This window comes from Actinocrinis sp., assembly GCF_035653575.1.
Lineage (GTDB): Bacteria > Actinomycetota > Actinomycetes > Streptomycetales > Catenulisporaceae > Actinocrinis.
Genome location: NZ_DASRBQ010000105.1, coordinates 1 through 48,451, shown reverse-complemented (window position 1 = coordinate 48,451; position 48,451 = coordinate 1). Strand labels below are relative to the sequence as shown.

Genomic DNA, 48,451 nt, shown 5'->3' with positions numbered 1-48,451 from the left:
GGGGGTGACCCATCCTTCCGCGCCGAGGATGGAAAGTCCTTGGCGCAGCATGTTGACGGCCACGCCGAAGGTTTCGGCGAGGGTCTTCTCACTGGGCAGGTAGACGCCTGCGGGGTAGGTGCCCCGGTCGATCTCGGCGCGTAGCTGCCGGGCGATCCGCTCGGGCAAAGGGCGCTCGGTGCGGGTCGCGGGGTCAAAGGCCATCCTTCAGCCTCCCTCTAACCCGCCGGGGACGGGCGGGTGAGTCTGGGTCCGGTGGTCGGCCGGACAGCTTGTCAACACGTTGCCGGTACTCCTAGTACCGGAACAAAAGGTTCCGGTTGATGAGGTCAGCATAAAGGCTCGCTGCAATCGGCGAAAGCGTGCTACCTTCAGAACCTACCTATTGCAGAGCATGCTGCAATAGCGAGTGATGGAGGCATGTCCTGATGAGTCCCCGAAATCTTCCAATCTGTGAGCACAAGCTCACTACCGCCATCTGCGCATCCGTGCCGCAGGTGCGCGCGGACCGCCTGACGGGCGAGATCCGAACTGACCGCACGAGCGGTCTGCCGCAGTACGAGGTGTTCGTGCTGGTCAGCTTCGTGGACGAGCGCGAACCGTCCGTGATCAACGTGCGGGTGCCGGGTGAGCCGGTGGGCCTGGAGATCGGCAAGCCGGTGCGGCTGTTCGACCTGTACGAGCGTAAATGGGAGGTGGACGGGCGCTCGGGCGAGAACTACACGGTCTCGGCGATCACGGCGGCCGATCCGGCTCCCTCCCCCGCTCCTGCGGCGACGGCACCTGCCGACTCCTCCGCTGCGGGTCGGGGCGGGGGTAAGGCGGCGGCCTCATGACCGGCGGCAGGGGCGCACCCCTGGGGCGCGAGGAAGCGTTGGAGCGGGTGCGGACACAGTTCGTGCTCGTGGTCGAGCACTTCGCGCACCTTCAGGCGGCGACCAGTGATCGCGACCGGCGGTCGGAGCTCAACACGCTGACCGGCTGTGCCTTGGAACTGCGCGACCGCACGTCGGATGCGTATGAGGCGCTGGAGCTGGCGGCCGATGAGGACGGGATCGCGCGGGGGGTGCTGGAGTGATCGGCAACGTCCTGCTGGGGCTGCTGGCGCTGCTGGCGGCCTGGGTCGCGGCGGGTTCGTTCCTGCGGGAGCGCAACCCTACGTGGTACTGGCTGGCGGTCGGCTACCCGGTCACGGTCGTGCGGATGTACTGGCATTGGCGGGCGCTGTGTATGCAGCGGGGCTTGACCGGCCCGGCTGGGGCGAACCGGCTGCTGTTCGGCGGGTACAGCGTGCAGGCTCAGGCGGTGCGTCCGCCGATCCCCCGGTTGATCGTCGGGCGGGCCACGCGCGACGGCCTGACGGCTCGGGTGCTGATGCTGGCGGGTCAGGAGCCGAAGGAGTTCGCGGCCTGCGCGGGTGCGATGGAACAGATCTGGCGCGTGCACACGGTGCGGGTGAGCAAACCGCAACGGCGCTGGGTGCAGTTGCGGCTGTACCACTCCGACCCGATTCCGGGGGTGGTGGTGCGGGATGACAGCGTTCCGCCACCTCGGCCGGACCCGTCGCAGCGCCCTACCAAGGAGATGCGGCTGGCCCCGGTGGTCGGCATCCGGGAAACCGGCGTGGCGTGGGTGCTGGACTTCCGGCGCTCGCCGCACCTGATGGTGGTCGGGATCACCCTCTCGGGAAAATCCACCTTCTTGCACGCGGTGGTGGTGGCGCTCGCGCCGCTGCCGGTCGCGCTGGTCGGCATCGATTTGAAGGGCGGGCTTGAGCTCTCGGTCTATGGACCGCGCTTGTCGGGTCTCGCCACGGACAAGAAGGAGGCGGCGGACCTGCTTGAGGATCTGCTGACTGTGACGCAGGAGCGGATGGCGGACTGCCGCGCGGCCAGAGTGCAGAACGTCTGGTCTCTGCCGGTGGTACCGGTCCCGGTGTTCGTGTTCGTCGACGAGGTGGCGGAGCTGTATCTCCAGTCGAGCCGGGATGACAAGCCGTTGCGGGACCGGTGCGCGAGTGCGTTGCTGCGGCTGGCGCAGATCGGGGCCTCGCTCGGGGTGCACCTGGTCGTGTCGGGTCAGCGCATCGGCTCGGACCTGGGTCCGGGTGTCACGGCGCTGCGCGCTCAGCTCGGCGGGCGGGTGTGTCATCGGGTCGCGGATGCGGAGACGGCGGAGATGACCCTAGGGGACATCGCGCCCGAAGCGGTCACTGTGGCGCTTCAGCTCACCGCCGGACATCAGGGGTTCGCGGTGGCGACCGATGACGCGGGCGGCTGGTCGCGGGTGCGCTCGGTGCTCACCACGGCGGAAGAGGCGTCGGCGGCTGCGGCCCGGTACACGGCGCTCACGCCGAATCTGCCGGGCATCACCCGGCCCGACTACACGAGGGGTGATCTCTCATGGTCGTGACGCTGGCGCTGATCTTCATGGTTCTCGCGTTCATGGTCGAGCGCGGGCGGCGGGTGACCGCCGTGGAGGCGTGGATTCTGTTCCTGGCCGGGGTGCTGTTCTGGGCCTCAGGGATCGGGGCGAGTATCTGGGTCCTGATCGACTCGGTGTTCCACGCGGTCGGGGGGCACTAGTGAGTGATCATCTCTGGGCGGTCGCTCACCTCGTCCTCGCGGAGCAGCGTCGGCAGCTCGATTTCCGGCGGGCGCGGGTGTGCCGCTCCTGCCGGGGCTGGGGCGAGCGGCGCAAGGCGCTTTGGTGGCGCGGCTTCAAGACGTGTCGTGTGTGCCACGGCCGGGGAATGCTCGGAGGCTGACATGCCGGACCGTCGCCACAGGCGCATCAAGCGTCGGCCGCTTCAAAGGTGTCCCGACTGTCAGGGTCGGGGCTTATCGAAGAGCACCGCGTACGTCGCCCAATGCGGCGCATGCCAGGGCGCGGGCTCTCTCCGAAGGTAAGGCGCAATCCCAACGATCAACGACGGGTCCGGCGCGCACGCAGCATCCAGCATCGCGCCGAACTCGGACCTTTCCACGGCTCGAAACGGGCCACACACGAAGATGCGAGGTAGCAACTCATGTCCGAACAGGACCAGGATTACCAACTGCCGCAGGGTGCGGCGTGGTCGCCGCCGGAGACGGTGGCGGGTGGCTGGGGCGGCGGCGGTTCGCTTCCGCCGGACCGGCCGTCTCCCCCTCCCCCGGAGCCGGAGGAGCACCGCAACCGTACGCGGGTCGCGGTGACGATCGCGGCGCTCGTCGCCACGGTGGGCGCGGTGGTGCTCGGATTCGTGCTCACCAGCGGTCACAGCTCGCACGGAGCGAGCGGGAACACGGCGGCGGGTCGGCCGAACGTGGCGATCGATCCGCCCTCGTCCGGCGCGGCGGGCGCGGTGCCTTCGGGTTCGCCGACGGCGACGCTGAGCGTGCCTGCGGCTCCGCCGACCCTGAGTCAGGCTCAGGCGATGGCGTCGGCTCAGGCGGCTGAGAAGGCGTTCGCTCCCCCGACCAGTGTTCCCGGCGACGTGCCGGGTTACAGCGGGTCGGCCGCGCTGGATGCGGTCACGCTGCCGCCGTTCCTGACGCTGCAAGTGCCCTCGGTGCAGGCGAAGGACGCCAAGGGTCAGGCGATGGCAGATGCGTTCACGCTGATGCTCAAGGCGTGGGCTGAAGCGTGGGCGGCAGGCAACACCGCTGACCCGCGTTACGACACCCTGTGCGCGGACCAGTGCCGCACGGTGCTGGATCCGGCCGTGACGCTGTGGAAGAACGCGAACATCGTTCCGGCGGGGACGCTGCGGTTCTTCAACCTGGCCGGTGGTCTGGCCAAGGGCAATGACCAGTCCGGGGAGGCGGGGGTGTGTGTTGATGACAGCGCACTGACGGCGTTCCGGGGCGGCTCGACGTATATCGACCCGTATCCGCTGGGTCAGCCTGAGCTGCTGGTCTTCGGGCTGGTCTTTGACAAGGCCGTGGGCCACTGGGTCGCTACGGAGGCGTACGCCAGTCCGGGCGACTCGTACTGCGCTCAGGACACCGGCAGCGCGAGTTAGGCCGACCGTTTCCGGATGACGTAAGGGCGGTCCCGGTCTTGACGTAACGCGTCGCGGTCGGGGCCGCAGTCTTCCCGCGAGGTTACCGGCGCCGCTGCCCCCGCTATTGGGGCCGCGGCTCCGGTGGCCGGACCGGACCACCCTTCACGCAACGGCGCTGGTACGTAGGCGGCCGGCGTCGGGGTCTGCCTGAACTGACCACGGCGGATGCCGTGCCCCCGAGGCCGGCGGCCGGACTAGATCGACGAGAGACAACCCACGGATACGGAGGTGCCATGGCGATTCGCGCTCCGCCAGTGATCGTTGCGCGGCCTTTTGGGCCGCTTGGGGAAGCAAGGGGATAGCTGTGTCTACGGGCTTTGTTGTTGTGGTGACCGGTCGCGCTTTCGGCCGGGAGATCGGGGCGGGTCGGGCGTGGCGGCCCGGTGGGGATGCTGAGTCACCGAAGGTGGCCGCTCCCGCCCTAAACGATCATGGCCTCGGGGGTGGGGCCTGATGATTGACGCGGGTGAGTTCGCCGCGCTGCTGGGGCCGGATTTCGCGGCGTGGCTACATCAGATGGAACGGCTGGGTGGCTGCGCGGCTCCGGTGTATCTGGTGGGGCACACGATCACGCGGGACGCGGCTACCGGTGACGTGTTGCACGTGTTCACCTCGGCGTCTCAGCCCTATGGGCGTTTCGCGGTGGGGTGCCGCAACCGGCGCGAGAGCGTGTGCCTGTCGTGCGCGTTCCTGCACCACGGGGACACGTATCAGATCGTTGTCTCCGGATTGGCCGGGGGCAAGGGTGTGCCGGTCGATGTGGTGTCGCACCCTCGGGTGTTCGTGACGCTGACGGCTCCGAGCTTCGGGGCGGTGCATCGTGCGGCCGGTGCGGACGGGGCGCGGTGTCGTCCTCGGCGCGGGGGTGGGGTGTGCGCGCACGGGGCGGCGCTTTCGTGTTCGGCGCGTCACGCGGATGCTGATCCGCTCGTCGGGGTGCCGCTTTGCGCGGAGTGCTACGACTACGCGGGCGCGGTGTTGTGGAACGCCAGTCTGGGGCGGCTGTGGCATGACGCAGTGATCTACACCCGGCGGGAGCTGGCCAAGTCGGCGGGTATCGCGGTGCGGGCGCTGCGTGAGCATGCGCGGGTGAGCTTCGCGAAGGTGGTGGAGTTCCAGCGGCGGGGCTCGGTGCACCTGCACGCGGTGGTGCGGATCGACGGGCCGGGCGGGCCGGATGATCCCGCCCCGTCGTGGGCGTCTGCGGTGATGCTCGGGGATGCGGTGGCGGCGGCCGTGGCGCGGGTGCGCAAGGTGCTGCCGAAACCGGTACTCGGGGTCACTGGCGACGGCTTGCGTGGCGCTGTTCGGGCGGAGGTTGGATCGAAACTCGTACCGGGGGTCACTGGACAGACCATCGGCGAGCGGGTCTTGACCTTTGGCGCTCGGCTCGATGTGCAGGAGATCAGGGCCGGAACGGCGCTCGACGGGCTCTCGGATGCGGCGGTGGCGGCGTATGTCGCCAAGTACGTGACGAAAGGCGATATCGCGGGCCTGGTGTTGCCGCACCGGTTGCGCAGCGAACGGCAGATCGACGCGACGCCGGGCCTGACGGAGCATGCGCGGCAGCTGATGCGTACCGCGTTCGAGCTTGGCGGCCTTGAGCCGTACGAAGATCTCAGGTTGCGTACGTGGGCACATCAGCTGGGGTTTCGCGGCCACATTCTGACCAAGAGCCTGCGATATTCGACCACGTACACGGCGCTGCGCGCGGCTCGGGCGACCTTCCATCGCGCCGGGTCGGATGACGGGGCGCAGACGGTCACGGAAAGCGTGTGGCGGCTCGATCACGTCGGGCACACGCCGAGTGAAGCTGCGTTGGCGCGGGCGATCGCGTCCGAGACGCGCGCTGCGCGAGCCGCCAAGCGGAAGCAGACACACGCGGACCGGCGCGCCTGGGCGGGTGGGCGGGTAAGCGCGGCATCCGGTCGCCGGCCTGGCGCTGACCGCGACCAAACCCGCGCGCCACGGGGGCCGGGTGGGGAACCGTGACGGAAGATCCCCCGGAGGTTGACAAGCCGCTGACGAGGGGTACTCATGATCCAACGGACCGTGACTATCACCTGCGGCGCGTGTGCGCCTCGTTCGATACGACGATCAGTGCGGCGGGAGCGAAGCGCCTGGTGGAACTGCTCGGACGGGATGAAGATCGGGAACGGTTGGCAGAGCAGTGACACGCGGCGGGGCGGCCCGGAACCTACCGGACCGCCCCTGCTCGTCGGCTCAGATCACAGCTTGTTCTGCTTGATGTTGATGCGGCTGTAGTCGAACACGCCGCGCCCGGCGGTCGTCTCGTCAATGACAATTTCAGCGAACAGATACCGGAGAACCGCGTTCATCCGGGCGTAGTCCTTCGCCTCTCTAAGCTCCTTCCACCGGGGCCGCGCGTTCGCACCGGTCAACCCCTTGAGGATTTCGGCGGTGGGCCGGGCAACCGTGGTCGGCTGGTGCTTCTTGATCCGCTGCTCGATCGTCTTCTTCATCTGCCGGTACTCCGCCAGCGTGATTTCTTCGGCCTGCCACATCTCCTTGGCCTCGGCAAGCTCGGCGCGGTCCTTCTTGATCGCTTCCTCGTCCGCGTCGCTAGGAATGGTCTCGATCAACCGGCCTTCGGGGTTGAGCTTTTCCAACAGGTCCAGGGCCGCGTCAATGACGAACTCTTCAAGCTTCTTTGCGCCAATCGCGCGCTTGCACTGCGCCTCGTCGTTGCGCTGGTGACGACTGCACTTGTACTGAGGGCTGTTGCCCTTGGAACCAGACATGTGCGTGGTGCATCGCTTGCAGACCACGATGCCGCGCAACAGGTAGAACCGCTTGTCAACCAAAGCCGCGTTGTGAGCGGCGGCGCGGTAGGCGCGACGCTCCTGCACTTCCTTGAACATGCCCTCAGTGATGATTGCGGGCCAGGCTCCGCGTCCTATCTCCTGTCCCCGGAAGGTGCGGATGCCCGCAACGTGACGGCTGTCAAGCTGCTGACGAACCGACTGCTCATGCCACTTGTTCCCGAGAGCAGTCGTGATCCCCCGCGCGTTGAGATCCTTCGCGATGTCGTTCGGAAGATCACCGTTCAGGTACCGAGTGAAGATCTCCTTAACGATCTTCGCCTCATCCTCGACGATTTCCATACCGTCTGCGGTGTAGCCGAAACGGCGCTTGCCCGTGTGCGGCTTGCCTGATGCGGCCTTGTCCACCATGAAGTCAAGCATGCGCCGTGAGGTGTCGTCGGAGGAACGGCACGCGTGCGCTACCTCGATCCGCAGGAAAAACCGGTCGTCCGGGTCGCTCAGATCGCGCTGGTTGGCCTGGCCGTGAAGATTGATCTCCCGCTCGTCGGCAATCTGCAACAGCTCTTCAAGGTCATGCGGCTGCCTCATCAGCCGGTCGGGGTGGTAGCACAGAATGTGCTGGATCTCTCCGGCCTTCGCCGCTTCAAGCAACTTGTCCCAACCGGGACGTTTGCGGTTGCGCTTCCACGCGGACCGGTTGTTGTCCACAAACACGTGATCCGGAGAGATCACCAAACCCAAGCGCTGCGCCACCTCGGCGCAGATGCGCTCCTGACGGTCCACCCCCGTTTGGTCCTCGTCGTTGACGTGCGAGATCCGGCAATAGATCGCGCCCGGCTCACCCGTCCAGTCCCTACGCGAGTGCTTGCCGGAGCGTGAACCGTGGGCGCGCGCCACGGCTCGCGCTCGGTCGGAAAGCCGCTGCTGATCTGCGGTCATGGTCTCGGTGTGCAAGTTCGTCCCCATAGATACTAGGGTACCAACAAGCTATGACTTGAGTCATCATCAGGAAGCCGACGACCACCAGCGCGGGGGCCGCGGCCTGCTGGGGGACGACCGTGGCCAGCGGGGTGAGGAACGAGGTCAGGCCGAGCAGGATGCCGGTCACGATCGAGGCGAGGCCGGTGCGGGCGCCCTCGCCGACGCCGGCCGCGGACTCGACGAAGGTCGTGTTGGAGCTGGCCGAGCCGAGGCCTCCGGCGGCCGCCGCGAGGCCGTCGATGAACAGGACCCGGCCGATGTTGGGCACGTTGCCCTGTTCGTCGAGCAGGCCCGCCTCGGAGGTGACGCCGACGATCGTGCCCATCGCGTCGAAGAAGTCGGAGAGGATCAGGGTGAAGATGAACACGACCGCGGTGACCACGCCGGCGTGGACGAAGCCGCCGAACAGCGAGACGTGGCCGATCAGGCCGAAGTCCGGCGTGGAGACCACGGAGTGCGGCCACTTCGGCTGGATCAGGCCCCAGTCCGCCGCCTTGAGGTGCGCCGCGTAGTTGATGATGATCGCGAGGATCGTGGTGCCGACGATGGAGATCAGGATCGCTCCGGGCATCCGCCGCACCAGCAGCACGAAGGTCACCAGCACGCCGACGCAGAAGACCAGGATCGGCCAGCCGGTCAGCTCGCCGTTGTTGCCGAGCTGGACGGGCACCGTGGACTGCGCGGCGTCCGGGATGCGGGTGACGAAGCCGGCGTCGACCAGGCCGATCAGCGCGATGAACAGGCCGATGCCGACGCCGATCGCCTTCTTCATCGGCACCGGGATGGCGTCCATGATCAGCTTGCGCAGGCCGGTGACGACGAGCAGGCAGATGCCGAGGCCTTCGAGCACCACCAGGCCCATCGCGTCCTGCCAGGACATCGTGGGCGCGATGGTGAACGCGACCACGCCGTTGAGCCCGAGCCCGGCGGCGATGGCCAGCGGCAGGTTTCCGCCGATGCCCATGATCAGCGTCATCACCCCGGCGACGACCGCCGTGGCGGCGGTGAGCTGGCCGAGGTTGAGGGTGTGCCCGTATAGGTCCTTGCCGCTGGCCAGGATGATCGGGTTGAGCACCACGATGTAGGCCAGGGCGAAGAAGGTGGCGATCCCGCCGCGCACTTCGCGCACCACCGAGGTGCCGCGCTCGCTCAGGCGGAAGTAACGGTCCAGCACGTTGCCGGGTGAGGAGCCGGGCGGAGCGTCGAGCGTCGTGGACATCGGCAGCAATCCCTTTGTGTCGTCGAGCAGTCTGGGGCGTCCAGCTGTGGGTGGTCGGCGTGCACGCGCACGGGTTGGTGTACGGCCGGGGCCAGGGTTCCATAGGCTGATTACCGTGACTGTTCCCCGTGATCAAGAAATGGCATCGGATCCGCCTCGGAACGGGCAATCCGAGGATGACGGAATCGGCGATGCATTAACGCAGCGTGCCGATTCGGAACGCGCAGACGCAGACGCCGCCAGCGCTGCCGCGGGGCGTGTCGAGATTGAGCCGATGGAGACCAACGACGTACTCATCGTCGCCATCGGTACCGCACTGTTCGCGGTGGCCTTCGTCGTGCTGCTCGCGCTACGCAGCTCGTTGGAGCGTTCAGGACACGGACGCTGGCCGTGGATCGCCCTTTCGGGGGCACTGCTTGGCCTGGTCGGCCTGGTGTACTGCCGCCGCCGTCAGCAAAGGATGTCCAAAGTCAACGCACAGTAGTCGCCCGACTGCACCAACATCCATATACTGTGTGGTGTGGAATCACCACGCTCCGCAGCGAGCAGTCCAAGGACGGGCGCCATGATGGCACTGTGCCCAGACTGCGACGGGCAGGGCCGCACCATTGTGACTTTCGGGTTGCTCCGCGGCGCCGGCGTACGGTCGACGCGCGTTTTGGAGACGGTGGCCCTGCGCGAATGCGCGGTCTGCAACGGCGTGGGTTGGTACGACCCGATCCACGGCAGATAGGCAGCTGAATAGAGCGGCGCACGACTGGTGGCCGCGCAGCAGCAGGTCACGCCAGTCGTGGGTGGTGGACGGCCGCAGGAGGCAGCGTCGGCCGGGGCGGCCTATCCCGTCAGTGAATCAGTGAAGTCGGGCTGTTCCCGTCAGCGCGGACCGTTCTCCTCAGGAGTGGCCGAGTTCGGCTTCCTCGTCGGTGAACTCCGCGTCCTCGCTCTGCTCGCCGGCCCCGTCCGCGTGCACCGATCCGGTCGGGTGCAGCTGGACCTGGTCCACCGCGTACTCGTCCACGATCGGCTCGCCGAGTTCGGCCGCGTCGGGCACGACGGCGGCCTCCGAGTGGCCGCCACAGCCGAAGTCCAGCGCGACGACGTGGCCGTCGGCCGGGGAGTACTCGTTCGCGCAGACGCCGAAGGCCTGGCTCAGCGTGCCGCGCAGGGCGGTGAGGAAGCCGCAGCTGGCGCAGCTCGCCGGGGCGGCCTGGGCGATCGGGGCGGCCGCGCCGAAGGACTCGCTCCACCGGTCGGCGGCCATCTGGCGGCCCGTCAGGGACAGCACCCGCGCGCGGCCGAGGCCGAGCTCGAAGGCGATCAGCGGCAGGCTGTCGCGCTGCGGCCAGTCCGGGTCGGCGTCGCCCGCGGGGATCGGCGGCGCGTCGCGCAGCGGCTTCGGCTCCGTGTCGTCCGCGCCGGTGTAGCCGGGCTCGAGGCGCACGTCGTCGGCCGCGGTCGGCAGCAGATCGCCGACGCCGATGTCGCCAGGCTGGATCCGCTCGCTCCACGGCAGCCAGCGCGGGGCCAGGATCGCGCCTTCGCCGGGCAGCAGCACGGTCTCGTCGACGGTCACCTGCTTCGAGCGCGCGGCGCGGGTCACGGTGACGGCCCAGCGCCAGCCTGCATAGCCGCGCTCCTGGGCCGCGAAGTAGTGCGTCACCGTGCGCTCGCCCTCGGCGGTCACGCCCTGGTGTTCACCGACCCGGCCGATGCCGGCCACGTCCTCGGCGGCGGCGAAGGCGAGATCGACCGCCTCGGCGCATGCCTGGTCCAGCACGGGGGTACGGCTCGGCCTGGTCCTGGTCGTCGCGCTCACGGGGTCGATGTTAGTCGTTCCGGGATGCCTCTGGCGGACACGAGACAACAAAGGCGATGACGCGCGAGGATAGGTAGGTGAGCATTGGTAGGCGGGACCCTCGCGGCTATGGGGAGGGGCAGCCGGACGCTGAGGCACCGACCGAGCGTCTGACGCTGCCGGAGCAGGGTGCCGGTACACAAGATCCGAACATTCGAGCCGCCGCGTCTGAGTCTGTTGGCATAAGGGTCAACAAGCCACTGATTACGCGTCGACCCGATGAGCGTTGGTCGCGCACGCAGCCGGTGAATGAATCTTCCACGCAGGCGAGTGAGGAAAGAAGGGGGTCGGCAGGAACAGCCGGGTCTCACGACGTCACACAGCCGGTTGACCCGACACTTGCGGCGCAGTTGACCGAACGACTCACGCCGACCTCATCGCCTGACGCACCGACAGCTTCCTTCGCCACGCCGGATGATCCGACGGTCGTCACCCCGGGCCTGGATTCCACGCGCGTGGGGGCGCCCGATCCGGAGGATCCGGTTCACCGCGGTGTGCGTGCGTTCCGGCGCTCGGCCGGACGCGGGTTGGACGCTGCCGACGCGGTCTATGGACGCATCCAGCGCGTTACGCATGCTGAGGGTGCTGGCGAGTCCGGACTTGCGCATGTGCTGGAGATGGGCGCCGTCATCGGCGCCGGCGACATCCTGGTCACGCTCGCGCTCGCCAACTCGCTGTTCTTCTCGGTGCAGCCGACCGAGGCGCGCTCGAAGGTCGCGCTTTATCTGCTGATCACCATGGTTCCGTTCACGCTGCTGGCGCCGCTGATCGGGCCGCTGCTGGACCGGCTGCGCGGCGGCCGGCGCTTCGCGATGGCGGTGACGGCGCTGATCCGCGCGCTGCTGTGCCTCGTGATGGCCAAGACGATCAGCGGTGGCGGGCTGGCGCTCTACCCGGCCGCGTTCGGGTGCCTGGCCGCGTCCAAGGCGTACGGCGTTAGCAGGGCGGCGGTCATCCCGCGCGTGCTGCCGCAGGGAACGACGCTGGTGCGGGCCAATTCGCGGATCTCCATGACCGCGCTGGCGGCCACGATCATCGCCACCCCGATCGGCCTTGGCCTCGGTGCCATCGGCCCGGCCTGGACGCTGAGCTTCGCCGCGCTGGTGTTCTTCCTGGGCACCTGGCTGGCGATCCGGCTGCCCAAGATCGTCGACTCGAATGAGGGCGAGGTGAAGGCGCAGCTGCGCAAGCGGGATCGCGGCCCGGACGCCACGCTCGCCGAATCGATGCCCGACCGGCGGCTGCGCTCGGTCGGCCCCTCGGTGGTACTCGCGCTGCGCGCCAACGCGACGCTGCGGGCCTTCTCCGGCTTCCTCAGCCTCTTCATCGCGTTCCTGGTGCGCCGTCACCCGCTCGGCGGGCTCAAGGATCTGACCGCGGTCGGCATCTTCGCGGCGGCGGTGTTCGTCGGCAGCGCGCTCGGCTCGGTGCTCGGCAAGCTGCTGCGGTCCGGGGCCCCGGAGACCATCATCACCGCCTCACTGGCGCTCGCGTCGGTGACGTCGATCATCGCCGCGTTCTTCTACGGCCTGCCGATGGTGCTGGTCCTGGGCGCGGTGACCGGCATGGCCCCGTCGCTTTCGAAGCTCTCGCTGGACGCGTTGCTGCAACGCGACACGCTGGAACGGGTGCGTACGTCGGCGTTCGCGCGCTCGGAGACGCTGCTGCAGCTCGCGTGGGTGCTCGGCGGCGCGCTCGGGCTCGCGCTGCCCTCCAACGGCGTGCTCGGCCTGAGCCTTGGCGCGGTCGGGCTGAGCGTCATGGCGCTCTTGACCACCAAGGCGCTATACGACCTGCGGTGGCAGCCGGGAGTGTCTGAGGTAGCGTCCTGAGGGTGAGACCCGACCGCGGTATGCCTGCACCGATAAAGCCGAATCGCACTAAACGCTGCCTGATCGTCACAGCAGTCGAGGCCGAGCGAGACGCGTTCGAGCGGGGCTTGGTGGAGTTGCCGGAGGAACGTCGCGCGTCGGTCACGCTGCTGGTTGGCGGCGTGACGGCGGCCGTGGCCGCGGCGGCGACGGCGGTGGCGCTAGCGCGCGAGCCGTTCGACCTCGTGGTCAGCGCGGGGATCGGGGGCGTGTTCCCGGAGTCGGGCGGGCTCGGGGATTTGTTGATCGCGGAGCGGATCATCGCGGCGGATCTCGGCGCGGATGGTCCCGAGGGCTTCCAGTCCGTGGAAGAGCTCGGGTTCGGTACGACAGTGATCGATTCGTTGGCGCTAGACGGGCTCAAGGCCGTTGGCGGACGCGATGCGGTACGCGGCGACATGCTGACAGTGAGCACCGGTACAGGCACAGCGGAGCGCGCGGCCTGGCTGCGTACGCGTTACCCGGCCGCAGTAGGCGAGGCCATGGAGGGTTACGGTGTGGCGGTGGCCGCCGCGCAGTTCGCTCTGCCGGTCGCCGAGGTCCGGGCGGCTTCGAACCTGGTCGGTCCGCGTGACCGCTCGGCCTGGCGGATCGGCGAGGCACTGAGCACGCTGACCGCGGCGGCAGTGCCGATCGTGGAAGGACTTCTGGGGTGACTGAGACGCTGAGCATCGCGTACTCGCCGTGCCCGAATGACACGTTCGTCTTCCATGCCTGGTCGCATGGCCTGATCGAGGGTGCGCCGCGCATCGAGGTCACACACGCCGACATCGACGTGACCAACAACCTGGTCCGCGAGGGTGGCCTTGATGTGATGAAGATCTCGTATGCTGCGCTGCCCGAGGCGCTCGATGAGTACGTGCTGCTCCCGTGCGGCGGGGCCCTCGGGCGCGGCTGCGGGCCGCTGGTGCTCACCGGCCCCGGCGGCGCGGACGACGAGTCTTCCGGCCCCGATCTGGCCGGTAAGACCGTGGCGGTGCCGAGCCTCAAGTCGACCGCTTACCTGCTCTTCCAGCGTTGGGCGCAGGATCAGGTCACCGGCGGCGTCGGCGGCCTCGGCGAGATCCGGGTGCTGCCCTTTCACGAGATCATGCCGGCGGTGCGCGACGGGCTCGTAGACGCGGGGCTCGTGATCCACGAGGCGCGCTTCACCTATCCGGACTTCGGCCTGCGCCGCCTCGCGGACCTCGGCGACTGGTGGGAGAGCGTGACCGGCGCGCCGATCCCGCTCGGCGCGATCGTGGCCCGCCGCGCGCTCGGCCCGGAGCGGATCGCCGAGATCAGCCGGGTCGTGCGGGCGAGCGTGGACTACGCCTTCGCGAACCCCGAGGCGTCCCGCGACTACGTGATGGAGCAGGCGCAGGAACTCGACCCCGAGGTCGCGAAGGCGCACATCGCGCTCTACGTGAACGAATTCACCCGCGACCTCGGACCCGAGGGCTACGCGGCCGTGCGCCGGCTGCTCGGCGACACGCTGCCTGAGGGCACGGTGTTAGAGCTCGCCTGATGCCCCGGCGGCGCGTCCCAGGCGAGACTCTCCAACCAGGGCCTAGGCGTCCAGCTGATCGGCGACGGCGCGCAGCAGCTTGGCCACCTTCTGGGCCGCCTCCCGGTCCGGGTACTTGCCGCGGCGCAGCGTGTTCGAGGTGTGGTCGAGCACCTTGATCACGTCCTCGACGATGACGACGAGCTCATCGGCCGGTTTGCGGGTCGCGGCGGCGACGGACGGCCTGGCGTCCAGCAGGTGCAGGTTCAGCGCGCTCTCGCCGCGGCGGCCCTCGGCTACTCCGAACTCCACCCGCTGGCCCGGCTTGAGCGCGGTCGTCCCGGCGGGCAGAGCCGAGGAGTGGACGTGGACATCGCCGCCGTCATCGCGCGTGATGAATCCGTAACCCTTGTCGGCGTTGTACCACTTCACCTTGCCGGTTGGCACGGGACTACCTCATCCGTCTTGTCGTCGCTGGAGTGCTTGCAGAGCCCGCGCCAGGCGCGGTCGACCGGGTGGCGCCGTTCCGATTCGCGTCACCCTGATGAGTTAAGGCTAGCTGGCGATCAACCGACGGTCACCATGGTTACCCACGCACGTTACCGAACTCGTCGGTTCTCGATCGGACCAACGAGACAGCCCGTCCGGTCGTTCCCCTACTAGAGTAAGGCCACCCTAAGTAACAATCCATCACGGGGCGGTCACGCAGTGCTGCAACGCGAACGGGCCGACTACGCCGGCTGCGCCGCGATCTGCCGCCAGCTCGGCGAGCCGCTGATCGGCACGGCGCCGACCGCCGCCGTCGGATGGCTGCTCATCGAGCATCCGGGGCCGTGGCCGGCCTTTGGTCTGCCTCAAGACGTGCCCGTGCCGATCGCCCGGTTCGCCGACCACGCCCTCGAACACGGCGTGCGCACGCAGCTGATCCGGCGGCCGGATCGGACGGGACGTCAGATCGGCGCGCCGACCGTGATGGTCGGCGGCGGCGCGCCCGGCCACAGATGGCTTGAACGGCGCACTCTGACGGACCCTCAGGCGCTGGGTGAACTGGATCCGGCTCGCATCGCCCGATCGTCGCCGCCGGGCTTCGGCACCCCGGTCGATACGGCGCTGCTGGTCTGCACGCACGGCCGGCGCGAGGTGTGTTGCGCGAAGTTCGGCGGGCCGGTGGCTCGGGCGCTGGCCGCGCGCTTTGGGCCTGTGGTGTGGGAGACGACACATGTGGGTGGTGACCGCTTCGCCGCGAACCTCGTTGTGCTGCCGACCGGTGCGTACTACGGCCGGTTGGACCCGGACGACGCGGTTCGCGTCGCCGAGGCCGCCTTGAGCGATCGGGTGGCGCTAGACCGGTTCCGGGGCAGCGCCGGGCTTCCTGCGGCGGCGCAGGCGGCAGAGTGCCTGTTACGGCGCGCGCTCGGGGCGGTGGAAGAAAGCGCCGTGCGGTACGTCGACCAGCGTGACGATGACGGCGAGGCGCATGGCTCAGATACCGCAGCTGAGGATCAGTCAGCCAGCGCGGCGTACCGCGTCCACCGGGTGCGGTTCGACGTCACCGGCCTGGGGGCGCACACGGTTACGCTGGCGCGCCATGAGGCCACATGTCCGCGACTGACTTCGTGCAGTGCGGGTACCGTCGAGACGCCGACCGGTTACCGGCTGCTCGGGATCGCCGGGCCGTTGGCGGACCCGGCCGGCGCACGCATGGTCACAGCTGGCGCGTGATGCCCCGGGCCAGCCGCCAGCCCAAGAACAGCGCGGCCAGCAGCGCGGCGATCCTCGGCAGGGTGCCGAAGAAGGAGGCTGCGCCGGACAACAGGTCCGAGGTGTTCACCGCGGTTCCGCCCCAGAAGCCGTGCTGGTGCAGCCAGAACCCGAACGCGTAGACCAGCCCGGTCGCGACCGGGACACCCACGACGAGGAACCACTTCTCCACCGGCGTGAAGTACCGCGACGTACAGGCGACGAGCGCGGCGACCAGCAGCACGACCCACTGCCCGAGGACCGCGCCGACCAGGAACACCGCTATGGCCAGCGCCTCCCACGGACGCGCCTTCGGGCCTTGCAGCCACGCCGAACGCACCCGCGCCCGCACCGGCGAGTAGGCCAGCTCCGGGTCGCCGGCCTCGCCGAAGTCCGGCAGGACCATGGTCATGGTCGTGGCCGTCGCGGGCGTGGAACTGGGCGCGGATACCGCGGCGAGCCCGCCGACCGTCTCCACCGAGTGGTCCGGCGCGAACGGATCGGGGTCGAGGCACACCTCCGGACCGTCGACACTCGCGCGCCCGCCGGTCCCCAAGGGCACGTCGGGACCGGACGAGGACGGCGGGGCGAGCAGCTCGGCCAGGTCGTCGGTGATCGGCACCTGCGGGCCGTCGGTGGCCCGGGCCAGCCGGGCGCTGAGCCTGGCCTGGTAGTCGGGATCGCGCTGGACCTCGCTGTCCACGAGGGTGACCGGGTCGCCGATCCGGCGCAGGATGCCGTCGAGCGTGGCCAGGTCGGGGCCGCGGCGCGCGCGTTCCTGTTCGATGGTGTTGCGCAGGGACTCGACGAGCCTGGTGCGGGCGGCTGGGGACAGCTTGCCGGAAGCCTCGTTCGCCACCTCGCTCAGATACCCGAACAGCCGCTGTTCGGGCTGGATCTTCGCACTCCTGGTCGGTGCCCCGCGCAATTCGGCCTCTCTCCGGTCTCGGGTTCCCGGGCCCCTGGGCCCTGCGTGCTCGCGGTCCTGTCGTGCTCAGTCCTGGGCTCTCAGTCCTGATATATATTCCCAGCCTAGACGGACGGTGCACCGGCGCGTGTAGCGCGCCCCGGGGCGCCCTCGCGCGTACGGCCTCAGCCCTGCGCCCCCTGTTCGCTGCTTCGAACGCCCCTATGGCAGGCTGGCGGCATGTCGAAAGCGCTGCTCGAAGTCATCGCCCTGGACGCAACCGACGCGCGAATGGCCGTGGACGGCGGCGCTGACCGGCTGGAACTGGTGAGCTCCATGCAGTTCTCCGGATTTAATCCTTCCCTGGAGGCGTTCAGCTCGATCCGATCCGCGGTAAACGTTCCGTTACGCGTCATGATCCGTTTACGCGACGGATTCCTGACCGGCGGTCCCGGCTCGGTCAGCGCACTGGCTACCTCGGCCAAGCAGCTGCGCGAAGAGGGGGCGGACGAGTTCGTGATGGGCTGGCTGGACCCGAACGGCGCGGTGGATCTGGCGGCGCTGGAAACGGTGCTCGAGGCGCTGGAAGGCGCGCCCTGGACGTTCCACAAGGCGATCGACAAGGCTGCGGACCGGGACGCGGTGTACGCGGCGATCCGCCGGCTTCCCGGCCTCGACACGGTGCTGACCTCGGGTGGCCCGTTCCCGGCGGCGCAGGGCATCGACATCCTCGCGGCGGAGGCGGCCCGCGAGGCCGCCGATCCGAACGGGTTGAACCTGCTGGTCGGCGGCGGGCTGAAGCTGACGGACGTGGCGGCGCTGCGCACGGCCGGCCTGACCGGCTTCCACATCGGTACCGCCGCGCGGTTCTCCGGCGACTGGAACGGTCCGGTAGACGTGGAGCTGGTCAAGACCTGGCGCGCGGCATTGGACGCACCGCTGAGCGAGCCGGTCGCGTAACCGGACTGCGCGAGTCGCGCCCTAGCGTTCGGCGAGCTGGGGCGGAAGCGGCCGGGCGTGCAGCACGGTGAGCGCGCTGACGGCGCGGGTCAGCACCACGTAGAGGCGGCGCAGGCCGAGCACCTCGGCGTATTCGGCCTCGACGATGTCCGCCGGCTCGGCGACGATCACCTGGTCGTACTCGAGGCCCTTCGCGAGACTCGCCGGCACCAGTGAGATGCGAGGCGCCGTAGCGGTCTGCTCAAGCGGCGATTCGTCGGCGGCCAACTCGGCACCGGAGGACGCACCGCCGTCGGACATGCCGCCGTTGGACGCACCGCCGTCGGACACGCCGCCGTCGGACATGTCGCCGTCCGGCGCGCCGCTGTCGGGCACGTCATCGTCGGCGCCGAGCACCGCGTGCCCGATTCCGTTCTCCGTCAAGGTTTTCGCGAGCACGTCGATCGAGGCGTCCGCCGCGATGATGCCGATCGAGCCCTCGCGCTCCAGCGCACTCGCGGCGGCCTTCACCGTCGCGGCGGGCACATCGGCGACGGCCACCAGGTCGAGCGCACCCGCCGCCTGCCGCACCGAGGTCGGCGGGGCCAGCTGCGGCGCGGCGTAGGGCAGCAGGCGAGCCGCGTACTCGATCACCTGCCGCGGCACCCGGAAGCCCTGCGTCAGCTCCTCCCGCACCGCCTCCGGCTTGCCGAGATGCAGCAGCGTCTCCTCCCACGACCCGGCGGCCCACGCTGTCGTCGCCTGCGCCACGTCGCCGAGGACGGTCGCCGAGCCGGTGGCGCAGCGGCGGCCGACCGCCCGGCACTGCATCGGCGAGAGGTCCTGCGCCTCGTCGAGCACTACGTGGGCCAGCGAGTGGACCCGGTCGAGCTGGTCGGCGAGTTCGTCGAGCAGGACGGCGTCCGCGGGCGTCCAGCGCGCGGCGCCCGGCGTGCGCGGCACCTTCCCGCCTGCTCGTTCCCAGCAGATCAGCGCCTGTTCTTCGTCGCTGAGCAGGCCGCCAGCCGCCTCGGCGAGCCGCTGCGACGAGGAGAGCAGCGCGAACAGCAGCTTGATCGGATCGACCGCGGGCCAGAGCTGATCGACGAGCTGCTTCACCGGCCGCGAGCGGGCCACCGCGTCCTGCACCCGGTCGTCCGGCGACTCCCCCGCCGCCTCCATCCGAGTCAGCACGGCGTGCGCGATCCGCTGCGCCAGCATCGCCCGCCCCGCGGCGTAGCGGACATTGCGCTCGCGGATCGCGTCGATGTGCTCCTGCACTTCATACGCCGGGACGCGCCACTTGCGTACACCGCGCGGCACGACCAGCGCCTCGGTCGGCGCACGCAGGCTGGACCACAGCGCACGATGCAAGACCTCTGCCATGCGCGCGTCGCCCTTGATGCGGGCCGTCTCGGCGCTGTCCGTGCCGCGCACGGTGAAGCGCTGCGCAAAGCTCTTGGATACGAGCTCTTCCACGGTCGCCTGCGCCACGTCGACCTCGCCGAGCGCGGGCAGCACCTGCTCGATGTACTTGAGGAACTGCCGGTTCGGCCCGACCACCAACGCGCCGCCGCGTTTCAGCCGTTCGCGGTGCGTGTAAAGCAGGAAGGCGACGCGGTGCAGGCCGACGGCGGTCTTTCCGGTGCCCGGGGCGCCTTGTACGCAGACTGACTCGGCCAGGTCGGCGCGGACGATCTCGTCCTGCTCGGGCTGGATGGTCGCCACGATGTCGCGCATGGGGCCGACGCGCGGACGCTCGATCTCCGCGGTCAGAATCCTGCTTCCCGAAGACGCGGCGCCCTGAGCCGCGGCGGCTGCGGCTGTGCCGTCCAGCGGTTCGTCCTCGTACGCGGTCAGTTCGCCGCCGGAGAATCCGAAGCGGCGGCGCAAGGCCAGGCCGTAGGGGTCCTTGGCGCTGGCCCGGTAGAAGGCGACCGACACCGGAGCGCGCCAGTCGATGACCATCGGGTCGCCGACCGCGTCGTGCACGTGGCGCCGGCCGATGTAGTAGTGCTCGCCGCGGTACTCACTCGGCAAGACCGCCGAGTAGTCCAGCCGGCCGAAGAACAGCGGTACGTCCGGGTGATCGAGCAGCGCGGCCGCGCGGGCCTGGATGGCCTGGTGCAGCACCTCGGTCGAGACGGCGTTGCCGCCCTGAGCCTTGAGCGCGAGGGTCTCCTCACGCATGGTACGCAGCGCGGCCCGAGAGGCGGCCAAGTGCGCGCGTTCGGCGCGGATGACGGGATCGTCGATGGAGGAAGGCGCCGCGGAAGCGGGCGCGGTCGAAGAAGGCACAGAGGCTCCAAGCAGTACACAGGTCAGAAGGAAGAAATGTGTATTCACCGGAGCGCAGAGGTCTCGGCGCGGTGATGGTCGCGCGCCGTACATGTGCTGGGAAGGCGGACAACATATACCAGCGCGTGCCAGCCGTCCAACCGATAATTTGTCACTGCCGGAAGACCGGCTGAGTCATTACCCACGGGAGGAACCATGTCGGTGACCGCGATCGTCGGCGGCCGGATCGTGCCGGTCGACACCGAGCCGATCGAGGCCGGGACCCTGCTGATCGAGGACGGCAGGATCAGCGCCCTCGGCGGCAGTGAAGTGGCGGTGCCGGAGGGCGCCGAGATCGTGGACGCCGCCGGCAAGTGGGTGCTGCCCGGCTTCATCGAGGCACACGGCCACCTCGGCGTGCACGAGGAGGGAGAGGGCTGGGCCGGCAACGACACCAACGAGATGACCGACCCGGTGACCGCGCACGTGCGCGCCCTCGACGCGATCAACCCGGACGAGCAGGGCTGGCGCGACGCGATCATCGGCGGCGTCCTCGCGGTCAACGTCAACCCCGGTTCGGGCAACCCGATCGGCGGGCAGACGGTCGCGCTCAAGAGCTGGGGCGGGACGGTCGACGACCGGCTGCTGCGCGAGCCGGCCGGAATCAAGTCGGCGCTCGGCGAAAACCCCAAGCGGGTCTACGGGGACAAGAAGCAGACGCCGTCGACGCGGCTGGGCACGGCGGCGGTGATCCGCGGCGCGTTCGTCGAGGCGCAGAACTACCTGGCCAAGATCGAGTCGGAGGCGGCAAAGCCGGCCGAGGAACGCAAGCCGGTGGAGCGCAACCTCAAGCTGGAGGCGATCGGCCGGGTGCTGCGCCGGGAGATCCCGTGGCGCCAGCACGTGCACCGGGCCGACGACATCGCCACCGCGCTGCGCATCGCCGACGAATTCGGGTACGAGCTCGTCATCGACCACGGCACCGAGGCGCACCTGGTCGCGGACAAGCTGGCGGCGCGCGGCGTCCCGGTGATCATCGGCCCCTTGTTCACCTCGCGCTCCAAAGTCGAGCTGCGCAACCGCTCGCTGGCGAACCCAGGCCGGCTGGCCCGCGCGGGCGTGACCATCGCGATCACCACCGATCACCCGGTCGTGCCCATCAACTTCCTGGTGCACCAGGCCACGCTCGCAGTCAAGGAGGGCCTGGACCGGGAGACGGCGCTGCGTGCGCTGACCATCAATCCGGCACGCATCCTCGGCATCGACGACCGGCTCGGTTCGCTGGCCGTGGGCAAGGACGCGGATCTGTGCGTCTGGTCCGGCGATCCGCTGGACGTGATGCAGCGGGTCGAGCGCGCGTACGTCGATGGGCGGGAGATCTACACCTACGACTATGCGGCAGCCGAGGGTGTGTTCGCTCGCCCTTGACACACCAGCGGGTGGCGGGCAGTGTGCAAACGCGCTCGGTTATGTAAGTGCTGCAAGGCGGTTGCGACACGACAGGCGGGCTGGCGTCACGGCATAGCGGTGCCGTGACCTGGCTGTGTCGGGCCGGCGGGCAGGCGGGGTGGACTGATCCAGCGGCGGATCGGCGGACCCTGACCCGGGCGCTCACCGCGCTGTCGACGACAGCGCGGAACATTCCGTCTGTCACCACGAGGTCAACGATGACACGACCATCCGGAAGGCGGTCGGCTGCGCTCGCGTCAGCCGCCGCCTTCGCCGTTTTCACGGCCGGGGGCGCCGCCTACGCGAGCACGGCCCCAGCCACCGGCAGCAGCGCCTCAGGCATCGCAGCTTCAGGAACCGCAGCCGGAGCGCCCGGCGCGCCCTCCTACTTCGACCTCGCGCGCAAGGACTGCCTCGGCACCGCGCGCAACACCACGTCAAAGGTCTGGTACACGGTCGCGGGCGGGGTGCTCTCCGACGTGTACGAGCCGACCATCGACAACACGAACATCAGCACCCTGCAGTACGTCGTCACCGACGGCTCCTCGTTCACGGACCTGCAGACCCGCGACATGACGTACACCGTGCAATCGGACGCGACCGGCATGGTCTGCACGGTCACCTCGACCGATGCCAAGCACGGCTACCAGCTGACCACCACCTACCTGACCGACCCGCAGCGCGACAGCGTTCTGATGAACACCAGGCTCGCGCCGGCCTCAGGCACTAACACGGACGTGAGCAGGCTGCACGTCTTCGCGCGCGTCGATGCGCACGTCAACGGCAACGGCGGCGGTGGCACCGACAACGCGGGCGCGGACACCGGCGTCGTGGATGCGGCGAGCGGAGTTCCGGTCGTCTATGACACCTCCACGGTCAGCGAGGCCGCGAACCGGACGTACGCGGTCCCCACCTTCATGGCGCTGACCGCCAGCTCGCTCGGCGCGGCGTCAGTCGGTTACGCGGGCACGGCCAGCGACGGCCTCACGCAGCTCGACACCGCGCACGCGCTCTCCCCGGCCTCCTCCGCGCCCAACGGCCACATCGTGGCCACCGAGGACGTCACGCCGCGAACCGGCGGATGGACCCGTAGCCGCGACTTCACCCTCTCCCTCGGCTTCGGCCGCACGCAGGCCGATGCGGTGAGCACCGCCTCGAAGTCGCTGCGCGCCCCCTTCGGCGCCCTCCTGGCCGCGTACACCGACTCGTGGCGCGACTACGACGCCTCGCTCAACCCCGCGCCGCACTCCGTGCAAGGGATCAGCAGCGACACGGTCCGCAAGACGTACTGGCTCGACGCCAACGTGCTCAAGGCCAGCGAGGACAAGACCTTCCCCGGCGCGGTCGTCGCGTCGCTCGCCTCTCCGTGGGGCCAGGCGGTGAACGCGGGCGCCTTGGTGAACGGCAAGGCGGTCTACTTCGGCTCGTACCGCGAGGTGTTCGCGCGTGACCTGTACGAGGCGTTCACCGGCCTGCTCGCGGACGGAGACGTGGCCACCGCGCGCGCGGCGACCCGCTTCCTGCTGACCAAGCAGCAGCGACCGAACGGCGAACTGCCGCGTAACTCGCTCGTCAACGGGCAGTCCGCGCCGGACACGGGCGGCGACCAGCTGGACGAGACCGCGTACCCGATCTTGATGGCCTACCTGTCCGGACTCGGCGGCGACGCGACGCTGTGGTCGCAGCACATCAAGCCGGCCGCGGACTTCCTGGTCGCGCACGGCCCGACCTTCGGCGTGGAACGCTGGGAGGAGCAGTCCGGGTATTCGGTCTCGACGATCGCGGCCGAGATCGCCGGCCTGACCGCCGCCGCCGCGATCGCCAAGCACCACGGCGACACCGCCGACGCGGCCCTCTACCAGGCCACCGCCGACGACTTCCAGCGCAACATCAAGAATTGGACCGTCACCACGAGCGGGCCTGACAGTGCCAACCCGTACTTCATCCGCCTCTCCAAGTCCGGTGACCCGAACGCAGCGATCACCTACAACCTCGGCAACGGCGGCCCGACGCTGGATCAGCGCACGGTGATCGACGGCGGGTTCCAGGAGCTGGTGCGCCTCGGCGAGCTGTCGCCGACCGACTCGACCTTCCGCAACTCGCTCTCGGTGCTGGACAAGCAGATCTCGGTCACCACGTCCACCGGCACCGGCTACTACCGCTACGGCAACGCGGCGAGCGCGGGCAGCGCGGACGGCTACGGCGACTGCTCGACGGTCGACAGCCAGACCTCGTGCACGGTCAACGGCGAGCCGTGGCCGACCACCGACGTGGGGACCGGGCACCTGTGGCCCGTGCTCTCCGGCGAGCGGGCCGAATCGGACCTGGCCGAGGGCGACCCCGCGGGCGCGTCCGCGCTGCTCTCCTTCATGATCAAATCAGCCTCCGGGGTCGGTCTCGTCCCCGAGCAGGTCTGGGAGGACCCGAACCTGCCGGCCGCGCCGTTCGGCAGCGACCCGACCACGGCCTCGATCGGCTTCGACAACGGCCACCCGGCCGGATCCGCGTCCCCGCTGACCTGGGCGCAGGCGCAGGAGCTGCGGCTGATCGTGGACCTCGGAACGCATCAGACCGTGGACCGGCCGCAGATCACGACCGCGCGCTACGTCGCGCACGGCGCCCCTGGCGCGGTCTCGGTCGCGATCACCGCTCCGGCCTCGGGGTCCACGATCGAGGGCGGCAGCACGACGGTCACCGGCACGACCGCTCCCGGTGCGTCGGTCGTCATCGCGTCTGACGACACGGACACCGGCGCGGCCGCGACCACGGCGACGACGACTGCTGATTCCTCCGGCGCGTTCTCCGCTACCGCGGCCGTCGGCTTCGGCACAAACATCATCACGGTCGCGGCCACCACGAAGGCAGGCGCCACCGGCTACGCGCAGACCGCCGTGGTCGGCGACGTCGTCGGCGGAACGACGGTGCTCGATCTCACCGATCCGACCGGCGACGACAACGGGCCGGGCACGTATCAGTACCCGACCTCGTCCTCGTTCAGCGCGGGCTCGTTCGACCTGACCAGGTTCCAGGTGATCACCGCTAACGGCACGGTCTACCTGCGCACCACGCTGAACAAGCTGACCCCGACCTTCGGCAACGTGATGGGCGCGCAGCTGCTCGACGTGTACGTCCACGCCCCCGGCGCGACGAGCACGTCCACCGCGGCCGCGTTCCCGCAGCGCAACTACACGATCGCGGCGTCGGACGCGTGGAGCCAGCGCATCGAGGTGCAGGGCTTCGCCTCGCCGGTGTGGGTCGACCCGAGCGGCAACCAGGTCGGCACGCCGACCGCGGTGGTCGCCTCCACGGTGTCCAACACGATCACCATCGCGCTGCCGCAGGCGCAGTTCGGCACGCCGGGCTCCGGCTGGACCTTCACCCTGGCGCTGACCGGTCAGGACGGCTTCAGCGCAGACCAGGCCCGGGCCTTCTCCGCTACGGCGCAGCCTTACGCGTTCGGCGTGTGCGCACCCGGCGGCACGTCCCCGATCTGCGCGGTGGACCCGGCCACCGTGCCGAAGGTGATGGACACGATCACTCCGAGCGGCGTGTCTCAGGCCACTGAGCTCGACCCGACGCTCGGTCCGGTAGTCCTGCACGGCGTGACGGCCCCGTAGGCCGGTCTCCCGAGCGGACACAGCCAGGTCCCCGGCTCCGTCGCAACGGAGCCGGGGACCTGTTTCGTGCGGCGCTGTCGTCGCGCCTGCCGCGGCCGGATCGTCGCGCGGCGGAACGAGCGGAAGACCCGGAAAACAACCCGTCTCCGGCCCTGGTCGCGGGGGCCGGAGACGGGGGTCGTGAGGCGGGTTGGCGCTTGGCTGGATCGTTTCGTTGCTTAGGTTACCGAAATCGCCGTCAGCTCGCGGCCTCGGCGAGCACCGAGCCCGTGCCGCTGCCGACATCCTCGTCCGCGTCGGGTTCCCGCCCGGGGGTCTGGATATTGAAGCGGTTGATCGCGAAGGTGAACAGGAAGTAGTACACCACCGCGAAGACCAGGCCGATCGGGATCAGCAGCAGCGGCTTCGTCGCGATGTCGTAGTTGAACACGTAGTCGAACAGTCCGGCCGAGAACGAGAAGCCGTCGTGGATGCCGAGCGCCTGGCAGACCGCCAGGGACACGCCGGTGAGCAGCGCGTGCACCCCGAACAGCATCGGGGCGGCGAACAGGAACGCGAACTCGATCGGCTCGGTCACGCCGGTCAGGAACGAGCACAGCGCGGCGGAGAGCATGATGCCGCCGACCAGCTTGCGCTTCTCCGGGCGGGCGGCGCGGGTCATCGCGTACGCGGCGGCGGGCAGAGCGAACATCATGATCGGGAAGAAGCCGGTCATGAACATGCCTGCGGTGTGGGAGCCGTGGAAGAAGCAGGTGAGGTCGCCACGGTACGGAGTGCCGTTCTGGCTGCAGGTGCCGCCGACCGCGGAGGTCCACACGATGTTGTTCGGGATGTGGTGCAGACCGAACGGCAGCAGCAGCCGGTTGATCACGCCGAACAGGCCGGCTCCCGCGGTGCCGTTGCGCGCGGCCACCCCGCCCAGGTTGTTGATCGGGACCGCGGCGAACTCCCAGAGCAAACCCATCACCACGCCGAGGCCGACCGCGGCGAACGCGGTGACGATCGGCACGAAGCGGCGGCCGCCGAAGAACGCCAGGTACGGAGGCAGCTTGATCCGGTAATAGCGCTGGTAGAGCACCGCCGCCATGAGGCCGACGAAGATGCCGCCGAGCACGTAGGTCGGGTTGTGCGAGATGACGTCCGAGTACGTCACGGCGCCGGTCTTGGGGTCGGTGCCGTAGAAGGGCGCCGCCCAGTCCTTGCGCCACGCGCTGCCGGCCGGCATGGCGAAGACCGCGGCGGTCACCTCGTTGTAGACCAGGTAGCCGACCGCGGCGGCCAGGGCGGTCGATCCGTCCGCGCGCCGCGCGAAACCGATCGCGACGCCGATGGCGAACAGCAGCGGCAGGAAGTTGAAGATGCCGTTGCCGGCGGCGGCGAATACCGCCTCCACGTAGACCAGGAAGTGCCAGCCGGTCGCGGTGGCCAGGTACAGGCCGTGCTGGGTCGTGTCGCCGGGCGTGCGCGCGCCGAGGATGTCGTCGGAACCGAGCCGGATGAGCAATCCCGCTGCGGGCATGACGGCGATCGGCAGCATCAGCGAGCGGCCGATGCGCTGGAGGGTGGCTAGTACGGGATTACTCGTGGGTGCTTGTGGTGGCAGCCCGTCGGCTGTGGCCGCGGTCATGGAGGGTCCTCCGAGGGTCTATCCGCGAGTCGCGCCGACATCGCCTGCCGGACGCGCCGCGCGGGGATTGGTGATCGGCTGTGCGGGCCTTTCGAGCGGTACCCATAGCTGATACCGGTCGGCGCGGTACGCGGAGACGGCGTACTCGATGAGCACGTCGCCGGCGTAGCTGCGCCGGGACATCCGGAGCACGACGCCGCCGGCCGGGATTTCCAGCAGCGCGGCGTCTTCCGGGTCGGGGTTGCCTGCCTCGATGACTTGTTCGCCCCAGGTGAGCTTGAGGCCGTACTCGTCGGCGAGGACCTGGTAGAGCGACTGCGGCGTGCCACGGCTGAGCAGGCCGGGCACCCTGTTCTCCGGCAGGTGGGTCCGTTCCACCGCCATCGGGATCGAATCGGCGTAACGGAGCCGGGCGAGCCGCACCACCGGCTCCCCCGGGTTGAGCTCCAGCTGGCGGGCCAGCACGGGAGTGGCCTCGATCCGCTCGAAACCGAGCGTGCGCGAGGCCGGAATCATCCCCCGGCGGGTCATGTCCTCGGTGAAGGACGCCAGCCTGATCTGCAGATCCATCTTCGGTTGCGCCACGAACGTGCCGCGGCCCCGGACCCGGTACAGCCGTCCGTCCGCCACCAGCTGGTTGATCGCCTGACGGACGGTCATCCTGGACAGCCCGTACCGCTCGCCGAGGTCGCGTTCGGAGGGGATCGGGGTGTCCGGTTCCAGCTCGGTGTCGATGAGGTTGATCAGGATCTCGCGCAGCTGCTGGTGCTTGGGCACCGGACTGCGGGAGCTGATCTCCATCGGTCGGCCTGTTCCTTCAACAGAAAGTGGCTGCTGTCTGTACGAGTCGGGTGGTGGCTCTATTCCTGTGAACCGCGTCACGCTAGTGTCTGGACCGGACTAGACCACCGAGGACCAGTCCCTGTCAAGGTCCCGGACACCGAACGTACGTCTTGGTTCAGCGCGCGTAACCGACCTGTAGTGGAGCGAATGATGGACAAGGCAGAGGCGATCATCGCCGGGCTCGGCGGAGCCGACAACATCGTGGAGATCGAACCGTGCATCACCCGGCTTCGCACGGTGGTCCGGGACGGCTCGAAGGTCAGCGACTCCGCGCTCAAGGCGGCCGGGGCGCACGGCGTGATGAAGGCGGGCACGGTCGTACAGGTGGTGGTCGGGCCGGAGGCCGACACGCTCTGTATGGACATCGAGGACCTGCTCTGAGAGCCGGACCACACACCGCACTGGAATGGACACCACTACAGTCCTGCTCGTCGGAGCCCCGCTGTCCGGGACCGCGATCGAGCTGCGCGACGTACCGGACCCCGTCTTCGCGCAGGCGATGGTCGGCCCCGGCGCCGCGGTCGACCCCGAGCGCGGGCCGCTGACCGTGGTCTCACCGATCGCCGGAACCCTGGTCAAGCTCAAACCGCACGCCTTCGTGGTCGTGGCGGCCGGCGGTCGCGGCGTGCTGGTGCACCTGGGGATCGACACGGTGAACCTGGACGGCGCCGGCTTCGAGCTGCTGACCGTCGAGGGGGCCGAGGTCGCCGCGGGCTCGCCGGTGGTTCGCTGGAACCCGGCCGAGATCGAGGCGCGCGGGCTCTCCCCGGTCTGCCCGGTGATCGCGCTGGACGCCGAGACCGCGGCGGTCGGCGCGGTCGCGACGGGTCCGATCGAACCCGGGCGCACGCTGTTCCAGTGGGTCGCATGAGCGAACGCTGACTGACCGGCTCACGACTGGAGCGCAGGACACGGCGAACCTGGAGCCTAGCGAGCGCGTGCACACGCAACAGGGCGCATCGTTCAGCGCGGAGTTCTCTAAGGTTGGCCGACTACGCGTAGCATCGCCCCTGTTCCCAGTCGGATAAGAAGCCGAGGAGCCCACATGGCAGAGCGAATCGTCACCGTGGCGTCCCGCGTAGGCCTGCACGCCCGCCCGGCGGCGGTGTTCGTGAAGGCCGCCAGCGCAGCCCCGGTCCCGGTGACCATCGCCAAGGAGGGCAAGGACCCGGTCAGCGCCCGTTCGATCCTGGCCGTGCTCGGCCTCGACGTGCGGCAGGGCGACCAGGTCACCATCGCCGCCGACGGCACTGGCGCGGAGGCGACGCTGGACGAGCTCGAGGCGCTGCTGAGCGCGGATCTCGAAGGATAGACGGCTAAAAGGAGAACAAGGCGGAGGATGGCGGCCATCACAGAACCGCTGCGCGGCCTCGGAGTCGGCAGCGCGGCGGCCACCGGGCCGGTGGCGAGAATGGCCGCGCGGCCGGCGGAACCGTCCGCCACGGCGCGACCGCAAGGCGATCCGGCGCACGAGTCGGCCAGGGCCGCGGCGGCGCTGCGTGAGGTGGCGCGGGAGCTGGCCCGTCGTGCCGCCGTCGCCCGCGACGAGCTCGGCCGCGCCGACGCCGCCGAGATCCTGGAAGCCCAGGTGCTCATGGCCGAGGATCCGTCGCTGCTGGACGGCATCGGCGAGCGCACCGCCGCGGGCCTGACCGCGGAGCGGGCCATATTCGAGACCTTCGCCCAATACCGGGACCTGCTCGCCGAGGCCGGCGGCTACCTGGCGGACCGGGTCAGCGACCTGGACGATCTAGCCGCGCGCGCGATAGCGGTGGCGAGCGGCGTCCCGATGCCTGGAGTACCCGAGCCCGCCGAGCCCTTCGTGCTCGTCGCGCTCGACCTGGCCCCGGCCGACACGGCGCTGCTGGACCTGACCCGGGTGCTGGCGGTGGTCACCCAGGAGGGCGGCCCGACGAGCCACACCGCGATCCTGGCCCGTGCGCGCGGGATTCCGGCGGTGGTCGGCGTCGCCGGGGCGCTGGACCTTGCCGAGGGAACCCCGGTCCTCGTGGACGGCGCCGCCGGCACCGTCACGCCGCATCCTTCGCCGGACCTGATTGCCGCGGCACAGGAGCGGGCCCAGGCGCGAGCTCGCACCGCGCAGGTCACCGGTCCGGGCCGGACGGCTGACGGCGTCCCGATCAGTCTGCTCGCGAACATCGGCGGGCCGGGGGACGTGGCTGACGCGGTCGCGGCAGGGGCGGAAGGCGTCGGGCTGTTCCGCACCGAGTTTCTGTATCTGGGCTCTGTGACGCCGCCTTCGCTGGAAACGCAGGCCCAGGCGTATCGCGCGGTGTTGAACGGCTTTCCCGGCTGCCGCGTGGTGGCGCGCACGCTGGATGCGGGTGCTGACAAGCCGCTGCCTTTCCTCCCGCTTGGCGCGGAGCCGAACCCGGCGCTCGGCGTGCGCGGGCTGCGCGCTTTCCGCGGCGAGCACCAGGCTTTGCTCGACACACAGCTCGCGGCGCTGGCCAAGGCGGCCCAGGACTGTGCGGCCGAGCTGTGGGTGATGGCCCCGATGATCGCCGACGAACATGACGCGGCCTGGTTCGTACAGCGGGCGCGCGAGCACGGCCTGCAGACGGTCGGCGCGATGATCGAGGTTCCCTCGGCGGCCCTGCGCGCCGAACCGCTGCTCTCGGCGGTCGACTTCGTATCGCTGGGCACGAACGACCTGACGCAATACGCACTGGCCGCGGACCGCATGCTCGGCTCGCTCGGCAGTTTGCAGGATCCGTGGCATCCGGCGGTGCTTCGCCTCATCGAGTTGACCGGCCGGGCGGGGGCCGCGTGCGGAAAATCGGTCGGGGTCTGTGGAGAGGCGGCAGCTGATCCGCGGCTGGCGCCGGTCCTGGCCGGGCTCGGCGTCACCTCGCTGTCGATGGCGCCGTCCGCGATCGCGGAGGTGCGCGCCGCGCTCGCCGCGCACACCATGGAGCAGTGCCGCGAGCTGGCCCGCGCCGCCCTGCAATAAGGGCAAGACCGGAAAAGTGCGGGAACACGGACGGCGGCGAGAGTCCTGACCACGGCGAAACGCCCCCGCGCTCCGTACGGAGTGCGGGGGCGTTTCGCTTACTGCGGAGGACTACCTCGGGTGCCTGCTCGGTCAGGGCGGACTTAGAAGTCCATGTCCCCGCCGGGCATGCCGCCGCCGGCCGGGGCCGCGGCCTTCTCCGGCTTGTCGGCGATGACGGCCTCGGTGGTCAGGAACAGGCCCGCGATGGACGCGGCGTTCTGCAGCGCGGAGCGAGTCACCTTCGCCGGGTCGATGATGCCGGCCTTGACCAGGTCGACGTACTCACCGGTCGCGGCGTCCAGGCCGAAGCCCGGCTCCAGGTTGCGCACCTTCTCCACCACGACGCCGCCCTCAAGGCCGGCGTTGACCGCGATCTGCTTGAGCGGGGCCTCGACCGCGAGCTTCACGATCCCGGCACCGACCGCCTCGTCGCCGGCCAGGTCCAGCTTCTCGAAGGCCTTGGTCGCGGCCTGCAGCAGGGCCACGCCGCCACCGGCGACGATGCCCTCCTCCACCGCGGCCTTGGCGTTGCGCACCGCGTCCTCGATGCGGTGCTTGCGCTCCTTGAGCTCGACCTCGGTCGCCGCGCCGGCCTTGATGACCGCCACGCCGCCGGCCAGCTTGGCCAGGCGCTCCTGCAGCTTCTCGCGGTCGTAGTCGGAGTCCGACTTCTCGATCTCGCCGCGGATCTGAGCCTTGCGGCCCTCGATCGCGTCGGCGTCGCCGGCGCCGTCCACGATGGTGGTCTCGTCCTTGGTGACGACCACCTTGCGAGCGCGGCCGAGCAGGTCGAGGCCGATCGAGTCGAGCTTGAGGCCGACCTCCTCGGTGACGACCTGGCCGCCGGTGAGGATCGCGATGTCGCCGAGCATGGCCTTGCGCCGGTCGCCGAAGCCCGGGGCCTTGACCGCGACGGACTTGAAGGTGCCGCGGATCTTGTTGACCACCAGGGTGGCCAGGGCCTCGCCCTCGACGTCCTCGGCGATGATCAGCAGCGGCTTGCCGGACTGCATGACCTTCTCCAGGATCGGCAGCAGGTCCTTGACGTTGCCGATCTTCTGGTTGGCGATCAGGATGTAGGGCTCCTCGAGCACCGCCTCCTGCCGCTCCGGGTCGGTGGCGAAGTAGAAGTTGATGTAGCCCTTGTCGAAGCGCATACCCTCGGTGAGCTCGAGCTCGAGGCCGAAGGTGTTGCTCTCCTCGACGGTGATGACGCCTTCCTTGCCGGCCTTGTCCATCGCCTCGGCGATCAGCTCGCCGATCGCGGTGTCGGCCGCGGAGATGGAGGCGGTGGAGGCGATCTGCTCGCGCGTCTCCACGTCCTTGGCCAGCGAGGAGAGCTCCTCGCTGATCCGCTCGACGGCCGCCTCGATGCCGCGCTTGAGCGCGATCGGGTTGGCGCCGGCGGCCACGTTGCGCAGACCCTCGCGTACCAGGGCCTGGGCCAGCACGGTCGCGGTGGTGGTGCCGTCGCCCGCGACGTCGTCGGTCTTCTTGGCGACTTCCTTGACCAGCTCGGCGCCGATCTTCTCGTACGGGTCGTCGAGCTCGATCTCCTTGGCGATGGAGACGCCGTCGTTGGTGATGGTGGGGGCGCCCCACTTCTTCTCCAGCACGACGTTGCGGCCACGCGGACCGAGCGTCACCTTCACGGCGTCCGCGAGCTGGTTCATACCGCGCTCGAGGCCGCGACGGGCCTCCTCATCGAACGCGATGATCTTTGCCATAGGTACTGTCCTCCCACAGAAGGGACGTATCACGTGCCCCACGGGCGCCCGCGACGGCCGGTGCGGTAGGCGCACCTCACCAGTGGAAGCTATCGGTAGCACTCTGGTCCAGAGAGTGCCAGCTCCCATGATTAGCACTCGGGGCTGTTGAGTGCAAGCCGATCCGCGAACGCGGGAAGGACCCTGCGCGAACGGATCCGGCAGGCAAACGGATCCGGCGGGCACCGATCCCGTAGGACCGGCACCCGCCGGATCAATATGTAGCGCTATTCCTGTATTTACAGGTTTGGTTTACTACAGTGCGCGGACCATGTCGGCCTGCGGACCCTTCTGGCCCTGCGAGATCTCGAACTCGACCCGCTGCCCCTCCTCCAGAGTCCGGTACCCGTCCATCTGGATCGCGCTGTAGTGGACGAAGACGTCCGCGCCACCGTCGACCGCGATGAAGCCGTAGCCCTTCTCCGCGTTGAACCACTTGACGGTGCCTTGAGCCATTCCCTAACTCCTTGCTGCCGGCCCTCTCCATCTATCCCGCGGGTGCGGGATTCGGGTCGTTCGTCCCCCCGCCCCCTCCGTCTCGCGTACCGAGCCAGGGCCGGTGATGACTGCTGTGTTCTACTCGCACCGCGCCTAAGGCAGCCTTCGACCACCTTTCGGACACGGCCTCGCTGAACTGTGCGACCGGCGCTGAGAGTATCCTCAACCGCCCCGGACGCAACAGGTCATTGGGACGATAACTCGCAGCACTACTGCGTTTTCGCGCCATGACAAACCATGGCGAATCCCGGCGAAGCGGGCGGCCGATCATGAAACCGTAATCGGACGGTTACTGATCATCTCAGCCGGTGGACGCTAACGTAAGGAGCGCAACGGCTGACTGAGCGTCATCCGTGAGGGTGTAAAACGCCTTTCCCGGGCGCCGCGCAACCGAACATGGCTGCGCATGGAGTTGTGCTTCGACAACGATGTCAGCGGCAGCGTAACAGTCGCGCGGCGCCGGGCTGGACCGGGGGTCGGTCAGCGACAGCCGCCCGCGACGGCCGGGATGATGGAGATCGCGGCGCCGTCCTTGGTCTCGGTGGCGAGGCCCTCGGCGAAACGGACGTCATCGTCGTTCACGTACACGTTCACGAAACGGCGCAGCTTGCCGGAGTCGTCGAGCACGCGCGCCCGGATACCGGGGTACGAGTTCTCCAGCGCGTCGATGACCTCTGCGAGGTTCGAGCCCTCTGCGGCCACCTCGGCCGCGCCGCCGGTGTAGCTGCGCAGGATGGTCGGGATGCGGACGGTGACTGCCATGGCGGCGGGCTCCTTCTCGGTGCGCTGATGCGGTGTGGCTCGGTAACGGATCGCTCGGGGTGCGGTGTCGCTGGGACAGCCGGGAAAGCCGGCAGGTGGCGCGCTGCTCCGTCGCGCTACAGGCCGGCGGCGCGGAAGGCGGCCAGCGAGGGCTTGATCGTCGCGGTGACTCCGGTGTCGGCGACCGCGTCGAGGGTCTTGAGCCCGTCGCCGGAGTTGATCACGACGGTCTGCGCGTCGGGGTCGAGCACGCCGTTCTCCACGAGCTTACGCAGCACGCCGACGGTAACCCCACCCGCGGTCTCGGTGAAGATGCCCTCGGTGCGGGCGAGCAGCTTGATGGCCGAGACGATCTGCGCGTCGTTCACGTCCTCGATGGAGCCGCCGGTACGCCGGGCGATGTCGAGCACGTAAGGACCGTCCGCCGGGTTGCCGATCGCCAGCGACTTGGCGATGGTGTCGGGCCGCACCGGCTTGACCACGTCGTGCCCCGCCTTGAACGCGGCCGAGACCGGGGAGCAGCCCTCCGCCTGGGCGCCGAAGATCCGGTACGGCCGGTCCTCGACCAGGCCGAGCGTGATCAGCTCCTTGAAGCCCTTGTCGATCTTGGTCAGCTGGGAGCCCGAGGCGATCGGGATGACGATCTGCTCCGGCAGCTTCCAGCCGAGCTGTTCGGCGATCTCGTAGGAGAGCGTCTTGGAGCCCTCGGCGTAGTAGGGCCGCAGGTTGACGTTGACGAAGCCCCAGCCCTCCCCGGCGTCGTCCCCGATCAGCTCCGAGCAGAACCGGTTGACCTCGTCATACGTTCCGTCAATGGCGACCAGTCGGCCGCCGTAGACCGCGGCCATGACGACCTTGCCGGTCTCGAGGCCGGCCGGGATGAACACGCAGGAGTCCAGGCCCGCGCGCGCGGCGGCCGCACCCACGGCCCCGGCCAGGTTGCCGGTCGAGGAACAGGAGAGGGTCGTGAAACCGAAGGAGCGGGCGGCCTCGAGCGCGATCGCGACGACGCGGTCCTTGAAGGAGTGCGTCGGGTTGCCGGAGTCGTCCTTCACGTGCAGGGAGCGAATGCCCAGCTCGCGGGCCAGGTTCCGGGCGTTCACCAGGCGCGTGGAGCCGGGGTTGAGGTTCGGGCGCGAGGCGACGTCGGCCGGGACCGGCAGCAGCGGCGCGTACCGCCAGATCGAGTTGGGGCCGCGCTCGATGTCCGCGCGGGTCACGGTGCCGAAGTCGTACGCGACCTCGAGCGGGCCGAAACAGGATTCGCATACGTACCGGGGGCCGAGCTCGACCCGTTCGCCGCACTCGCGGCAGGAAAGCGCTACCGCGCGGCCGAAGGCGGCGGACTCGGTGCGGGCCGGGAGCGTGGGTGTGATCGTCATGGCGAGGCCTCTCTCCTCATCTTCCCCGTCGGCTTTCGACGGGCCGGACTTGGCACCTACTTCCGGGCGGGCCTCGCGTCGCGAAGTCACCCGAGTGGTTGCCGGAGCTTCACAGGGCCGTTCCCTCAGCTCCTCTGGATGAGCAATGCATATGAAGTTGTGTGCGGTACGGGGTACCGCATTCCTATGACCCTTATGGTTCGCCTCGAACTCTACCGGACGGGCGCGATTCCACCACCTCCGTTTCACCTGTTGGGCATATGGTCCGACAGACTGGCGCCGTGGGTAGGTAGGGACGATAGGCAGGGACGAAGCGCAGCGGGTTGACCGAGTAGAGCCGGCGAACCGAGACAGCGAGCGGATGGAGCGGTGACGGACACAGTGGACGACACAGTGGACGAGCTCGATCCGGCGCGCGAGTGGCTTTCCCGGCGCACCTCGCACGAGTCCGACTGGCCGCTGGCGAGCCTGCTCGCGCTGAAGGCCGGCAGCGGCGCCACGGTCAGCGTGGTGCTCCCCGCGCTCAACGAGCAGGACACGGTCGGCCCGATCGTCGCGGCGATCGTCGCCGACCTGGGCCGCCCGGGGCTGGTGGACGAGGTGGTCGTGGTCGACTCCGGCTCGACCGACCGCACCGCCGCCGTGGCCGCTTCGGCCGGCGCCCGGGTCGTGCACCGCGAGGACGTGCTCACCTGCACCCCGACGCTGCCCGGCAAGGGCGAGGTGCTGTGGCGCTCGCTGGCCGCGACCACCGGGGACCTGATCTGCTTCGTCGACGCCGATCTGGAGCAGTTCTCCTCGGCGGTGGTGCGCGGCGTGCTCGGCCCACTGCTCGCCGATCCGCGGATCCTGCTGGTCAAGGCGGCCTACGAGCGGCCGCTCGCGGACGGCACGACCGTGCACCCGGCGGGCGGCGGCCGGGTGACCGAGCTGGTGGCGCGGCCCCTGCTCAACCTGTACTGGCCGGAGCTTGCCGGGTTCGTCCAGCCGCTCGGCGGCGAGTACGCGGGCCGCAGGGACCTGCTGGAGTCGCTGCCGTTCCCGTGCGGCTACGGCGTCGAGTTCGCGCTGCTGGTCGACACCTACGCGGCGCACGGCTTGGACGCGCTAGCCCAGGTGGACGCCGGCATCCGCCATCACAGGCACCAGGACGAGCAGGCTTTGGGCCGGATGGCGGCGGAGATCCTGCAGGTGGCGCAGGCCCGCCTGGGCGGACCCGAGGCGGTGTCGACGAAGCTGACCCAGTTCGTCAGGGCGCCCGGCGGTTTCGTGCCGACGACTCGGGATATCGCCGTTCCGGAGCGGCCGCCGCTGAAGACGGCGGCGCTCGCGTGGACCGGCCAAGGGGCGCCGGAGGACCGCTGATCGAGACGAGTTGGCCCGGATGGTGATTAATCGGGGCCGGGCCTGGAAACGACGGACACCGTGTTCGGATCTGGCAGCACTGACAGCAACCATGGCGACGACGGCACCGGAAAGCCCGCGGACTCGGAGTACTCCGAGTCCGGCAAGGCCTCCGTCCTGGTCGCGTCGAACCGTGGACCGGTCTCCTTCTCCCTGGCCGAGAACGGCGAGCTAAGCGCCAAGCGCGGCGGCGGCGGGCTGGTTTCCGGCCTCTCCTCGGTCGCGGCGGACGGCGAGGCGGACCAGGTGTGGGTGTGCGCCGCGCTCTCGGAGGGCGACCGCGCGGCCGTGCGCCGCTCGCCCGGCGGGCGGCTGGATCGGATCGGCCTGATCGACTCGGCCTCGCCGGTGCGGATGCTCGACATCGATGCCGGCACGCTGCATCGGGCATACAACGCGGTCGCCAACTCGACGCTGTGGTTCATCCACCACATGCTCTACGCGACGCCGGTCAGCCCCAGCTTCGACGACGGCTTCGAGCGCGAGTGGGAGTCCTACGTCGCGTACAACCGGGCGTTCGCCGAGGCGCTGGCCGAGGAGGCCGCCCCGCAGGCCCGCGTACTCGTGCAGGACTACCACCTGGCGCTGGTCCCGAAGATGCTGCGCGACCTGCGGCCGGATCTTCATATCGGGCACTTCTCGCACACGCCGTGGGCGCCGCCGGACTACTTCCGGATCCTGCCCGACCAGATAGCGACGGCCGTGCTCGACGGCATGCTCGGCGCGGACCAGCTCGGCTTCCTCACGGAACGTTGGGCGCTGGCGTTCATGGACTGCTGCGAGCGGTTCGGCGCGCAAGCCGACCGCGCGCGGATGACGGTGACCGCACCGCGCCGGGATGTCCCGACCCGGATCGGCGTGTACAGCCTCGGCGTGGACGCGGAGTTCATCGTCGAGCGGGCGAGCCGCGCGGACGTAGCGGGAAGGCTCGCGGTGCTGCGCGAGTCAGTCGGCGACCGGCAGGTGATCGTGCGAGTCGACCGCACTGAGCTGTCGAAGAACATAGTGCGCGGCCTTGAGGCATACGCGGATCTGTTGCGTCGTCACCCCGAATGGCGCGGCCGAGTGGTTCACGTCGCGTTCGCCTACCCGAGCCGGCACGACCTGCCCGAGTACCGGGAGTACACCGCCGCGGTGCTGCGGACCGCGAAGCGGATCGAGGACGAGTTCGGCACGCCGGACTGGGAGCCGCTGATCCTGCACGTCGAGGACGACTTCGCGCGATCGCTTGCGGCGTACCGGCTGGCGGATGTGGCCGTGGTCAACCCGATCCGTGACGGGATGAACCTGGTGGCGAAGGAGATCCCGATCGTCGCCGCGGCGACCGGAGGGGCCTGCGGTCTCGTGCTGTCGCGGGAGGCCGGCGCGTTCGCCGAACTCGCCGAGGACGCACTGGTGGTGAACCCGTACGACGTCACCGGCACCGCCGAGGCGCTGCACGCAGCGCTCTCGATGGACCGCGAGGAGCGGCGCAGGCGGTGCGAGCGGCTGGCGGCGGCCGGCGCGGCGCTGCCGCCACAGCGGTGGTTCGCCCGTCAGCTGGCCGACCTGTCGCGCAGCGTCGAGGATCGGTAGCGGGGTTTTGGCCTAGCGGCGCTATCCATAGCGGCACCGAATCTTAGTGCGGCGTTCATTGGAATACTGTGGCCCGCTGTGCCCCAACCCTGTCCCCGCGTCGAACGGATGCCGCAACGTCCATGGCCGAATTGATCTTCTTCTCCGGGACGATGGACTGCGGCAAGTCGACGCTGGCGCTGCAAATGGACCACAACCGGTCCGCACGCGGCCGCCGCGGCCTGGTCTTCACCCGGGACGACCGGGCCGGGCACGGCGTGCTCTCCAGCAGGCTCGGGCTCTCCACGGCCGCGGTGGAGGCGACCGAGGACACGGACCTGTACTCGTTCACGGCGGCCGCGCTGGCCGCCGATCCCGAGATCGACTACGTCATCTGCGACGAAGCCCAGTTCCTGAGCGCGCATCAGGTCGAGCAGCTGGCCGAGATCGTGGACGAACTCGGCGTCGACGTATTCGCGTTCGGCATCGCCACCGACTTCCGCACCCGGCTCTTCCCGGGCTCGCAGCGGCTCATCGAGCTGGCCGACGAGATCCGGGTCATGCAGGTGGAAACGCTGTGCTGGTGCGGCGCGCGGGCGACCCACAACGCGCGCACGGTCGGCGGCGAGATGGTCGTCGAGGGCGAACAGGTGGTGGTCGGCGACGTCACCCCGGACCGGGAAGTGGCCTACACGGTGCTGTGCCGCCGTCACCACCGCGCCCGCCAAGCTCAGGGAGTGCCGGCACCGGCCGTTGCCAGCGCCTAAGCGGGCACGGCAGACGGCTTCGAGCGCAACGGCCCTCGCGAGCACGCTCGACCGCTCCGGCGGGGCGTCGCGGCACGCGGTTGACGGAGCTGGATAGGACCGCGCTAACGGCTCATGCTGACGCTTCCGGTTCGGGCGGAGCGGGCCCGCTGCCGGGCGGCGCGCTGCCGACGTAGCCGCTTGACCAGCATCGGCTCGAACTCCTGCGCCTCCGGGCGGTCGAGCAGCGCGTTGAGCACCTGGTAGTAACGGGTCGCGGACATCTCGAAGCGGTCCCGGATCGCCTGCTCCTTGGCCCCGCTGTACTTCCAGTACTGCTTCTCGAAGGTCAACACCGCCCGGTCGCGCTCGGACAGCGGCCGAGTCTGCGGTTGCGCGGATTCCGTATCTGGCGGAGCGTCAGTGACCTCGGTCACAACTTCGAGCTCGGCCGGCTCCTGCCGCTGCTCCGGGAAACCCCGCTCTGACGTGGCCTCAGACGGGTTCGGGAGGAAGGTTTCCGGCGGCTGCGGGTGCTCCGAGCCCACGTCAGCCGACACGGCGTCGGACACACGTTCGCGCAGCGTTCGCGACGTCATCTGATTACTCCTCAGCTGCGGTGCACGCCCCCTGCCCTTTTTCACATCGTAAGCGCCACCGCTGACAAGTCGAGGCCTGCCGAACGAGTGAAGACCGCGAAGCGGCGGAGTAGAGCTGGAGCGGTTGCGGGCCCGGCGTTCCCGCGCCAGCACGGCCTGCGAACGCCTCTGGCCCGGTCGGAGCCCCGTAGCGTAAGGTATTGCCGCTAAGGTCTATACCAATCCGGATCGAGCGGCCACTGCGGCCCGCCCGGTTCACCTCGACGCAAGGTAGTCCCGATGCCAGTACTACGCCACGCCCGCCTCGTCCTGCCCGACGGTGTCGTCGAGAACGGCTGGCTGTGCACCGAAGGCGAGCGCATATCCGCCCTCGGCGGTCCCGCGCAGCTGCCGCCGCCCGGCCCCGACGGCACGCAGCACGACCTGTCCGGCCACTACGTCGTGCCCGGCTTCGTGGACATGCACGTACACGGCGGGGGCGGCGGCGCCTTCTCCTCCGGCCGGATCGACGAGGCGCGCAACGCGGTCGCCTTCCACCTGAGCCACGGCACCACCACGATCATGGCCTCCACGGTCACCGGGGCGCTGCCGGATCTGGAGCGCTACGTCGCGGAGCTGGCCGAACTGGTCGAGGACGACGTGCTGGCCGGCATCCACCTCGAAGGGCCGTTCATCGCCCGCTCCCGGTGCGGCGCGCACGACCCGAACCTGCTGCTCGACCCGGATCCCGAGGCGGTCAAGCGCCTGGTCAAGGCCGGGCGCGGCGCGGTGAGGATGGTGACCTTGGCCCCGGAGCTCGAGCACGGGCTCGAAGCGACCGGCCTGCTGGCCGACTCCGGCGTGATCGCCGCCATCGGCCACACCGACGCCACCTACGCCGAGGCCAATCTCGCCATCGCCCGCGGCGCCCGGGTCGCCACGCACGTCTTCAACGCGATGCGGCCGGTGCACCACCGCGAGCCCGGCCCGGTTACCGCGGCGCTGGAGCAGGAGGAAGTCTTCGTCGAGGTGGTCAACGACGGCATGCACGTGCACCCGTCCGTGGTCCACCTCGTCTTCTCGGCGGCCGGAGCGCACCGCGTCGCGCTGATCACCGACGCGATGGAGGCCGCGGGCGCCGCCGACGGCAAGTACCCGCTCGGGCCGCTCACGGTCGAGGTGAGCGATGGGGCAGTACGCGTCGCCGGGACCGACACGCTCGCCGGCTCCACGCTCACCATGGACAACGCGCTGCGCAACACCGTGCTCAGCGTCGGCGTTCCGATCGAGCAGGCCGCCGTCTCGGCCGCCCTCACCCCGGCCCGGGCCCTCGGCGTCGACGATCAGGTCGGCAGCCTGGAGATCGGAAAGTACGCCGACCTCGTGGTGCTCAACGAGGATCTGCGCGTGGTCGCGGTCATGCGCCGCGGACGCTGGGTGCACGGCATGGGAGTGACGGCTTACGCTCCGGCGGTCACCCTTTAGCAGGCGTAGCTTTGTCGACTTTCCACCCGAATGGATGACTAAAAGGCCATCGCACCCATTTGTCGGTTTTAGGAATGTAGTCCGGTTGAGAGAATCCGGATGAACGTGCCAACCATTTTCAACTGGCCGCGGTCCCGCGGGACCCGGCCGGAGGCGCGCTCACCAGTTCGGTCCGGCGGTTCCAACCGACAACACAGGGAGCGACGATGGTTCTCTCCGTCTCCGGTGTACTGCTGCTCGGGATCATCACCTTCATCCTGTTCCGCAAGGACGGGCTGAAGGTCTCACACATGATCGTGTGCATGCTCTTCGGCTTCTATCTGGCCTCGACCTCGATCGCCAGCTCGATCAAGAACAGCGCCGACTCGGTCGCGGGGTTCATCAGCGGGTTGCACTTCTAGCGGCGGGCCGGGACCAGCGCCATGACAGGGCCGTCGAAATGAGGGGCCGCTGAGATGACCCAGGCCGCCCGCACCGCGGACTCGATGTGGACCCGGCTCGGCCGGATGGTCGCCGAGTCGGCGCCCGTCGTCTGGTTCAACGACTCGGTGCTGCATCATCCGCACATCACCCGCGGACGCGGTATGGCGCAGGACGGCTGGTCACGCGTCCTGGACGTCTGCTATCCGCTGATCGTGTTGCTGCGCGGCACCCGGCGCGGCGCGGCGCAGCTCGGCGCGTGGTGGAAGGACGCGCCGAAGGACAAGCGCCGGCTGCAGACGGTGATCGTGCTGGTCTGCCTGATCGGGATCGGGCTGCTCAGGTTCGGGCCGCTGCTGCTGATCCTCGCCTTCCTCGGCGCGGCGGCCTGGCTCGGCCGGGACACCTCGCGCAAGGGCGCGGACCCCGAGTCCCCCGAGCACGTCGGCCGGCTCCAGGCGATCTACAACGGCCTGGTGCCGTACCTGCAGAACGGCGACGACCCGGACCAGCACTTCAAGCCGGGCGGCGGCTACCGGGACGCGTTCACCGCCTGGGAGTTCGACGAGCAGGACCGGCTCATCCGGCTGCGCATGGACTACTCGGAGTACTTCCGGGACGGCGAGGCGGACAGCCGGGCGAAGGTCGAGCGGGCGCTGGAAGGCAAGATCGGCCACGCGAACGAGTACCTGTACGCCTGGGACGAGGAGGGCAACCACCTCGACGTGCGGATCCTGCCGCCGCTGCCGGACGGCATCGCGGCGCAGCCGTGGCCGGTCGCGGACATCGAGTTCGTGCTCGGGGTGACCGATCCGGGCTCGGCGGGCCGGCTGATCCCGATGCTGGTGGCCGACCCCGAGGCCACCGAGGACACGCTGACGCCGCAGGCCGCCGCGCGCGAGGAGGTGCCGCCCGGCTTCCGGGTCGCGCAACTGGCGCCGGTGATCTGGCGGCTCGGCACGCCGAACGCGAACCCGCACCTGCTGCTGACCGGCGGCCCGGGCACCGGCAAGTCCACCGCGGTGCGCTCGCTGCTCGGCCAGGCGCTGGCGCGCGGCCACCGGATCGCGGTGATCGACACCGACCAGACCGCGGAGTACGGCGCGCTGGCCGGACGGCCGAACGTGCTGCGCATCACCGAGGAGCCGGCCGACTCGCTCGACCTGCTGGACTGGTTCGGGCTCGAGATCGAGCGGCGGGCCGAGCAGGCGCGCGGCGCGGACGCCGCGGCCGCGGCAGCGGCTGACGCGCAGTCAGCCGCCGTTGCCGCCGCAGCGGAGGCCCGGCTCGACGCAGCACGGTCGGAGAGCGAAGCGGCATCGGAACTCGACACGGCCTCAGGGCACGACGCGGTCCAAGGGCACGAGGCGGGTCCGGACGAGGCCCGATCCGCTCGCGAACCTGCCGCCCCCGGCACCGAGCACGGCCAGGCCGCCGAGCCGCCGCTGTGGCTGTTCGTGGACGACCTGCCGGAGCTGTGCGCGGCCGCCGCGCGGCTCGGCCGCCCCGACCCGCAGGACACGCTCGCGGTGCTGGCCCGCAAGGCCAGGTTCGCCCGCACGACCCTCGTGATCACTGCCCGCATCGACCAGGTCGCGGCGCTGCGCCCGGCCCTGCGCAACCAGCTCACCTCGCGCATCGCGCTGGGCAAGGTGGACGCGGTGACCTCCACGCTGCTGTTCGGCGGCACCCTGGAGCTCGGCGGGGCGCAGGTGATGCCGCAGGGCCGCGGCTATGCCCGGATCGGCTCCGGGCCGGTCATCCGGCTACAGACGCCCTACGCGCCAGCGCTCGCGCTGTCAGCCGCGTGAAGGAGGCCCTGGAGCGCTTGCGGGCGTACATCTCTCGGTCGGCGGAGCCCAGAAGCTCCTGGGCCCGCTCCTCGGGCGCGAGCACGTTCTCCGGGCGGGCCGGCTCGTAGGCCAGCCCCAGCGAGGCGCGCACCAGCATCCGCTCCCCGGCGACCATGACCGGGTGGGAGAACGCCTGGTCGATCCGGTCGACCAGGGCCAGCGCCTCGTCGTAACCGATTCCGGCCGCGACCACGACAAACTCGTCTCCGCCGACGCGGGCTACCACGTCCTCGCCGCGTACCGCGGCGCGCAGCCGCTCGGCCACCAGCCGCAGCACCAGGTCGCCGGCGCCGTGCCCGTGGTTGTCGTTGACCTCCTTGAACCGGTCGAGGTCGCAGAAGATCACCGCGAGCGGGATCTGGTCGGCAAGCAGCGCCACCAGCCGCTCGCCGAGCTCTATCGGGTTCGCCAGGCCGGTGAGCGCGTCGTGCCTGGCCTGGTGCCGCAGATGCTCCTCGCGCCGGTGCCGTTCGGCGATGTCCTCGCGCAGCCGCTCGTGCTCCTGCTCGAGCCGGGCCATGCGGGTCGCGGCCTCCTCATGCCTGCGCGCGTTGAGGATGGCGAAGCCGGCCTGCTCGGCGAACATGTCCAGCACGTCGCAGACCCAGGGCGCCGGGATCCGGCCGTCTGAAGGGTCGTCCACCGAGAGCATCCCGATCAGCTCGCCGGACGCGTCCCGCATCGGCGCGAGCAGTCCGTACTCCGGCTGCCAGAGCTCGGTGTCGTCGGGGCGCGAGTCGATGTCCGCCGCGAAGGTGTGGATGCCCTCGGGTGTGGTCTCGTCGGTCAGCTCGCGCAGGAAGCGCAGGTTGCCCCAGGCCTCGGCGCCTTCCAGCAGCTCCTCGATGGCCTTGCGCGGGCAGGTGTTGCCCAGCAGCGCCTCGCGCAGCTCCGGGGGACCGGCGGTCGCGCAACAGTGCAGGTCACCGTCGTCCTCGACGACATTGACCACGACGTTCCGAAAGGGGGTGCAGCTGGCTACCCCGTCCGCGATCGCCTGCATGGTGGCGTCCAGGCCGACGGCGGTGTTCACGCCCGTGATCGCACGGTGGAGCGGGCGGAGGGCGGACAGCGGTATGTGTCCTTCCAGGCCCTGATCCACCACAGTCGAACCCCGATCGCTCGTGCTCGGGACCGGTGCGACCGGCCGGGCGCCGCGCCGGCCTGGTCCGCGGGAACCATTCGGGCGTTCTCCCACCGAATGCACCGAGCCAGACACGGAATGTACAACAGGAACACCCGTCCGCACCAGGCAGTCTTCCGGCCCTGATATTACCTGGTCGTGGTGGTGGGTAAAGAATCGGCAAGGATCCGCGACGCTTCGGAAACAGTACGGCCGGGCGTGTCGCGAACGGGTCGCGGTGCGGTACCGTTCCAGAGTGGGTGTATCAGGCATGGACCATCCGATGATCAGCTCGGACCGGTTCGAGGCGGCGCGGCGACGCACCGCCTACGTTCCACCGATCAATGTGGGCGGCCGCGCGGTCAAGGACCGGCTCGACCGTCACCTCGCCGTGCTCGTGCCTGAAGGCGCCGATCCGGCGCGTGGGGGCCGTGGCCTGCCGATCGCCGAGCCCGCGCGGCTCGGGGCCGGTGCGGCGCAGACCGTGCAGCTGCTGCGCGAGATCACGCCGCGTCCGGCCGCGCCCACCCGGCGCAAGCTCTCGCTGCGCGCTCCGCTGCGCTCCTTCAAGCGCTGGATAGGCTTCTAGCCCTTCCGCGTTATTCGCGCCGTTGCTCGCTGCGGCGCGGCCTGCGCAGGGCGCGCGTCCTCACCCACGACCCGCGCCGTCTGTGATGTGCCGCGCCTGACCCCAGAACCAATCCCGCGCGATCGCCAGCCTCGGCCGCCCGGCATCACGAAGGCCGTGAAAGAACCACAGACAGTGAAGCGGGGCCTCCCTTCCGGGAGGCCCCGCTTCACTGTCTGTCAGGCAGGACCGGCGGTCGCGCCGTTACGCGGCCGTCGAGTCGCCCGGCGCCTGGGCCTGAGCCGGAGCCTGCACCGGGGCGGGTGCGGGCGGGGCGTCGGCCACCGCGGCCTCGATGTCCGCCGGGCTGCTGATCTCCGGCAGGTTCGACTTCGGCGAGGCGGTGAAGGTGAACTTCGCCTGGTCGCCGGAGCCCTCGGTGTCCACGAGCACGATCGAACCCGGACGCAGCTCGCTGAACAGGATCTTCTCCGACAGCGGGTCCTCGATCTCGCGCTGGATCGTGCGGCGCAGCGGCCGGGCGCCCAGCAGCGGGTCGTAACCCTTGTCGGCCAGCAGCAGCTTGGCCGAGCGGGTCAGCTCGATGCCCATGTCCCGGTCCTTGAGCCGCTCGTCGACCTTGGCCATCATCAGGTCCACGATCTGGATGATGTTGTCCTGGGTCAGCTGCGGGAAGACGATCGTGTCGTCCACGCGGTTGAGGAACTCGGGCCGGAAGTGCTGCTTGAGCTCGTCGTTGACCTTGTTCTTCATCCGCTCGTAGCCGGTGGCCACGTCGCCCGCGGCCGCGAAGCCGAGGTTGAAGCCCTTGGAGATGTCCCGGGTGCCCAGGTTCGTGGTCATGATGATCACGGTGTTCTTGAAGTCCACCAGGCGGCCCTGGGAGTCGGTCAGCCGGCCGTCTTCCAGGATCTGCAGCAGCGAGTTGAAGATGTCCGGGTGGGCCTTCTCCACCTCGTCGAACAGGACGACGGAGAACGGCTTGCGGCGCACCTTCTCGGTCAGCTGGCCGCCCTCCTCGTAGCCCACGTATCCGGGCGGGGAGCCGAACAGCCGGGAGACCGTGTGCTTCTCGGAGAACTCGGACATGTCCAGCTGGATCAGCGCGTCCTCGTCGCCGAACAGGAACTCCGCGAGCGTCTTGGCCAGCTCGGTCTTACCGACGCCGGACGGGCCGGCGAAGATGAACGAGCCGCCGGGGCGCTTCGGGTCCTTCAGGCCCGCCCGGGTGCGCCGGATCGACTGGGAGAGCGCCTTGATGGCCTGCTCCTGGCCGATGACGCGCTTGTGCAGCTCGTCTTCCATGCGCAGCAGCCGGGAGGTCTCCTCCTCGGTCAGCTTGAAGACCGGGATGCCGGTGGCGGTGGCCAGGACCTCGGCGATCAGCTCCTCGTCCACCTCGGCCACGACGTCCATGTCGCCGGCCTTCCACTCCTTCTCCCGCTTGGCCTTGGCGGCCAGCAGCTGCTTCTCCTGGTCGCGCAGCGCCGCGGCCTTCTCGAAGTCCTGCGCGTCGATCGCGGACTCCTTGTCCCGGCGCACGGTCGCGATCTTCTCGTCGTACTCGCGCAGGTCCGGCGGAGCGGTCATCCGGCGGATGCGCATCCGGGAGCCCGCCTCGTCGATAAGGTCGATCGCCTTGTCCGGCAGGAAGCGGTCGGAGATGTACCGGTCGGCCAGCGTCGCCGCGGCGACCAGCGCGCCGTCGGTGATGGAGACCCGGTGGTGCGCCTCGTACCGGTCACGCAGACCCTTGAGGATCTCGATGGTGTGCGCCAGCGAGGGCTCGGCGACCTGGATCGGCTGGAACCGGCGCTCGAGCGCGGCGTCCTTCTCCAGGTGCTTGCGGTACTCGTCCAGCGTGGTGGCGCCGATGGTCTGCAGCTCGCCGCGGGCCAGCATGGGCTTGAGGATCGAGGCCGCGTCGATCGCGCCCTCGGCCGCGCCCGCGCCCACCAGCGTGTGCAGCTCGTCGATGAACAGGATGATGTCGCCGCGGGTGCGGATCTCCTTGAGGACCTTCTTCAGCCGCTCCTCGAAGTCGCCGCGGTACCGGGAGCCGGCCACCAGGGCGCCGAGGTCGAGCGTGTAGAGGTGCTTGTCCTTCAGGGTCTCCGGGACCTCGCCCTTGACGATCGCCTGGGCCAGGCCCTCGACCACGGCGGTCTTGCCGACGCCGGGCTCGCCGATCAGCACCGGGTTGTTCTTGGTGCGGCGGGAGAGGACCTGCATGACCCGCTCGATTTCCTTCTCCCGGTTGATGACCGGGTCGAGCTTGCCCTCGCGGGCGGCCTGGGTCAGGTTGCGGCCGAACTGGTCGAGCACCAGCGAGGTGGCCGGGGTGCCCTCGGCGGGGGCGCCCGCGGTGGCCGCCTCCTTGCCCTGGGAGTATCCGGACAGCAGCTGGATGACCTGCTGGCGCACCCGGTTCAGGTCCGCGCCGAGCTTGACGAGGACCTGGGCGGCCACGCCCTCGCCCTCGCGGATAAGACCGAGCAGGATGTGCTCGGTGCCGATGTAGTTGTGTCCGAGCTGCAGCGCCTCGCGCAGTGACAGCTCGAGCACCTTCTTGGCGCGCGGAGTGAACGGGATGTGCCCGGACGGGGCCTGCTGGCCCTGGCCGATGATCTCCTCGACCTGCTGGCGCACCGCCTCAAGGGAGATGCCCAACGACTCGAGCGCCTTGGCGGCGACACCCTCGCCCTCGTGGATCAGGCCGAGCAGGATGTGCTCGGTGCCGATGTAGTTGTGGTTGAGCATCCGGGCCTCTTCCTGGGCCAGGACGACAACCCGCCGCGCGCGGTCGGTGAACCTCTCGAACATCTTCTTCTCGCTCCCCGGAGCGGTCGGGCAGTGCCGGGAATCCCTGCAACTGCACCCGGCCTGTCCTTCCGAATGCTAGTCCCGCCTGGAGACGGACCCTACGGGAATGCGCGCCCCGCGGAGCGGCGGCACACTGTGTCAGTTTAGCGTTGCACCCTGTCTGATCAGGTGTTCCCGCACTTCAGCCACGTACGCGCCACTGCTGTACGCCTGAAGCGAACGGTGCGGCGGGTAACCCTCCCGAGCTGAGCCGCCATGCTCTAAGTTAGGCGCAGCGATCCACGTGAGAGGCGTGCCGTACACACTGCGTCGTGCGCACCGCACCTCACGCGACGTTGCCTTGAGCTTGACCGCTCTACCAGCGGTCCGCGACTCCCCCGCTTCCGCACCCTTTAGGGCTCGCATGTCGACTAACGCCGCATTCGCCGGTCCTGTTCCCGGCGGCCGGGCCGATTCCGGCGGCGGGCGCGCGGAGGCGGACCTCGCTGCGATGTCGGACGGGGTCGGCGAGCTGGAGCGCTGGTATGTCGAGCAGCGCGCGTGGCCGGTGCACCGGGACGATCACGATCGGCTGTGGCTGGAGGCCGGGACCGAGTTCGATGTAGTGGAGGTGCCGGAGGAGGCCGGGCGTCGGGCGCTGCGCAGGCTGATCGGGTACGGACAAGCGGCGCTGGCTCCAGGGCCGGTGGCGGTTTGCGAGCCAGTCTCGTCCGGGCCGGCCCGGTGCTGCTTCTTCGTCGCCCCCGGTGCGCGCGATGACCTGCCGGAGCTGCTCGACTGGCTGGACTGGGGCGGGATCGACCTCGGCAT

General features: G+C 69.7%; 42 protein-coding genes, 1 pseudogene and 1 riboswitch. Of the genes and pseudogenes, 27 read left to right on the top strand and 16 right to left on the bottom strand.

The features are described 5' to 3' along the window. The coding region (locus VFA06_RS14850; RefSeq protein WP_324841142.1) for a GntR family transcriptional regulator at nt 1-204 on the bottom strand (204 nt) is incomplete at its 3' end. 224 nt (nt 205-428) lie between these two features. On the opposite strand from VFA06_RS14850, the gene VFA06_RS14845 reads away from it, so the two are divergent. The 7 genes from VFA06_RS14845 (at nt 429) to VFA06_RS14815 (ending at nt 6,219) form a co-directional block, all read left to right on the top strand. Further along, a complete protein-coding gene (locus tag VFA06_RS14845; RefSeq protein WP_324841141.1) occupies nt 429-836 on the top strand; it encodes a hypothetical protein in 408 nt (135 codons plus the stop codon). After that, a complete protein-coding gene (locus VFA06_RS14840; protein ID WP_324841140.1) occupies nt 833-1,078 on the top strand; it encodes a hypothetical protein in 246 nt (81 codons plus the stop codon). The genes VFA06_RS14845 and VFA06_RS14840 overlap by 4 nt, the downstream gene beginning before the upstream one ends. Then, a complete protein-coding gene (locus VFA06_RS14835) occupies nt 1,075-2,412 on the top strand; it encodes an FtsK/SpoIIIE domain-containing protein (RefSeq protein ID WP_324841139.1) in 1,338 nt (445 codons plus the stop codon). The genes VFA06_RS14840 and VFA06_RS14835 overlap by 4 nt, the downstream gene beginning before the upstream one ends. Next, nucleotides 2,403-2,585 carry a hypothetical protein gene (locus tag VFA06_RS14830; RefSeq protein ID WP_324841138.1) on the top strand — a complete coding sequence of 61 codons (183 nt, stop codon included), beginning with the start codon at nt 2,403-2,405 and terminating at the stop codon, nt 2,583-2,585. Before VFA06_RS14835 ends, VFA06_RS14830 begins: the two co-directional genes overlap by 10 nt. 443 nt (nt 2,586-3,028) lie before the next feature. Then, nucleotides 3,029-4,003 carry a hypothetical protein gene (locus VFA06_RS14825; protein ID WP_324841137.1) on the top strand — a complete coding sequence of 325 codons (975 nt, stop codon included), beginning with the start codon at nt 3,029-3,031 and terminating at the stop codon, nt 4,001-4,003. A 495-nt stretch (nt 4,004-4,498) separates the two neighbouring features. Beyond that, nucleotides 4,499-6,037 carry a replication initiator gene (locus VFA06_RS14820; protein WP_324841136.1) on the top strand — a complete coding sequence of 513 codons (1,539 nt, stop codon included), beginning with the start codon at nt 4,499-4,501 and terminating at the stop codon, nt 6,035-6,037. Then, nucleotides 6,034-6,219, top strand: coding sequence for a hypothetical protein (locus tag VFA06_RS14815; protein WP_324841135.1), 186 nt, complete (start codon nt 6,034-6,036; stop codon nt 6,217-6,219). Before VFA06_RS14820 ends, VFA06_RS14815 begins: the two co-directional genes overlap by 4 nt. A gap of 54 nt (nt 6,220-6,273) precedes the next feature. On the opposite strand, the gene VFA06_RS14810 is transcribed toward VFA06_RS14815, so the two are convergent. Further along, nucleotides 6,274-7,770, bottom strand: coding sequence for a recombinase family protein (locus tag VFA06_RS14810; protein WP_324841134.1), 1,497 nt, complete (start codon nt 7,768-7,770; stop codon nt 6,274-6,276). Then, complete coding sequence (locus VFA06_RS14805; protein WP_324841133.1) at nt 7,685-9,031, bottom strand: NCS2 family permease; 1,347 nt, start codon at nt 9,029-9,031, stop codon at nt 7,685-7,687. The genes VFA06_RS14810 and VFA06_RS14805 overlap by 86 nt, the downstream gene beginning before the upstream one ends. A 274-nt stretch (nt 9,032-9,305) precedes the next feature. Between VFA06_RS14805 and VFA06_RS14800 the strand changes: the two genes are divergently transcribed. Next, the gene (locus VFA06_RS14800; RefSeq protein ID WP_324841132.1) at nt 9,306-9,515 is read left to right on the top strand and encodes a DUF2530 domain-containing protein; all 210 of its coding nucleotides are present in this window, start codon (nt 9,306-9,308) and stop codon (nt 9,513-9,515) included. Nucleotides 9,516-9,923: 408 nt separating this feature from the next. On the opposite strand, the gene VFA06_RS14795 is transcribed toward VFA06_RS14800, so the two are convergent. Continuing rightward, on the bottom strand, nt 9,924-10,856 hold the full coding sequence (locus tag VFA06_RS14795; RefSeq protein ID WP_414639896.1) for a DUF3027 domain-containing protein: 933 nt from the start codon (nt 10,854-10,856) through the stop codon (nt 9,924-9,926). Between the two features lie 557 nt (nt 10,857-11,413). Here VFA06_RS14795 and VFA06_RS14790 point away from each other — a divergent pair. From VFA06_RS14790 to VFA06_RS14780, 3 genes are read left to right on the top strand one after another with little or no spacing between them, the layout of a single operon-like run. Continuing rightward, a complete protein-coding gene (locus tag VFA06_RS14790; protein ID WP_324841130.1) occupies nt 11,414-12,718 on the top strand; it encodes an MFS transporter in 1,305 nt (434 codons plus the stop codon). Nucleotides 12,719-12,738: 20 nt separating this feature from the next. After that, the gene (locus tag VFA06_RS14785; RefSeq protein WP_324841129.1) at nt 12,739-13,413 is read left to right on the top strand and encodes a futalosine hydrolase; all 675 of its coding nucleotides are present in this window, start codon (nt 12,739-12,741) and stop codon (nt 13,411-13,413) included. Continuing rightward, nucleotides 13,410-14,264, top strand: a complete 855-nt coding sequence (locus VFA06_RS14780; RefSeq protein WP_324841128.1) for a 1,4-dihydroxy-6-naphthoate synthase — start codon at nt 13,410-13,412, stop codon at nt 14,262-14,264. Before VFA06_RS14785 ends, VFA06_RS14780 begins: the two co-directional genes overlap by 4 nt. Before the next feature lie 42 nt (nt 14,265-14,306). On the opposite strand, the gene VFA06_RS25925 is transcribed toward VFA06_RS14780, so the two are convergent. After that, nucleotides 14,307-14,690: a cold-shock protein gene (locus VFA06_RS25925; protein WP_349260188.1), complete on the bottom strand. Its 384-nt coding sequence runs from the start codon at nt 14,688-14,690 to the stop codon at nt 14,307-14,309. A gap of 261 nt (nt 14,691-14,951) precedes the next feature. On the opposite strand from VFA06_RS25925, the gene VFA06_RS14770 reads away from it, so the two are divergent. Beyond that, the gene (locus tag VFA06_RS14770) at nt 14,952-15,965 is read left to right on the top strand and encodes a sucrase ferredoxin (RefSeq protein ID WP_324841127.1); all 1,014 of its coding nucleotides are present in this window, start codon (nt 14,952-14,954) and stop codon (nt 15,963-15,965) included. Here VFA06_RS14770 and VFA06_RS14765 read toward each other — a convergent pair. Further along, nucleotides 15,949-16,911, bottom strand: a complete 963-nt coding sequence (locus VFA06_RS14765; protein ID WP_324841126.1) for a hypothetical protein — start codon at nt 16,909-16,911, stop codon at nt 15,949-15,951. The two genes, VFA06_RS14770 and VFA06_RS14765, sit on opposite strands and share 17 nt — an antisense overlap. Nucleotides 16,912-17,130: 219 nt before the next feature. Between VFA06_RS14765 and VFA06_RS14760 the strand changes: the two genes are divergently transcribed. Next, a complete protein-coding gene (locus tag VFA06_RS14760; RefSeq protein ID WP_324841125.1) occupies nt 17,131-17,850 on the top strand; it encodes a copper homeostasis protein CutC in 720 nt (239 codons plus the stop codon). A 21-nt stretch (nt 17,851-17,871) separates the two neighbouring features. Here the strand turns inward: VFA06_RS14760 and VFA06_RS14755 are convergent, their stop codons facing one another. Then, nucleotides 17,872-20,127 (bottom strand): HelD family protein, encoded by a 2,256-nt coding sequence (locus VFA06_RS14755; RefSeq protein WP_324841124.1) that lies wholly within the window; start codon nt 20,125-20,127, stop codon nt 17,872-17,874. A gap of 195 nt (nt 20,128-20,322) precedes the next feature. Between VFA06_RS14755 and VFA06_RS14750 the strand changes: the two genes are divergently transcribed. Beyond that, on the top strand, nt 20,323-21,534 hold the full coding sequence (locus tag VFA06_RS14750; protein WP_324841123.1) for an amidohydrolase: 1,212 nt from the start codon (nt 20,323-20,325) through the stop codon (nt 21,532-21,534). A 239-nt stretch (nt 21,535-21,773) separates the two neighbouring features. Beyond that, nucleotides 21,774-25,172 carry a glucodextranase DOMON-like domain-containing protein gene (locus VFA06_RS14745; protein ID WP_324841122.1) on the top strand — a complete coding sequence of 1,133 codons (3,399 nt, stop codon included), beginning with the start codon at nt 21,774-21,776 and terminating at the stop codon, nt 25,170-25,172. Between the two features lie 238 nt (nt 25,173-25,410). On the opposite strand, the gene VFA06_RS14740 is transcribed toward VFA06_RS14745, so the two are convergent. Then, nucleotides 25,411-26,799, bottom strand: coding sequence for a PTS transporter subunit EIIC (locus tag VFA06_RS14740; protein WP_324841121.1), 1,389 nt, complete (start codon nt 26,797-26,799; stop codon nt 25,411-25,413). Nucleotides 26,800-26,817: 18 nt separating this feature from the next. Further along, nucleotides 26,818-27,600: a GntR family transcriptional regulator gene (locus tag VFA06_RS14735; protein WP_324841120.1), complete on the bottom strand. Its 783-nt coding sequence runs from the start codon at nt 27,598-27,600 to the stop codon at nt 26,818-26,820. A 192-nt stretch (nt 27,601-27,792) separates the two neighbouring features. Here VFA06_RS14735 and VFA06_RS14730 point away from each other — a divergent pair, with 192 nt between their 5' ends. The 4 genes from VFA06_RS14730 to ptsP all read left to right on the top strand — a co-directional run bounded on the left by VFA06_RS14730 (nt 27,793) and on the right by ptsP (nt 30,616). Beyond that, the gene (locus VFA06_RS14730) at nt 27,793-28,023 is read left to right on the top strand and encodes a PTS glucose/sucrose transporter subunit IIB (RefSeq protein WP_324841119.1); all 231 of its coding nucleotides are present in this window, start codon (nt 27,793-27,795) and stop codon (nt 28,021-28,023) included. Between the two features lie 25 nt (nt 28,024-28,048). After that, complete coding sequence (locus VFA06_RS14725; protein WP_324841118.1) at nt 28,049-28,513, top strand: PTS glucose transporter subunit IIA; 465 nt, start codon at nt 28,049-28,051, stop codon at nt 28,511-28,513. Between the two features lie 174 nt (nt 28,514-28,687). Then, the gene (locus tag VFA06_RS14720; RefSeq protein WP_324841117.1) at nt 28,688-28,954 is read left to right on the top strand and encodes an HPr family phosphocarrier protein; all 267 of its coding nucleotides are present in this window, start codon (nt 28,688-28,690) and stop codon (nt 28,952-28,954) included. A 27-nt stretch (nt 28,955-28,981) separates the two neighbouring features. Then, entirely contained in the window at nt 28,982-30,616 is a 1,635-nt protein-coding gene (gene ptsP / locus VFA06_RS14715) for a phosphoenolpyruvate--protein phosphotransferase (RefSeq protein ID WP_324841116.1), read from the top strand. A 143-nt stretch (nt 30,617-30,759) separates the two neighbouring features. Here the strand turns inward: ptsP and groL are convergent, their stop codons facing one another. The 4 genes from groL to thrC form a co-directional block, all read right to left on the bottom strand. Continuing rightward, entirely contained in the window at nt 30,760-32,385 is a 1,626-nt protein-coding gene (gene groL, locus VFA06_RS14710) for a chaperonin GroEL (RefSeq protein WP_324841115.1), read from the bottom strand. Between the two features lie 294 nt (nt 32,386-32,679). Further along, nucleotides 32,680-32,880, bottom strand: coding sequence for a cold-shock protein (locus tag VFA06_RS14705; protein ID WP_211465330.1), 201 nt, complete (start codon nt 32,878-32,880; stop codon nt 32,680-32,682). A gap of 522 nt (nt 32,881-33,402) precedes the next feature. Continuing rightward, nucleotides 33,403-33,684 (bottom strand): ubiquitin-like small modifier protein 1, encoded by a 282-nt coding sequence (locus tag VFA06_RS14700; protein ID WP_324841114.1) that lies wholly within the window; start codon nt 33,682-33,684, stop codon nt 33,403-33,405. A 116-nt stretch (nt 33,685-33,800) separates the two neighbouring features. Next, nucleotides 33,801-35,066, bottom strand: a complete 1,266-nt coding sequence (thrC, locus tag VFA06_RS14695) for a threonine synthase (protein WP_324841113.1) — start codon at nt 35,064-35,066, stop codon at nt 33,801-33,803. 13 nt (nt 35,067-35,079) lie between these two features. Then, nucleotides 35,080-35,211: riboswitch (SAM riboswitch) on the bottom strand. A gap of 224 nt (nt 35,212-35,435) precedes the next feature. Here thrC and VFA06_RS14690 point away from each other — a divergent pair. The 3 genes from VFA06_RS14690 (at nt 35,436) to VFA06_RS14680 (ending at nt 38,791) form a co-directional block, all read left to right on the top strand. Next, nucleotides 35,436-36,431 (top strand): glucosyl-3-phosphoglycerate synthase, encoded by a 996-nt coding sequence (locus VFA06_RS14690; protein ID WP_324841112.1) that lies wholly within the window; start codon nt 35,436-35,438, stop codon nt 36,429-36,431. 60 nt (nt 36,432-36,491) lie between these two features. After that, nucleotides 36,492-38,045 carry an alpha,alpha-trehalose-phosphate synthase (UDP-forming) gene (locus tag VFA06_RS14685; RefSeq protein WP_324841111.1) on the top strand — a complete coding sequence of 518 codons (1,554 nt, stop codon included), beginning with the start codon at nt 36,492-36,494 and terminating at the stop codon, nt 38,043-38,045. Between the two features lie 122 nt (nt 38,046-38,167). Further along, on the top strand, nt 38,168-38,791 hold the full coding sequence (locus tag VFA06_RS14680) for a thymidine kinase (RefSeq protein WP_324841110.1): 624 nt from the start codon (nt 38,168-38,170) through the stop codon (nt 38,789-38,791). Nucleotides 38,792-38,895: 104 nt separating this feature from the next. On the opposite strand, the gene VFA06_RS14675 is transcribed toward VFA06_RS14680, so the two are convergent. Continuing rightward, nucleotides 38,896-39,207: a DUF3263 domain-containing protein gene (locus VFA06_RS14675; RefSeq protein ID WP_349260189.1), complete on the bottom strand. Its 312-nt coding sequence runs from the start codon at nt 39,205-39,207 to the stop codon at nt 38,896-38,898. 441 nt (nt 39,208-39,648) lie between these two features. Here VFA06_RS14675 and nagA point away from each other — a divergent pair, with 441 nt between their 5' ends. The 3 genes from nagA to VFA06_RS14660 all read left to right on the top strand — a co-directional run bounded on the left by nagA (nt 39,649) and on the right by VFA06_RS14660 (nt 43,064). Further along, on the top strand, nt 39,649-40,833 hold the full coding sequence (gene nagA, locus VFA06_RS14670) for an N-acetylglucosamine-6-phosphate deacetylase (RefSeq protein WP_324841108.1): 1,185 nt from the start codon (nt 39,649-39,651) through the stop codon (nt 40,831-40,833). Between the two features lie 206 nt (nt 40,834-41,039). Beyond that, on the top strand, nt 41,040-41,234 hold the full coding sequence (locus VFA06_RS14665) for a DUF2304 domain-containing protein (protein WP_324841107.1): 195 nt from the start codon (nt 41,040-41,042) through the stop codon (nt 41,232-41,234). A gap of 54 nt (nt 41,235-41,288) precedes the next feature. Continuing rightward, nucleotides 41,289-43,064 (top strand): FtsK/SpoIIIE domain-containing protein, encoded by a 1,776-nt coding sequence (locus tag VFA06_RS14660; protein ID WP_324841106.1) that lies wholly within the window; start codon nt 41,289-41,291, stop codon nt 43,062-43,064. Here the strand turns inward: VFA06_RS14660 and VFA06_RS14655 are convergent. After that, nucleotides 43,012-44,139 (bottom strand): GGDEF domain-containing protein, encoded by a 1,128-nt coding sequence (locus VFA06_RS14655; protein ID WP_324841105.1) that lies wholly within the window; start codon nt 44,137-44,139, stop codon nt 43,012-43,014. The genes VFA06_RS14660 and VFA06_RS14655 overlap by 53 nt on opposite strands. A 361-nt stretch (nt 44,140-44,500) precedes the next feature. Here VFA06_RS14655 and VFA06_RS14650 point away from each other — a divergent pair, with 361 nt between their 5' ends. Further along, nucleotides 44,501-44,818, top strand: coding sequence for a hypothetical protein (locus tag VFA06_RS14650; protein WP_324841104.1), 318 nt, complete (start codon nt 44,501-44,503; stop codon nt 44,816-44,818). A gap of 243 nt (nt 44,819-45,061) precedes the next feature. On the opposite strand, the gene VFA06_RS14645 is transcribed toward VFA06_RS14650, so the two are convergent. Next, nucleotides 45,062-47,641: an ATP-dependent Clp protease ATP-binding subunit gene (locus VFA06_RS14645; protein WP_324841103.1), complete on the bottom strand. Its 2,580-nt coding sequence runs from the start codon at nt 47,639-47,641 to the stop codon at nt 45,062-45,064. A 403-nt stretch (nt 47,642-48,044) separates the two neighbouring features. Here VFA06_RS14645 and VFA06_RS14640 point away from each other — a divergent pair. Further along, nucleotides 48,045-48,451: pseudogene (locus VFA06_RS14640) on the top strand (hypothetical protein); the annotation flags it as partial.

What these genes read in the sequence shown, in the direction of transcription:
- VFA06_RS14805 (WP_324841133.1), bottom strand. Translation starts at nt 9,031, where the DNA reads ATGTCCACGACGCTCGACGCTCCGCCCGGCTCCTCACCCGGCAACGTG.
- VFA06_RS14650 (WP_324841104.1), top strand. Translation starts at nt 44,501, where the DNA reads ATGGACCATCCGATGATCAGCTCGGACCGGTTCGAGGCGGCGCGGCGA.
- nagA (WP_324841108.1), top strand. Translation starts at nt 39,649, where the DNA reads ATGCCAGTACTACGCCACGCCCGCCTCGTCCTGCCCGACGGTGTCGTC.
- VFA06_RS14735 (WP_324841120.1), bottom strand. Translation starts at nt 27,600, where the DNA reads ATGGAGATCAGCTCCCGCAGTCCGGTGCCCAAGCACCAGCAGCTGCGC.
- VFA06_RS14800 (WP_324841132.1), top strand. Translation starts at nt 9,306, where the DNA reads ATGGAGACCAACGACGTACTCATCGTCGCCATCGGTACCGCACTGTTC.
- VFA06_RS14810 (WP_324841134.1), bottom strand. Translation starts at nt 7,770, where the DNA reads ATGACCGCAGATCAGCAGCGGCTTTCCGACCGAGCGCGAGCCGTGGCG.
- VFA06_RS14745 (WP_324841122.1), top strand. Translation starts at nt 21,774, where the DNA reads ATGACACGACCATCCGGAAGGCGGTCGGCTGCGCTCGCGTCAGCCGCC.
- VFA06_RS14665 (WP_324841107.1), top strand. Translation starts at nt 41,040, where the DNA reads ATGGTTCTCTCCGTCTCCGGTGTACTGCTGCTCGGGATCATCACCTTC.
- VFA06_RS14705 (WP_211465330.1), bottom strand. Translation starts at nt 32,880, where the DNA reads ATGGCTCAAGGCACCGTCAAGTGGTTCAACGCGGAGAAGGGCTACGGC.
- VFA06_RS14750 (WP_324841123.1), top strand. Translation starts at nt 20,323, where the DNA reads ATGTCGGTGACCGCGATCGTCGGCGGCCGGATCGTGCCGGTCGACACC.
- VFA06_RS14660 (WP_324841106.1), top strand. Translation starts at nt 41,289, where the DNA reads ATGACCCAGGCCGCCCGCACCGCGGACTCGATGTGGACCCGGCTCGGC.
- VFA06_RS14725 (WP_324841118.1), top strand. Translation starts at nt 28,049, where the DNA reads ATGGACACCACTACAGTCCTGCTCGTCGGAGCCCCGCTGTCCGGGACC.
- VFA06_RS14840 (WP_324841140.1), top strand. Translation starts at nt 833, where the DNA reads ATGACCGGCGGCAGGGGCGCACCCCTGGGGCGCGAGGAAGCGTTGGAG.
- thrC (WP_324841113.1), bottom strand. Translation starts at nt 35,066, where the DNA reads ATGACGATCACACCCACGCTCCCGGCCCGCACCGAGTCCGCCGCCTTC.
- VFA06_RS14680 (WP_324841110.1), top strand. Translation starts at nt 38,168, where the DNA reads ATGGCCGAATTGATCTTCTTCTCCGGGACGATGGACTGCGGCAAGTCG.
- VFA06_RS14740 (WP_324841121.1), bottom strand. Translation starts at nt 26,799, where the DNA reads ATGACCGCGGCCACAGCCGACGGGCTGCCACCACAAGCACCCACGAGT.
- VFA06_RS14720 (WP_324841117.1), top strand. Translation starts at nt 28,688, where the DNA reads ATGGCAGAGCGAATCGTCACCGTGGCGTCCCGCGTAGGCCTGCACGCC.
- groL (WP_324841115.1), bottom strand. Translation starts at nt 32,385, where the DNA reads ATGGCAAAGATCATCGCGTTCGATGAGGAGGCCCGTCGCGGCCTCGAG.
- VFA06_RS14760 (WP_324841125.1), top strand. Translation starts at nt 17,131, where the DNA reads ATGTCGAAAGCGCTGCTCGAAGTCATCGCCCTGGACGCAACCGACGCG.
- VFA06_RS14825 (WP_324841137.1), top strand. Translation starts at nt 3,029, where the DNA reads ATGTCCGAACAGGACCAGGATTACCAACTGCCGCAGGGTGCGGCGTGG.
- ptsP (WP_324841116.1), top strand. Translation starts at nt 28,982, where the DNA reads ATGGCGGCCATCACAGAACCGCTGCGCGGCCTCGGAGTCGGCAGCGCG.
- VFA06_RS14645 (WP_324841103.1), bottom strand. Translation starts at nt 47,641, where the DNA reads ATGTTCGAGAGGTTCACCGACCGCGCGCGGCGGGTTGTCGTCCTGGCC.
- VFA06_RS14785 (WP_324841129.1), top strand. Translation starts at nt 12,739, where the DNA reads ATGCCTGCACCGATAAAGCCGAATCGCACTAAACGCTGCCTGATCGTC.
- VFA06_RS14820 (WP_324841136.1), top strand. Translation starts at nt 4,499, where the DNA reads ATGATTGACGCGGGTGAGTTCGCCGCGCTGCTGGGGCCGGATTTCGCG.
- VFA06_RS14845 (WP_324841141.1), top strand. Translation starts at nt 429, where the DNA reads ATGAGTCCCCGAAATCTTCCAATCTGTGAGCACAAGCTCACTACCGCC.
- VFA06_RS14830 (WP_324841138.1), top strand. Translation starts at nt 2,403, where the DNA reads ATGGTCGTGACGCTGGCGCTGATCTTCATGGTTCTCGCGTTCATGGTC.
- VFA06_RS14700 (WP_324841114.1), bottom strand. Translation starts at nt 33,684, where the DNA reads ATGGCAGTCACCGTCCGCATCCCGACCATCCTGCGCAGCTACACCGGC.
- VFA06_RS14730 (WP_324841119.1), top strand. Translation starts at nt 27,793, where the DNA reads ATGGACAAGGCAGAGGCGATCATCGCCGGGCTCGGCGGAGCCGACAAC.